The organism is Aureibaculum luteum (assembly GCF_003449015.1).
GTDB classification, from domain to species: Bacteria; Bacteroidota; Bacteroidia; order Flavobacteriales; family Flavobacteriaceae; genus Aureibaculum; species Aureibaculum luteum.
On the sequence record NZ_QRGD01000010.1, the window covers coordinates 115344 to 155885 of the forward strand.

Genomic DNA, 40542 nt, shown 5'->3' on the forward strand with positions numbered 1-40542 from the left:
GTTCGAGATATACGCGTGCTAAAGTTTCGGTCATTAAAGTACCATCTTCAACAACACTTTCAAATGAAACGTCAATGTTTTCAACGTTTTTGATTGCTTCCATTTTAGGTTTAGTCGCAATAAATTGCTCAATAATATCGAATTTCTCTTGATTTATGGAAACTTCTTTTGGTTTTATATCTTCAATAACTTCTTGCCTATCTATGGGTTTTATATTGGTGAGTTGCATCCATTCACCAAAAGAATGCATTTCTGAAAGGTCAAATACTAGTGGTTTACCGATATTTAATTTTTCTTCTACTTTTTCAATTACTGTCTCTTCTTCAAAAATTGTAGCAATCGGTTGATCTTGTTCTAATTCTTCAATTATTTCAAAATCAACAACCTCATTCGTTTCTATTTTTTCTTTTTTTTTCTCAATTATATTTGAATTATCTAAGGTATCTGCAGTGATAAAATCGAACAACACTGTTCTGTTGGTGGTATATGCTGCCGTTGATTTAAGTGCTGAATTGTATTTAAAACTATGCTGATTCTTTAAGCCTTTAAGATGGATCATTCTTGCTGCTTGAAAATAAGGATAGTTTTCCAAAATATCTTCTATAGCATTCGTTTGCTCGATGGTTATCGATCTTTTAGTATCTAATAATGATGTAAATTCTGAAATGTTCATATTACCATTTTGCTACAGAAGCGTTATAAATATCTTGAGTTAATCGTTCAAAAATTTCTTCCAAGGCTGTTTCTAACACTCCACCTATTAGTTGTGAATTTGCATCAAAATCTGAATAAAAAGAAAATGTCTTTTCAAAATCATCTTCTTCAACTAATTTATTATAAAAGCGTACTCTTACCGCTATAGTCAATCTATTTTGTGCGGCTGCCTGATCTGCTGTTGCCGTAATAGGAATTACCTTATAATCCGTTATTTCTCCTTCAAAGTACAAATCGCCACCAGTTGTTGTTAAACTCAAATTTGTTTGACGTGTAAACAAATCACGTAAAGCATCTGTAAATTTTTGACTTAACGTTGGCTCAACAAGTATTGCATTATTAGGAAAATAATCTATCTGTATTGTTTTTGCATCACCTGTACTACCTCCGGTAAAAGAATATATACCACAACTTTGGGTGGTTAGTAATAAAAATGCGTATGCTATAATTATTTTTTTCATTATTTTAATCTATCCTCTAAGAAACTACGGTAAATTTGATAAATACTACATTGATTATAACACCAACACCCCTTTAGTCCCCTCAAGGGGACAATCTTTACGTTCAAACTTTGTATAATTCATTATAATTTGTAAATATAATAATCTCGAAACCAAAATCTAATATCTCCTATCTAAAATCTGGCATCTACTACAAATCGTACTGCTTTATTTTTCTGTATAATGTTCTTTCTGAAATACCTAACTCTTTGGCTGCTAATTTTCTTTTATTCTGATTTCTATCTAAAGACTTTTTTATCATTTCATATTCTTTATCCTGTAAAGACAAAGATTCTTCTACCGTTTCCGCATCTTGATAGTTGTCATTATATTCACGTGACTCTTCTTGATAATTATCTCTCTTTTGAGGGGATATTATTTCAACTAAATTTTCTTCATCCTCAGGTGAATCTCCATAAATTTTTTGGATAAGTCGCTGTGTATTTTCAATATTATCATGATCAACTTTTCCGCCCTGCATCAATTCCATAGTCAACTTTTTTAAGTCCGTAATATCATTACGCATATCAAAAAGTACTTTGTATAAAATTTCACGTTCATTGGCAAAATCACTACCCTTAGACCCTCCTTTGATTAAAGCTGGAAAATTTGAACTGTAATCGGGTAAATAACTTTTCAATGTTTGAGCTGAAATTTCTCTGCTTTGTTCTATTACTGATATCTGTTCTGTTACATTCCGCAATTGACGAATGTTACCTTTCCAAGAATAATCTTTTAAAACAATAATAGCATCATCAGTCAACCGGATGGTGGGCATATTGTATTTTTGAGCAAAATCTGAGGCAAACTTTCTAAATAATAAATGGATATCATCTTTTCGTTTTCGTAAGGCAGGTAAATTAATATCTACGGTACTTAATCTATAGTACAAATCTTCACGAAACTTACCTTTTTGAATGCCCTCTATCATATTTAGATTAGTAGCAGCAACAATCCTTACATTGGTTTTCATCACCTGTGACGAACCTACTTTTATAAATTCACCATTCTCCAACACACGTAGTAACCGAACCTGTGTGGTAAGTGGTAACTCCCCTACCTCATCTAAAAAAATAGTACCTCCATCGGCAACTTCAAAATATCCATTTCTTGATTGTGTTGCACCCGTAAATGAGCCTTTTTCATGCCCAAACAATTCACTATCAATAGTTCCTTCAGGAATAGCACCACAGTTTACAGCGATGTATTTTGCATGTTTTCTATGGGATAACTGATGAATGATTTTAGGTATAAATTCTTTACCCACACCACTCTCACCTGTTACTAAAACAGAAATATCCGTTGGAGCGACACGAATCGCTTTTTCTAACGCACGATTTAAGTTAATATCGTTTCCAATAATACCAAATCGCTGTTTTATGGTTTGTAAGTTTTCCATTATTTTCAGATACAAGACTTTTACACACAAGAAACTAGACAATACGCGTCAAATCAAGGAAAAATCTTGAATTATAATTATTAAGCTATCAATTGTTCTCTGAATACCCAACCGCAGTTCCAATTAAGGTTGCAGAGGTACAAGAATTTATTTTTACATTTACAAAATCGCCCATTTTGTAATGTTCTTTTGGAAAAACTACTATAGTATTTTGTGTGTTTCTACCTTTCCATTCATTTTCATTCTTTTTCGAAGTACCTTCAATCAACACTTCTTCTACTTTACCTACGTGTTGCTTTGTCCAATAATGCGAATGTTTTAATTGTAAAGAGATTACTTCTGCCAAACGTCTTTTTTTCACCGCTAGTGGAATGTCATCTTCAAACTTTTTAGCCGCCAGTGTACCTGGTCTTTCGGAATAGGCAAACATAAATCCGAAATCGTATTTTACGTATTCTAATAACGATAAAGTATCTTGATGATCTTCTTCTGTCTCACCACAAAATCCAGTAATCATATCTTGCGATATTGAACAATCAGGCAATATTCTACGAACATTATCTACCAACTCCATATATTCTTCTCTCGTATGTTGGCGATTCATTCTTTCTAATATTCTAGTACTACCAGACTGAACAGGTAAGTGAATGTATTTACAAATATTATTATGCTTCGCCATGACATGTAAGACATCTAGATGCATGTCTTGTGGATTAGATGTAGAAAACCTGAAACGTATTTTAGGAAACTCTGCAGCACATAAATCCAATAATTGAGCAAAATCAACCGCTGTACTTTGAGCAATCTCAGAAGCTTTTGAAAAGTCCTTTTTCAATCCGCCACCATACCATAAATAGCTATCTACATTCTGACCGAGTAAGGTAACTTCTTTAAAATTCTTTTGATTTAGGTCTCTTATTTCTTCAATAATACTTTGCGGATCACGACTACGCTCTCTTCCTCTTGTAAAAGGCACAACGCAGAAAGTACACATATTATCACACCCTCTCGTAATCGATACAAATGCAGAAACACCATTAGATTGCAACCTAACTGGCGAAACATCACCATAGGTCTCTTCCTTAGACAAAATAACATTTATAGCATCGCGTCCTGCTTCTACCTCTTCTACTAAATTAGGCAAATCTCTATAAGCATCTGGACCAACCACTAAATCGACAATTTTTTCTTCTTCTAAAAATTTCGATTTTAAACGTTCAGCCATACAACCTAACACACCCACTTTCATGGATGGGTTTTTTGTACGCTTAACCGAGTTATAATATTGTAATCTTTTTCTTATGGTTTGCTCTGCGTTATCTCGGATAGAACAGGTGTTTACCAACACTAAATCTGCTTCTTCTAATTTTTGTGTGGTATTAAATCCTTCCTTAACCAATATAGAAGCTACGATCTCACTGTCGCTCATGTTCATTTGACAACCGTAACTTTCTATAAATAACTTTTTGTCATTACCAGTTACCTTTTTGGCAACTAAAGATTGACCTTGTTTATTTTCTTCTATGATTTTCTCTGTATGCATTATCTAAAAAATGGAATGCAAATATACAACCTATAAGATAAAATTATGCCATTTTGGCAGAAATTTAACACCCCTAAAAAACCATCAAATAAAGGATAAGTGTATTAAAAAAAATAATATTAAAAAATTCTATATACTTTTGCACTTTCAAAATAGTATTCAATTTATCAATTTTAATCAATATTGAATCTTGAAAAGTTAACTATCAATCGACGTATATGGCAAAAAATTTAGTAATTGTTGAGTCACCTGCAAAAGCAAAAACCATTGAAAAATTTTTAGGTAAAGATTTTCAGGTTGAATCGAGTTATGGTCATATAGCTGATTTACCTTCAAGGGAATTAGGTGTAAATGTAGAAGGAGATTTCACTCCTGAATACATTGTTTCTGATGATAAGAAGGCAGTCGTAAAAAAATTAAAAAGTCTTGCCAAAAAAGCAGATACCGTATGGTTAGCTAGTGATGAGGATCGAGAGGGTGAAGCAATTGCATGGCATTTATTTGAGCAATTAAAATTAGATTTAGAAAATACCAAACGTATTGTTTTTCATGAGATTACAAAAACAGCTATTCTAAAAGCAGTTGAAAATCCGAGAAGTATCAATTATAATTTAGTAAATGCACAACAAGCACGTAGGGTTTTAGATAGATTGGTAGGTTATGAACTTTCACCTGTTTTATGGCGTAAAGTAAAAGGCGGATTATCGGCAGGTAGGGTGCAATCAGTTGCCGTACGTTTAATTGTAGAACGCGAACGTGAAATTGAAAATTTCAACCCTATTGCTTCTTATAGAATAGATGCTGAATTTAGCAATGAAGAAGGAAAGACGGTTAAAGCTAAACTCCCAAAGAATTTTGAGACAAGAGAAGCAGCTGAAAAGTTTTTAAAATCATGTACAGGTGCAGCTTTCAAAGTGGCCGATTTACAGACAAAACCAGCAAAAAAATCACCAGCAGCACCATTTACAACCTCAACTTTACAACAGGAAGCCTCACGTAAATTATATTTTCCAGTTGCCAAAACAATGATAATGGCACAACGCTTATATGAAGCGGGACTTATAACCTATATGAGAACAGATAGTGTAAACTTATCTGAAGATGCAAAAAAAGCAGCTGCTGAAGAAATCACATCTTCGTACGGTTCAGAATATAGTAACCCAAGAAATTTCAAGTCCAAATCTAAAAATGCTCAAGAAGCTCACGAAGCGATTCGACCTACCGATATGAGCTTACATGAGTCTTCAATCGGTAAAGATGAAGATAGATTATACAGTCTAATTTGGAAAAGAACCTTAGCCTCTCAAATGAGTGATGCTAAGCTAGAACGTACCAATGTAAAAATTAGCAACACAAAAAACAAACAAATTTTAACTGCTAACGGAGAAGTAATCACATTTGAAGGCTTTTTGAAAGTTTATTTAGAAGGTACAGATAATGAAGATGAAGAACAAGAAGGTATGTTGCCTAAACTTGCTGTAAATGAAACGTTAAAAAACAATTACATTACGGCAACCGAACGTTATACAAGAGCTCCTGGTAGATTTACGGAAGCTTCTTTGGTAAAACAATTGGAAGAATTGGGTATTGGTCGTCCGTCAACGTATGCACCTACTATCTCTACAATTCAACGTAGAGAATATGTAGACAAAGGCTCTATTGATGGTGTAGAACGAAAATATACGGAACTAAAACTTAAATCTGATAAACTTACTGAAAAAGAACTTACTGAAAAAGTAGGTTCTGATAAAGGCAAGTTAGTACCAACAGATATAGGTAAAATTGTAAATGACTTTTTAGTTGAACATTTTAAAACAGTATTAGATTTCGGTTTTACAGCGAAAGTTGAAGAAGAATTTGATGATATTGCTAGAGGTAAAGAAGATTGGACCTCAATGATAAAAGATTTTTATGAAAAATTTCATCCAAGAGTTGAAGATGTTTCTGAAAATGCCGAAAGAGCTAAAGGTGAACGTTTATTAGGGATAGACCCTGAATCTGGCAAAAATGTGTATTCGCGTTTAGGTAGATTTGGTGCTATGGTTCAAATTGGTGAAGTTACAGATGAAGAAAAACCTAAGTTTGCCAGTTTACAAGTTGGTCAAACTTTAGAAACTGTAACTTATGAAGAGGCTATGGATCTTTTTAAATTACCTAAAACAATAGGTGAATATGAAGGTGAAGAGATTATTGTAAATAATGGTAGGTTTGGACCTTATGTGAAGTTTGGAACAAAATTCATTTCTTTAGATAAAGGTGAAAACCCTATGGATGTTGATATGGACAGAGCTACTGTGCTTATCAAGGCCAAACAAGAAGCTGATGCACCAATTGCTCATTATAAAGAATTACCTGTGCAAAAAGGTGTGGGTAGATTTGGACCCTTCATTAAATATGATGGCATGTTTATCAACGTAAACAAAAAATACGATTTTGACAACTTGACTCAAGCTAACATTGAAGAGTTGATTGAAGTTAAAATCCAAAAAGAAATAGATAAACTAATTCACCATTGGGAAGAAGAAGGAATTAGAGTAGAAAAAGCACGATGGGGCAGGTATAATATTATTAAAGGCAAACTTAAAATTGAAATGCCTAAAACCACTGATGCAGAAAAATTGACCTTGGAAGAGGTGCTAGAAATTATTGAAAAGAAAACTCCCAAGAAAAAACCAAGAAAAAAGGCTGCTAAAAAACCAGCTAAAAAGAAAAAATAATGCTATTCTTAAACTGTCATTCCGAGGCACGAGGAATCTGTTAAAAAGTAGTACTCATATTAATGAGATTCCTCGTACCTCGGAATGACAATAATAATCCAATAACAAATAACCATTATAACTAAACTATGAGTTTTGAATTCTTAAATCCTGTTGAAGATGTTGTTGTGGCACATTCGGCTTTATTACCTAATCAATCATTAGGTCAAAGGATTGCTATTCATTCAAAACAAAACGGAATTCCTGAATTAAAAGGTGTACATATTGCTATAATAGGTGTTGAAGAAGGAAGAAGAGCGGAAGACAATTATGGTGCGGGTAATAATTTTGGTGTCATACGAAAATACCTATATCAATTATTTCCAGGCAATTGGTTTTCTAAAATTGTCGATTTAGGCAATATCCCTCAAGGTGAAACGGAAGAAGATTCCTATTTTGCACTTCAAGAAATAATCGTCTATTTAGTTAAACATAATATCATCCCTATAATTATAGGTGGCGGTCAAGACTTAACCTATGCCAATTATAGAGCGTATGATAAATTAGAACAAACCGTTAATCTAACGACTGTTGATACAAAGTTTGATTTAGGCACTATTGAAGAAGAAATATCTTCAACCTCTTTTTTGAGTAAAGTAATTATGGAGCAACCAAGTAATCTATTTAATTATAGTAATATTGGTTATCAGACGTATTTTAACTCGCAAGAAGAAATTGATTTATTAGAAAAATTATACTTCGACACTTATAGATTAGGTGAAATTACCAATGATATAAAAATAGTAGAACCTGTTTTTAGAGATACGGATGTTGTAAGTATTGACATCGGTTCTGTAAGACGAGCTGAAGCACCTGCAAACAATAATGCAGTACCGAACGGATTTTATGGTGAGACTATATGTGCTATTTCCAGATATGCAGGTATCAGCGATAAAGTATCTTCTTTTGGAATTTACGAGTACAATGCTAAATTAGATGAAAAAGACCAAACTGCACATTTAATTGCTCAAATGATATGGTATTTTATTGAAGGTTTTAATTTTAGAACCAATGAATACCCTTTTACATCAAAAAAAGATTACACAAAATATATAGTACCTATTGAAGACACTACAATCAACTTCTTCAAAAGTAATAAAAGTGACAGATGGTGGATGGAAGTTGAACATCCAAATAATAAAACTACAAAGCATACGTTAATACCTTGTACGTATCAAGATTATTTACGAGCAGGAAATCAAGTTATTCCAGAAAGATGGTGGAAAACTTTTAGAAAATTAAATTAGTTATACACTAAAAATAATATTTCTGCGTTCTTAAAGTGATTCTACGAAATCAAAATTGTTTTTTATCGAAATAGTTTTAATATAACAAATAGTATTGTTCCCCTATAAAAGGGATACTAAATTTACATTTATGAGAAAAGTAACCGTTTATTTTTTACTTGCTGTATTTGCTTTAGCAACCAGTTGTGGATCTAGCGACCGAGGAGAGTTAACAGGTGTTAGGTCTAAAAAGAAATTTTTCCCTGAGAAACCATTAGGAATGACATTAATTCCAGGTGGTGCTTTTACAATGGGTAAAACAGATGAGGATATTGCAGGTGCATTAAACACGCCATCCAGAACTGTAACTGTAAGACCATTTTATATGGACGAAACAGAAATTACAAACGCTGAATATAGAGAGTTTGTAGTATGGGTAAGAGATTCTATTGTTAGAACTCAATTAGCCATTCTTGCAGAAGAACAAGGTTTTGGTGCAGCTAGTGCCGATTTAGATGCGGGTGCATCTTCTGGTAATGAAGATGGCATTCAAAAATACAAATTTGCTGAACCCGATACGACTGCCAATGTATATTATAAATATATGATGGATAACTACGGTAGCTTAGGTGATTTAAATTCACCAACTGAAGGTAAAGCGTTAAACTGGGAACCTGAATTGGTTTGGAATATAGCAGAATATCCTGATGCAAGTTATGCAGAAGCGATGGACAGTTTATATTTACCAATTACTGAGGTTTTTGACGGTAGAAGAATTGTTGACACTAAAAAACTATCCTACTTATACTACACTTTTGATCCAGAAGGTGCTGCAAGAAAAAGTAGTAATAGAAAAGATTTTATCAAGAAAAATACAGTAGAAATATATCCTGATACAACGGTTTGGGTAAAAGATTTTAATTACTCTTATAACGACCCAATGCACCAAGATTACTTTTGGCATCAAGCTTACAATGACTATCCTGTAGTTGGTGTATCATGGCCACAAGCCAAAGCTTTTTGTGACTTTAGAACTCAAAAGAAAAACAGATTTTTAGCTAATAAAGGTATTGGTAAAGTTCCAAACTTTAGATTGCCAACTGAAACTGAGTGGGAATTTGCTGCTCGTGGAGGCTTAGAATATGCTAAATACCCTTGGGGTGGTCCTTATACGGAAACTGATAGAGGTTGTTTTATGGCAAACTTCAAACCACAGAGGGGAGATTATGCGGCTGATGGGGCTTTATATACCATGGAAGCAAAGTCTTTTACACCTAATGACTACGGTTTATATAACATGGCAGGTAATGTTTCAGAATGGACTGACACTGCTTATGACCCAGCTTCTTATTACTTAGGCTCTACAATGAACCCTAATGTAAATGATAGTGGTAATCAAAGAAAAGTAATTCGTGGAGGATCATGGAAAGATGTAGCTTATTTCTTAGAAGTAAGTACGAGAGATTATGAATATGGAGATTCTGCAAGAAGTTATGTAGGCTTTAGAACAGTACAAGATTATATGGGTGTTAAATAACATTCAATAAAAGACAATTTTCAATAAAAAATTAGTAGTAATTATCATTAAGTAATAATAAATAGTAATAACAAACGTTTTAAAATAAACCAACTAGAATTAATAATTAAAATTAAAATTAACCCGAAAAAAGAAAAATTATGGCAGGATCACTTAAACAGAAAAAAATCATGAACTTCGTTTATGGTATGGGAGCATCAGTAGTATTAGTAGGAGCATTATTCAAAATCTTACACTTTAGCATAGGACCTTTAACAGGTGGAGTTATGTTAACAATCGGATTATTAACAGAAGCAGTAATTTTTGCATTCTCTGCATTTGAACCTGTTGAAGAAGACTTAGATTGGTCTCTAGTATATCCTGAATTAGCAGGAGGACAAGGACAAGGCTTAGATAGATTGTCTGGTGATGTAGATGCTGAAAGCATGTTATCTTCAAAATTAGATACTATGTTAGCTGAAGCAAATCTTGATTCAGAAAAAATGGATAGATTATCTACTAGTATCCAAAATTTTGCAGGTGCCGCTGAAAATATTAAGCCCGCTGCAGATTCAGTTGCTGCAACAAGCAAATATAGCGAGCAATTAACATTGGCTGCTTCTAACATGGAGTCTTTGAACAGTTTGTATAAAGTACAATATGATAGTGCATCTAGACAATCTGAATTAAGCGAAGCTGTTGCTGAAAATACAGTAAAACTTAAAGATCAAATGGAATCTTTAGCAACGAACTTATCATCATTGAATGGTGTTTATGGAGGTATGCTATCTGCTATGTCAAATAGAAACTAATTAGTAGAATAAAATAATTTAACCCAACTATTAACTAAAACTAATTAGAAAAAAATGGCAGGAGGCAAACTATCACCAAGGCAGAAAATGATTAACTTAATGTATTTGGTATTCATCGCGATGTTAGCAATGAATATGTCAAAACAAGTTTTATCTGCTTTTGGTTTCATGAACGAAAAACTGGCAGCATCTAACGTGTCAGCGGAACAACAAAATGCAGCTACTTATGCAAGTCTGAATACAAAAGCTGCTGATCAACCAGAGAAGTATGCAGAACATAATAGCAATGCTCAGAAAGTACAAGCTTTATCTTTAGACTTTAATGCTCATCTTGAAAAAATGAAAGAAGAGTTAACAAAAGGAGTTGAAGACGCTACGAATTATGAGTCAATGGACGGAACAGATGCAGGAGATTCTTTCTTCTTTGCAGGAGACAAAAATACTCCAGCTGGTGAAGAATTTTTAAGCAAACTGAATACATACCGTACTGAAGTAGCTTCTCTTTTAGGAGACAAATACAAAACACTTGCTGATAAAGTAGATGTACGTTTTGATACCTCTGATCAAAAATTAAAAGAAGGTAAACAAACACAACCATGGTTAAGGAATCGTTATGAAGGTTTTCCTTTAATTACAACGATTACTAACTTATCTCAAATTCAAGCAGATGTTAAAGCTACAGAAAATGAGATGTTAATGGCAATGGTTCAAGGGCAATTAGAAAGTGATGTTTCAATGAATAATTTCGTGACCATCTTAGTCCCTGATAATGCGGCTACGCTGCAAGGTGCAAACTTTAAAGGTAAAATAGTATTAGGTAAATATGATGCAACTTTAAAACCTACCAAAGTTATTGTTAACGGTAAAGAAATTTCAGGTGACGATATCAAAAATGGAGCAGCTTTTATAGATTTCCCTGCAGGTAATGTAGGTGAGAACCAAATTAAAGGTGAGTTTCAGTTTAAAGAAGGTGATTCGACAGTTGTATTGCCAATTTTAAGTACATACGCAGTTGTTGCAAAACCTAACAGTGCAGTAATTTCAGCTGATAAAATGAATGTGGTTTATAGAGGTGTACAAAACCCTATTACTATTTCAATGCCAGGTGTACCTGACAATTCAATTTCAGCAAACGCACCAGGTTTACGTAAATCAACAGGTTTAGGTAAGTATATGATGAGTCCTGGTAAAGGTAAAACAGTTAAAATTAATGTAACTGGTAAATTACCTGATGGATCTTCTGTAACTTCTGGACAAACGTTTAGAATTAAAGATATCCCTGCTCCTTCTGCAGCCGTAAGAGGTAGCCAATATGGTGTTATTAAAATGCCTAGAAGTTCTTTACAAAAAATGACTATTGGAGCTATCATACCAGATTTTGAGTTTGACTTAAAACTTGGAGTATCAGGCTTTAGTATTAAAGTTCCTGGCTCACCAACAGTGATCGTTAAAGGTACAAAATTCAATGCCGCAGCAATTAGAGCTTTAAGTAAAGCAAGAAAAGGCGACATGGTTACAATATTTGATGTAAGAGCATCGTTATCTGGCAATAGTGGTTATTACTTAAAGAAAGTAAATCCATTAAATGTAGAATTAACAAATTAAAAAATAAATATTATGAAATGGAGAGGTTTTTTAGTAGTGTGTGGTGTAGTAGCATTGACAACAAGCTCATTAAACGCACAAGCTAATTTGTTAAATGCAAAGATTCCTGAAGAAATTGGGATGAAAACAGCAGAACAATTAGCGGCTGATAATGACGGACCATTACCTTACGGTTACATAGATGATAGAGATATCCTATGGTCTAAAGTAGTATGGGAGTATGTGGATTTGAATGAGAAAATTAATTTACCATTCTACTATCCAATAGATACTAACAACATTAGCTCTAGTAGAAGATCGCTCTATGACACTTTATTAAGAGGTATTAAAAGTGGTGAAATTGCAGATATTTATGACGATTCTTATTTTGAAAACAAATTAACTTTCAAAGAGATTCAAGGTCGTTTATCTAGAATTGACACTAGTGATGCTGGTTATGAGTTATTAAATCAAGGTGAAGCTATTACTGATGAGTATGTAGATAGAACAGATTTAACTTCTGGAGATATTGCTGGACTTAAAATAAAAGGAGTTTGGTATTTCGATAAAAGACAAGGTGAGTTAAAATACCGTTTATTAGGTATTGCACCAGTTGCACCAGATGTTAACTTTCTAAATCAAGGTTCAGGTGGTGGCATGGATGAACTAATCCCTTTATTTTGGGTATGGTATCCAGGAGCTAGAGAAGTAACTCACTCAATGAAAGTGTTTAACAATAAAAACTCAGCGTTCCCATTATCTTATGATCATTTATTAAATGCTCGTCGTTTTGTGGCAAGTATTTATAGAGAAGAGAATATCTATGGTAATAGAGATGTTGCCGAATATATTAAAGGAAACGCATTATTCCAAGTTCTAGAAGCTGATAAACTTAAAGAGGATATCAGAAATAAAGAACTAGACATGTGGAATTATTAATAAATTCACTGTAGTATATCTGAAAAACTTCTACTCTTAATTGAGTGGGAGTTTTTTTTTACCTTTATTTTACGTTTATAACTACATTTGCACCATGCAAGTAGATTATATTATTGTAGGCTTAGGATTGGCTGGTTTAGCCTTTGCTGAAGAACTAGAACGAAATGATAAATCCTATATCATTTACGAAGATTATTCTCAAAATTCATCTCGAGTAGCGGGTGGTGTATACAATCCCGTTATTTTAAAACGTTTTACTCCTGTTTGGGATGCTTTTGACCAATTAAACATCGCAATTCCATTCTACGCAGCATTAGAACAGAAATTAAATATCCAAATTGATTACCCTTTAGATATATATAGAATTTTCACCTCAGTCGAAGAACAAAACAATTGGTTTAATGCTTGTGACAAACCCTTCTTTGAGAATTATATGATTCCGAAAATTATTAAAAACAACAACCAAGGTATCAACGCCCCATTTGGATTAGGAAGCGTTACAAATACAGGGAAAATTGACACAAAAGCTTTATTAGATGCATATATTGATTACCTTCAGAAAAGAGATTTAATTGTTAATGAAGGTTTTGAGTATTCAAAGGTTATTTTTAACGAAGACCATGTAAAATACAAAACTATTACAGCTAAAAAAATTGTATTCTGTGAAGGATATGGAGTTGTAAAAAATCCATTCTTTAAGGATATACCTTTAAAAGAAGCAAAAGGAGAATTATTAACCATCCACTCCCCTAACCTCAACATCAATTATATTATAAAATCTTCAGTATTTATTATGCCCTTAGGAAATGATACTTATAAAGTAGGTGCAACTTTCAATTGGACGGATAAAACTTTGAATCCCACCGAAGAAGCTAAAGACGAATTGGAAAATAAGTTGAAAAAAATAATTAATGTTCCCTATAAAGTCATCGATCAAAAGGCAGGTATTAGACCTACTGTAAAAGATAGGCGACCTATAATAGGAACACACCCCAACAACCCTCAATTAGCCATTTTAAACGGATTAGGAACCAGAGGTGTTATGTTGGCTCCCAAAATGGCTAAACAACTCTATAATCATCTAGAAAACGATGAGCAACTAAGTAAAGAGGTTGATATCTCAAGGTTTTAGTAATAAACATTTGCTACCTTAATTGCAATGCAACTTCCAAGAATAAGTAAAACAAAAAAGCCCAAAATTCAAATGAATTTCGGGCTTTTATTATATCATTTACAGACTACATTTCTAATGCTTTCTTAGCATTACCGTCCATTAGCAATTCTTCAGGATTTTCTAGAGCTTCTTTAACTGCTACTAAAAATCCAACAGATTCTTTACCGTCAATAATTCTATGATCATAAGACAATGCAACATACATAATTGGTCTTATTGTAACTGCTCCGTTTATTGCTACTGGCCTTTCCACAATATTGTGCATTCCTAAAATAGCACTCTGAGGTGGATTGATAATTGGGGTAGACAACATGGACCCGAATACACCACCATTGGTAATGGTAAAAGTACCACCAGTCATTTCATCAATCGTAATATCACCATCTCTAGCACGTATAGCCAAACGTTTTACTTCTGCTTCAACACCTCTAAAAGTTAAATTTTCAGCATTTCTAATCACAGGAACCATTAATCCTTTAGGACCAGAAACCGCAATAGAAATATCTTGAAAATCATAAGCTACTTTATAATCTCCGTCAATCATTGAATTTACATCCGGATACAATTGCAAGGCTCTTACAACCGCTTTCGTAAAGAAACTCATAAAACCTAAACCAACTCCATGTCTTGCTTTAAAGGCTTCTTTATATTCGTTACGTAAATCAAATATAGGTTTCATGTCTACTTCGTTAAACGTAGTAAGCATTGCTGTTTCATTTTTAACAGCAACCAAACGTTCCGCCACTTTACGACGCAACATAGATAATTTTTTACGTTCTGAACCTCTTACGCCACCTGTTGTTGGTGACCCCATACTAGGTGTTGCATTTACAGCATCATCTTTGGTAATTCTACCGTCTTTACCCGTTCCTTTAATAGAACCAGCAGCTATACCTTTTTCTGCTAAAATCTTTTTTGCAGCAGGTGAAGCTGTTCCACTTGCGTAAGTTTCTTCTTTTTTAATTTCAGCAGGTTTCTCTTCTTTTTTGACCGGTTCTTCTTTTACTGCTTCTTTTTTTGAACTGGCACCTTCTGGCTTTTTAGCACTGGTATCAATATGACACACAACAGCACCTACAGCAACAGCATCTCCTTCTTCTGCTTTTAGCGTTATAATACCGCTATCTTCAGCTGGTAATTCAAGTGTAGCCTTATCAGAGTCAACCTCTGCAATAGCTTGATCTTTTTCTACATAATCACCATCTTCAACCAACCAAGTGGCTATTTCTACTTCAGTAATCGATTCGCCCGGAGAAGGGACTTTCATTTCTAAAATCATAATTGTTTAAATTATCAATATTCAAGTTACAAATTCCAATCAAAAATAACGGAATTTATTAATTATTATACACTTTTATTTATCAAAAACTAAATCTAACACACGTTGTTGCCTTCTTTTAAATCTTGCACTAGAACCTGCAGCAGGTACTGCATAAAAAGGTCTTGAAGCTACTTCTAGCTTTACTAAATTAAAACGTTGCAGCATAAAACTCCATGCACCCATATTTTGTGGCTCTTCTTGTGCCCAAACATAACTTTCAACATTCTTATAGAGATCTATTATGCTTTGAATTTTATCTAAATCTAATGGAAACAATTGCTCAATTCTTACTAAAGCAACATCATCTCTCTTTAACATTTCACGTTCTGCCAATAAATCATAATAGAATTTACCAGTACAAAGCACTAATTTTTTAACCTTATCTCTATTAATAGTATCGTCAATTACGGTTTGGAATTCTCCTTTTGCTAAATCATTTAAAGTGGATACTGCTTTTGGATGACGTAATAAACTTTTAGGTGTAAAGACTATTAATGGTTTTCTATAATTTCTTTTCATTTGTCTACGTAACAAATGATAGAAGTTACCAGGTGTTGTACAATCTGCTACCGTCATGTTATGAATGGCACATAATTGCAAATAACGTTCCATTCTTGCCGAAGAATGCTCAGAACCTTGACCTTCATAACCATGTGGCAACAATACCACAATTCCATTCTGCAGCTTCCATTTATCTTCTGCTGCCGACATATATTGATCAAATATAATCTGAGCTCCATTACTAAAATCTCCAAATTGAGCTTCCCAAATGGTTAGCGTATTTGGATTAGCCATTGCATATCCATAATCAAAACCCAACACCCCATATTCTGATAACAAAGAGTTATAAATTGTCATTTCCCCTTTGTTGTTCGGGTTACTATTTAATAAATTAATTCTTTCCTCTGTAACTTCATCTCGCAAAATCGCATGTCTATGACTAAAGGTACCACGCTCAACATCTTGTCCTGAAATTCTAATATTGTAACCTTCTTCTAACAATGAACCATAAGCCAAGGTTTCGCCTAAGCCCCAATCGAGATTATCGGCATCAATCATTTTCGCTCTATCATTTAGAATTCGCTCTGCTTTTCTAACAAAATTAGCACCCTCCGGTACTGACGAAATAACCTTTGCAATACCCTTTAATTTTTTTACTGCATATTTTGTATCGAATGCCTTCAGCATTTCCGCTAAATCAGCACGTTCAAAACCTTCCCACGTACTTTCCATAAACGGCTTTACGACCGAAGTTTTATCTTCTTTAGACTTATTATACTCCGTTTCAAGCATGGACTTATAATCGTCCCTTAATTTCTCAACATAAGCCTCATCAACCACTTTTTCGCGTAGTAATTTATCAACATAAATATCTTTAGGATTTTCATGTTTAGAAATTGCCTTATAAAGTTTAGGTTGGGTAAAACGAGGTTCGTCACCTTCATTATGACCATATTTTCTATATCCCAATAAATCTATAAAAACATCGCGTTGAAATTTCATTCTAAACTCTAGTGCCATTTCTGTAGCGTGCACTACTGCTTCAACATCATCAGCATTAACGTGCAATACTGGAGATAATGTAACCTTACCAACATCTGTACAATACGTACTTGAACGAGCGTCTAAATAATTTGTAGTAAAGCCTATTTGATTATTTACAACAATATGAACTGTACCGCCAGTTTTATAACCATTTAATTTAGCCATCTGTATTACCTCATAGACAATTCCTTGTCCAGCAATAGCAGCATCACCATGAATTAGTATTGGTAAAACCTTAGATGAATCTCCATTATATTTTCTATCAATTTTAGCCCTAGCAATTCCTTCTGCAACAGCATCAACAGTCTCTAAATGAGAAGGATTAGGCACTAAATTCATTTTTATTTCTTTTCCATTTTGATAGGTTTTATTCAACGTTAAACCCATATGGTATTTTACATCACCATCAATAGTATCATCTTCAAAGTCTTTACCTTCAAATTCACTAAACAACTCTCTAACTGGTTTTCTGAAAATATTGGTTAGTGTATTTAGACGACCTCTATGAGCCATACCCAATACACATTCTTCCAATTGGTGCTTATTTACAGCCTGATACAATAAATTACTAATAGCAGGAATAAGAGCTTCACCTCCTTCAAGAGAAAAACGTTTTTGACCAACATATTTGGTCTGTAAAAATTGCTCAAAAGTTACTGCCTGGTTTAGCTTAGAAAGAATATACTTTTTCTTTTCAACATTATTTTCTAGATGATTATCATTTTTATTTAATGCATCTTGCCACCATTTTATTTCTTCTGGCTTTCGTATATACATATATTCTATACCAATAGAATCGCAATAAATATCTTCTAAATGCTTAACAATGTCTTTTAGTGATTTGCTTCCAATGCCGATTACCTCACCAGCATCAAAAACCGTCTCCAAATCACTATCAGATAATCCAAAATTTTCTAAAGCTAACGTTGGTTCGTATTTTCTACGTTCCCTAACTGGGTTTGTTCTGGTGAATAAATGCCCTCTAGAACGATAACCATTTATTAATTCTATTACTTTAAATTCATTAAATACATGCTCTGGAACTCTAATTGCACTTTCATTATCTTCCCCTGTTAAACTATAATCTGTATTTGCAAGATCATAACCTTGAAAAAAACTTCTCCAACTCGGTTCAACAGTATCAGGATTTGACAAATATTTGTCATACAAATCTTCAATAAAACCTGTGTGAACTGCATTTAAAAAAGAAAACCTATCCATTAATCAAAAATTTCTTAATATGAAAAACAAAAGTACAAATTTTAACGAGATAAAATAAATTATGACGTCTGATAAGTTTGCAAAAAATAATTTGAAATTTTTTCATTTTTTTGTTGTTCAAAATAGAAAAACATTTATATTTGCAACCTGAAAAATTAGAGAAATCTAAAACATTCCTCCTTAGCTCAGTTGGTTAGAGCATCTGACTGTTAATCAGAGGGTCCAAGGTTCGAGTCCTTGAGGGGGAGCCCAGTAACTATAAGCCATTCAAGAAATTGAGTGGCTTTTTTTATTCGCTGGGTACAACATAGGTACAACATTTTGTTTTAAGCTGATTTTATACTTTTCAAGATACAAAACATTTAATTAGAAGAAGTTAGATTAGTAAATGTTTTTCCTAAAAATGCGTTTTCCACCCTTTGTTAAAAATTTCCAAAATTTTATTTGTTCTTATTTATTCAATTTTACACGAATTTGATTTAATTTAGTACTTACTTTTTCATTTGCATATACTTTCATTTATTAATAACTTACCTCTGGTTTACTTTAGTCATTCTAATATGAACATACTAGAATACTAATTAAAATATGAGTATGGAAAAGCTAATTGAATTTCTTAGTGAGATACTTTATAAAGCTTCTTTAACATGGGATGGATTTATACGTATAAAAGTGTCAAAAAATAATAACACTATTATTGGCTTTTTAGTTTTGGTATTTATCTTACCAACTTCACTTTCTGTTTCATTGGCAATAGACACCACCAAAGATTTTTATAAATTCTATTATTTTCTCGGGTTTTTAATCTTGAACTTGATTTTTATCATAATACTTGCTACCTATTATACCTACAAAAAGAAAAAGAAATCTAGATTTTACAATTTAAAAATAAGACATATAAGTATTCATAAAATAGATTACAATGCCTTAATTCTAAAATATGGAGATAAAGAAAATTTTCAATTATTACTTAGAAATAGAAAAGTGAATAACAAAATCAATTACCAAATACCCAATAAAAGTAAAACCTCTGCCAATCATAGATATCTTTTTACATTATTTCACTTACTCATAAAAGGTGGTATTATTAATCTAAGTCCTAAAAGTAGAGATGACTTTTTTCGGTTATTGCAAGAGAGCATTTTAATGGATGGAGAAAATATTAATGCTGAGACATTGAATTCAAGTTTTTCAGCTTGGAAAAGCGAATTCGACTCCCAAAAAATAAATGATTATATAAAAGAGTTAAAAATAATCTTAAATATACCATAAACTTAGCATATTTATAGAATAATCTTTGTTATCCTATTGATTCACATCTATTTACTTTCATATGTTTGCCTTCGAAAGTGAACGGCCGTTTACTCATTATTAATTCTAAAACTTAATATCATGAGTGAACAAATTATCAAAACATTAGAACGGATAGAAAGTCTTTTATCCTTTAATAAACAAGTATTGAGCTTTTCTGATATGATTGCTTTTACAGGCATGTCGGAATCAAGACTCTATAAATTAACATCTTCCCGAAAAATTCCTTTTTCCAAGGTTGGGCGTAGCCTTTATTTTGATCGTAAACAAATTGAAGAATGGTTACTTAGTAATCCCAATTTAACTGACGATGAAATAGAAAAATCATTCAATAAGCAGCTTTTTCTAAATAAAAGAAGGTAATTCTAATTATACCAATCATGAAAGAAATACCCTATATAAGAGTAGGCACGTCCTATTATAAAAAAGTACACGCCCCTACCATTGCTGGACATTATAATGAAATTCTAGTATCATGGAATATTGAAACGATTCGACAGGATCATGGAAAGGATTTTTTGAGCAAAGTTCCTAAACATGATGGATTCACATGCATCCCGAATCATATAGACTATAAACAAAGTTATCTCACTTTTTACAATACGTATTATCCATTAAGTAAAGTCCCTAAAGAAGGTAGTTTTGATACTTCTATTCAATTTATCAAGCACATTTTCGGAGAACAATTTGAATTGGGCCTAGACTATTTACAATTGTTATTTACCAAACCCATTCAGACTTTGCCCATACTCTGTCTGGTCAGTAAACAAAGAGCGACGGGAAAAAGCACGTTTTTAAAATGGTTAAAAGAAGTTTTTGAGAATAACTTGACCTATCTCACTAATGATAGTTTTAGCAGTCAGTTCAATGCAGATTGGGCGAATAAATTGTTGATCTGTATTGATGAAGTATTATTCAATAAGGAAGAACTGACAGAGCGAATAAAATATTTGAGTACGACCAATATTAACAAACTGGAAGCCAAAGGAAAAGACAAACGTGAAGTAGAATTCTTTGGCAAGTTTATCCTATGTAGTAATAACGAAGAAAACTTTATAAAGATAGATGCCAATGAAATCCGTTTCTGGGTATTGAAAATACCCAAGTATAAAAAGGAGGATATCGGATTTCTTTCAAAGCTTATTGATGAAATTCCTGCATTCCTTTACCATCTCAAGCAAAGGAAGATTACTACTAAAAACCAAACAAGAATGTGGTTCAGCCCAGAACAGATTCGAACCAAGGCATTAAAAAAATTGGTGCAAAATAATCGCAATCGAGTTGAAAAAGAATTAATAAACATCGTCATCTCTGTAATGGAAAAATTTGACTTGGACGAAATAAAACTTTGTCCAACTGATGCTTTAAACGCTTTGAACAAGACTCGGGTTAAAACAGATTTGACTCAGATACGTAGAATTTTAAAAAACGACTGGAAGTTAAAGAACCAGGACAATTCAAATAGTTATAAAAAATTTGTGATTTGGAGTGATGGCGATATCGATTTAAAAGATAACAAAGGAAGATACTTTACCATTGATAAAGCTTTTTTAACCAAAAATTTTGACGATTTGATGACCGATTGAGATGAAGCCATTGTTTATAAGGGCTAAAGCTATCATCATTCTTTCATCATTCTATCATCAAAAAAATAAATGATGATAGATAAAGTACTTAAAAAAACAAGAATGATGAAAAGATGAAAAAGTGATGAAGTCAAAACTATACTGTTTACAAGAGGTAGAAGAAGATTTCATCAAAATATCAAAAAATTGACCAAAAAATGAATTGGTTTAGAAAACAAAAAGTATGCTCATGAAAAGAAAAAAAATAACATGTGAAATAGCCCGTAATATTTCCATCGTAAAAACGCTGGCAACATTAGGGCACTTTCCCAAAAAAGAGACGGAGAAAGAAGCTTGGTTTCTAAGTGTCCTGCGTTCAGAAACCCAAGCATCTTTCAAAGTTTCCAAAAAGATCAATCGATGGTACGACCATGGAGAAGGAATTGGAGGAAATATTATTGACCTTATTGTATTAATGTTGAAATGTTCAGTTAAAGAGGCCTTAGAATTTCTAAGTAATAATAGTCCTGTTTTTTCTTTTCATCAGCAAACCCTTTTTTCAAATCTACCTAACATAAATCAACAAATGGAGAATCAAATAACCATTCTCAGAACAAAAACAATTGAACATCCAGCTTTAATTCAATATCTAAAATCAAGACAGGTTCCTTTAAAGATTGCCAAACGCTATTGTTCTGAAGTTTGGTATCGAAATCATGGGAAAACGTTTTTTGCAATTGGATTGGAAAACCATTTAGGTGGATGGGAACTGAGAAATAAATTCTTTAAAAATTGTAGTTCCCCAAAATCATACACCTATCTAACTAAAGGTAAGAAACAACTGATAATTATTGAAGGTATGTTTGACTTATTATCCTTAGCTGTTTTCGATAAGAAGTTAATCCATGAATCCGATATCATAGTACTCAACTCGATTGCTTTTATAAATGAGGTAATCTTACTTCTAACCGACTTTCAAAAAGTAGTATTGTTTCTGGATAATGATAGTAACGGAAATAAAATAACTACATACTTATTAAACCAGTATAAAAATGTAATTGACCAGAGCAGTATCTATATAAATTTCAAGGATCTCAATGAAAAATTAATCAAAGAAAGTATTTAGAAAGATGTTATGAAAATGGAAAAAAAGATTAAAAGAGAAATTGGGATAAACAAGTACAGCATAGTAATACCACCTGATCATTTGAAAGACGATTCCGAAAGTTTGGAATGGGAACTGGAACTAAAAAGATTGGAAGAAAGTGTTAGCGGGGCGGGAAGTGCAAGATGTGTTTTTGTTCCCACAAAAACAACCTTGCCTGCTCCCGAAGGTCGCAGTGTCAAAAAAAAGTCTTTTAAGGCAAAAAGCGTTTTTATCAAATTTAGATGTTCCTATTTCGAGAAAAAACTCTTAAAAGTAAAAGCTAAAAAATGTGGATTAACACTCAGTGAATATATCCGGAAAGTTGCACTTGAAGAAAAAACAATAGAACGATTGACCGATGAACAAATTGACATTTATAAAATGTTAGTTCACTATCACAATAGTTTTAAATCCATCGGAAATATGTATAAAAAACGAAATCCAGACCTAACTGAAAAAGTGAATCAATTGGCAGATGAAATCAAGTTGCACCTTAAAAATTTTAAAAAGTGATTGGTAAAGGTAGTTCTATATCGCAAACCACTGCTTCCATCTCCTATGGTTGGGATCAAGAAAAAGATGCTGAAATTATTTTAAGGCAACATTTGATTGGCGAGACTCCTTCTGAAATTTCAAAAGAATTTAAAACCATACAGGATATGAATTCTCGTTGCGAGAAAAATACAATTTCTTTTATCATTAGTCCAACTATAAGCGATGGAAAAAAGCTACAAGCAAAAGACCTTCATGAAATAACCAAAAGATTTATGGTTCAAATGAAACTGGGAGAACGACAAGCGATCGCTTTTGTCCATCAGGACAAACAGCACAAGCATATCCATTTATACGTCAATAGAATCGACTTTAAAGGAAAAGCGTACAAAGACAGCTTTGTTGGAAAAAAGAGCCAATTGGCAGCCGAAAGGGTCGCGGAAGAAATGAAACTGACAACGGTAAAACAGGTACAGCTTGAAAAGGAATTTAATCAAAGGGAAATCAGAGCTGAAATAAAAAGAAGACATGATCTGAGTATAAAACAATTTCGACCAAAATCATTTGATGCATATATCAAAGCAATGGAAACCAATGGTGTCAAGGTAATTCCATCGATCAACAATCAAAATAAACTGCAAGGTTTTCGATTTGAATTTGATAATCATAATTTAAAAGGTAGTGAGGTCAATCGGAAAATGTCAATACTAAATATTGGCAACGAACTCAACCAAAATCCAAATGCTTCATTATTTAAAGCGAAAAACAATCAAGTTAAGCTACTGGGGAAAACGTTGGAATTAACACCAAACTTGGCTCTAAAAATATCTAAGACAGTAATTAAAAAAGTAATCGACCTCGGAATGGGTATCTAAACAAAAACGACATGGCAAAAATTGAAGAAATCACAGAATTATTGGTAAACGAAATCAGCTCTTTTGAAAAAAGCATTGAGCAATTGGGAAAAGTTAGTGATAAGCTACATGCAACTAAAGTCAGTATTGACATTAGAGAGATTAGGGCTTTGTTACATAGTCATCAACATGAAATAAAGGCAGTATTGGATTCTCAGAAAAAGCTTTATAGCAGATATGAATATTTACTGGAAAATGCCAAGATTTATCCTAATTGGGCGGTGATTGTTTTTATTGTCTCGCTTATTTTTGGGGGTGTATCTACTTCCTATGTTTTAATAACTAAGATATTTGTCTTATAAAACGTTCGTTTTATGAAACTTTTGAAATAAGGTTTATTTATATCTTGAAAAGTAACAGATTGATATAAGCAATATATCAGTTAAAAACAAAAATATCAGGATAGAACCAAACTTTAAGTTTAACTCTTAACAACTTTTTTTTACATACGGCTTAAGTTTGAGTTTTAATTAATTTAAAGAAGAAAAGGTTTGTTTTTTAGCTCAGTTCTTTGTTGTATGCAGGTGCTTATATGTAACAGTTAGTTTATTCCTCAACAAATCTAACTTTTTTGTTATAAACCTTTAAAATATTAAGGTATGCTATTATAACACATAAGAGTTATTATTCTTTTCATAAGCTATTGTGGTTGAAGGCCCATGACCAGTATAAATAATAGTTCCATCGGGCTTAATTAATAATTTCTTTTTAATACCATCTACTAAAGTTTCTAAGTTTCCATATGGTACTTCTGTATGACCAATACTTCCCTTGAAAAGAACATCTCCCCCAATCATAAAATCTTGCTGTTCACAGTAAAGAACTATACTTCCTGGTGAATGACCTGGTACATGAATAATCTCAAACGTAGACGTTCCTAAGGTTAACGTATCTCCTTCTTTGACATAATTGGTTAATTGAGATACGGGTTCCATATGAAGATTAAACCAGCCAGCCATTTCTGGAATTCTTGGCATAAGTAAATTAGCTTCTTTATGGCCTATTAAAGGAACTTTCCATTGCTTTAATGCAAAATTAACGCCTGCTACGTGGTCAAAATGTGCATGTGTCAGCACGATTTTAGTAACATTTAATTGCTCTTTTTCTACGAAATAAGCTAGTGTTTGTTCTTCATCTGTATTCCAACAACCTGGATCTATGAGAATGCAATCTTTAGTTTCGGAATCCCATAGCACATATGTATTTACTTGAACGGGTTTGAATGGGAAAATTTGAACATGAATCATTGTTTTATATATTTATCATAGAATTCGCCAAACGAATCGTACGTAAATTTCACAGCTTCTTTAGAAATTTCGGCATTAGGTACATAAGCATCAAAACCATGATAAGCACCTTTATATAATTTGAATTTCTCATCAACACCCTCCTGTTTCAAAGCATCAATGTAAGCAATTGTTTCATCCTTAAATGGCTCCATAGCACCAACAAATGAAATAGTTGGAGGGAAGTTGGTGTAATCTTTATTTCTTGCTGCCGCTGCGTAGGCAGGAACTTCTTCATTATTAGCTTTAATATCTTTTAAATAAGAATCCCAACCTTTTTTATTTGATTTTGTATTCCAAACAGGAACCGATGTCATCTCTTTAGCCGAATTAGTATTCTGAAGATCATCTATCATTGGATAAAATGGCATTTGAAAAGCAATGTTAAAATCACTTGTATCTCTTGCTTTTAGAGTAACAGCTGCTGTTAATCCACCACCACCACTATGACCAGCTACCATAAAATTATCATCATAAATGCCGAGTTCATCAGCATTTTCTTTTGCCCACAACAAGGTGTCATAACAATCATTAAAAGCAGCTGGATATGGAGCGTCTAAAGCTTTTCTATAAGCAGGAGCGATAACTATACATGGCCTTTTTTCAATAAATTGCTTAATAATATCAAGATTAGGCGTCATTTCTGGGCTTCCTAATATGTATCCTCCTCCGTGTATATATTGTAATAGAGGTAATCTCCCTTTAACATTTAGAGGTTTAAATATGCGAACTCTAATATCTGGCCCACCATTCTTACTTGGAATAAAACGTTCTTCATTATGTAGTCCTTTTATTTTTTTTCCATTAAACATACGAGCTGAGAAATTCATCATCTTAATCCCCCAATTTCTACTAGCCAAAAAAGTGAACGACTTTAATGGCGTGTACATGGACTGAAGTCCTTTGTCTATTTGATTTTTCATAATTTTTCTATATTTTGATTTGCTAAAACCTCGGCTAACACTTGCTTATAACTTGCAACAGATTGTGCTCCACCAACAGGTTCTGAGTCATTAAAATACATGGTTGGCACACCTGATACTCCTTGGTTTTTCCAATATTGTAATTGTTGTTCAACGTGCTTACGAGCTTCTGTATCATCTAATTTTTTAATCCCTTCATCAGCGTTCAGTCCAACAGCCAGTAATTCCTTATATAGAACATCTTTGTCAGATATATCCTTTCGTTCGCTAAAAAAAGATGCTACCAAACGCGAATTTAATTCGGTCTGTAAACCATAACCTTTGGCATAGTCTAGTAAAATATGGGCATTTTTGGTATTAATAATTTTCATACCATCAAATAGGTCAAATTTGAAGCCTTCAGCTTCAGCCATAGCAGCTAAGCGTAATTTATGTACATCTGTTTCCTCATTGCTTGCTCCATATTTTTGCGACCTGTATAGATATTGGTCTATGCCTTCTGCAGGCAGACCCGGGTTTAATTCAAAAGGTTCCCATATGATTTCTACTTTATCTTGTAATTCCATTTCGGTAATGGCTTGTTGAAGTCTTTTGTATCCAATAAGACACCAGGGGCAAACGACATCTGAAACGATGTTTATTTTTACGCTATTTTCCATATTAGAAGTTTCCTTTTGTATTATTACTTAGTCTTAGATAAAGCTCATGAGAACTACGCTCTACCCAGTTTCGTGATATTTTTCCATTTTCAATCTCCAATATTGAAATAAGATGTAATTCTACAGGTGCACCGTCTGGCTTTGTTCCAAACATTCCTTTATTATAACCTGTCCCAATCATTCTAGTAATAACTCTTGCTCCGTCATCAGTAACAAGCATTTCTTGCGGAACTATCTTTAGGTCACCTATCTGTGTCTGCATTCCGATAATCCATTTTTTAAAAATCTCTCTTCCTTCAATGTCCTTACCATCTGCTGTCAGTTTATAATCATCAGTGATTAACTCTTCAAGAGCATCAAGATTAAAAGGAGCATTCCAAATTTCTGTCCAAAATCTAGTAGCTAATACCTTACTTGTATCTTTATTTGACTTATTTATCTGTTCCATATTTTGTGTTTTTAAAATTTAAATTACTTAACCAGTGCTGGTTTTGGTTCCTTTGTCCAAGTTCTACTTTCAAATGCTTTGTCTACTGGGATATCAAAGATGTGATTTGTGTAGTTGCTCATTGTTTTAACAGCAGCTCCTGTAACAATACCAAGAATATGACTTTTTGTATAGCCTACATTCAAAAAGTTTTCAATATCTAATTCTGAAGGGTAGCCTCGTTTTTCTATCATTATTTTAGAAAATAGACTTAATGCCTTTAATTTCTCATCAGGAATTTCTGTATTATTTCGTATTGCATCAGTTACTTCTTTAGGGACTTTAGACATTCGGTCTGCAATAACACTATGTGCAGCCATACAGTACTCACATCCATTTTCATAATTCATAGATAAAAAGACAACTTCTTGTTCTTGTGGTGTAAAACCTGCATTTTTTCTAAACGAATCATAAGCGTAGGTGTAGGCATCCAGTAACGCATCGTTATTTGCCATGGTGGCATACATATTGGCAATCATTCCAGCTCTTTTTTTAGAGGTTTCTAAAATGGAGCTTGATAACGTGTTTGCAGTTTCTATTGTTTTCGGTGCTAAGCTTACTTTCTTTATTGTATTCATAATTTTATTTTTTTCTTCAATGATGAAATTTTAGTTTCTAATATGATGCAAGTATACAAAAGATACTATTGTTGTACAATACGTTACGTATAGGTTAGCAAGTATACAAAAGGATAGTGTTGTTGATGTGAAGACTTTATCGTTAAAAAAAAATGAACTTTTTTTCAAGAAAAATTTAGTGACTTGTAAATTATAGCGATTAAGGGATTTTAAGTTACCTTTGTAGTCTTAGTATATATTAGGTACTTATGTAAATCAGTTAGTTATGATTGGTAAATCCTATTTTTTATAAAAGTTAAATAGAAATATAGTAGTATGAATGACAAAAGAATGCAAGAGATGTTGGCTAATTTGGATGTAGAAAATCCATCAGAAGTATGTCCAATAAAAGATGTATTAGCTACAATGTTGGATAAATGGACTATGATGATAGTATTAGTTCTTGGAAAACACAAAGTGCTCCGTTTTGCAGATGTAAAAAGAAGTGTGGTAGGCATATCTCCTAAAATGCTGACTAAATCGTTGCGAACTCTAGAAAGAGATGGTCATGTAAAAAGAACTGTTTATCCAGAAGTACCTATTAGGGTAGAGTATAACTTAACAGATCAAGGCTCTATCTTTTTGAAAAAATTAGTCGATTTAGCAGATTGGATCGTACCTCACGTACCTGCCATAGTAAAAAATAGGGAAGAGTTTATCAAATAAAGGGTAGAGAAATTAGCTATTCTGGAGAATTAAATAATACTAATTTGTATTGGTTAAATCTGCTCTTTTACAAATTTCAATTCAAGTTGTTAGTTTTATCATTTTAAAATGAGTAAGTGAAGGCTTTATTCCTTCACTTTGTTATTAGTTCTGTGTTTTTTCCGCCTTGTGCCTAACATTAAATATATAGAGTGTAGGGGAGAGAACTAGCAGTAAGTTATTAGAAATCTCTTAGCCAAAAGAAAACATTTTGTATTGATTTTTTTTTAAATAGCCAAATTTTACATTTGGCGGTCTTTAGTTAATCTCTGCTTTTTCTAAAACAGAAAAACTCCCTATGAACTTTATATAGTGTTCGCTTTTCGTCATTTTTTCTATATCGTAATTAGATGTTCTTTACCTTTAATAAGTCCTGTCAATTTACTCATGTATTTAACGGTAATACCTAAATCCTTTAAAGTTGTCGTTAATTTCATTTTATCGGCACACGCTTTACAGGCTTCAACAGTAACTCCATTTTCTATTAACTTTTGCAATTCGTTTTGCACTTCAATATCTTCTCCTGAAAGACGGGTAGAAGCTCCCCAAATAATAATATTCACTTTATCCCACGCAGCACTTTTAATTGAATTACTGGCATACATCGCTACCATATACATAAAGGTATCTTTATCCTTACTTGTCCATAATATATTTAATTTCTCCATTGTTTTCGACTTTATTTGTTTCGTTTTTTTTGAATTTCCAATGATTCTTATGCCCATCTAATAAACGCTTCAGAATCTTCTAATATAGCAGCTGGAATATTGTAAAATGAAAACACGGTTGCATTACTTTTAAAGGGTTTTAATGGAACCGAACCTGTTTCAATAAATTTAGCCCTATTTGTATCATCTACTTTCAAATAAACTACATCGCTTGCAATCATTCAAAAAACTAAATTATCCTGATACAATGCAACACAACCAAACATTTTATTGATATGCACATTACCCCAACCCGATAATTGGTCAAGAACAAACTGTGTAAAATCATTTGAAACAGCCATTGCTATTTGTTTTTTGAATACAATTTTGACGCTATCCAAGCTCCGATAATCATCTCAGCCCACGCGATAGGGAATATAATAGCAGCCGCACTCCATTCTCCCAAGCCTGTATTTACAGTGGCTATCCAAAATATACCAATAGTCGCTAATGCTGTAGTTGTACCTGAAATAATAATTGACTTTAGGTTATTCTCAAATGCAACGGAACAAAGCCAAAATATAAATACTAAAACCGCAGACAATAGAGTATCCCAAATTCCCCAAATTAAGGCATTACTTACGTCCATAGTACCAACTGGTATTCTGCCCGCAATGAATTTTTCTATCAATGGGAAGGCAACTAACATAGCTCTTCCTACTTCTGCAATATGTATCCAAATGCTTGTTATTAAAGTGATAATAACAAATTGTTTCAAATTAAAAACTTTATTTTCCATTGTATTTCTATATTTAAACTTAATATAAAGGTATATGAAATGCAAGAAAATAAACGTTGATATTTGCTAAGAAATGGATTTAATTGTATTTAATAATGAGCTTGGTGTCGTTTTGTGAATTTTCACATCTGAACAATTATTAAAGCTTTTGAAAAGGCAGCTTCAAAATCATCATTAAAAGAAAACCCTTCTTCAAAAAATAAATGATTGATATGAAGTGTAGCACTCTTTTTATCCGCTTTACAATCCATTCTAGCCACTAATTTACTATCCCAAAGAATGGGTAATGAAAAATAGCCATATTTACGTTTCGCAGCTGGAGTATAACATTCTATTTTGTAATCAAAGTCAAATAAGTGCTCCATGCGTTTACGCTGAATCAATAAATTATCAAAAGGAGAAAGAATTTTTAGTTGACTATGAATAGGTTTACTTAACAAGCTCAAAGCATTAGGTAAAGCATAATATATTTGTCCGTTTACACTTACTTGAACTAATTCATTGTTTGATTGCATGTCCTTTAATTCTGAAGTAATAAGTTTATTGGTGTTTTTAAGTAAATAGGACATTTCACTTGCTTGGCCAATACCATTAGCTCTTAGATAGCTTGTAATTAAATACCGGATATGCTGTTGTTGCGTAGGGCATTTATCATCAATGTTATCGGGTAAAACGCGTTCCGTAAGGTCATATACTTTATGAAAATTCTTCCGACTCGAAATCATCAAATCTCCTTGCATAAACAAATTCTCTAAAGCTTGTTTTGCGGGTTTGCTTTACCATTCTCCCAGTTTAGCTTTATGTTCAAAGTCTTTTGCCATTAAAGGCCCTTCGTTTTCTATACGTTCTAGTATACTATCCATTAGTTTGACATCTTTCTGAAACCAATGGCTTTGTTCGTTTTTTAGAATAGCCTCTTTACGGGGAAGCGAATACTTATAATCGCGCATGGGCAGGTATGCTGCAGCATGCGACCAATATTCGAATATCTGTTTAGATTCAATTAACGTATGAATATGAGAAAGTTCGTATTCAGGATTTCTATTCCATAATGTATGATGATGGGCACGTTGAATAGCAGAAATGGTATCTATTTGCACATAACCAAGATGTTCAATACTCACCAGCGTATTATCTATCGCAGTTCCATTTACTATATCTGGCAAAACGCGTTGAGAAAGCAACACAATCTTTTGTGCTTCCAGTGGGGAGAGTATTTCTTTCATATTGCATCACGTATTTCTTTTCTTATACGACTTAAGTGTTCCGCTGAAATACCAATAAAAGAGGCAATTTGATGTTGTGGAACTCTCGAAATAATTTGTTTATTATTTTTTCGAAGGTCTAAATATCTTTCTTTTGGCGTTTTTGTGATAAAAAATTGCCGTTGTTCTTCTACTTTTATAAAATTAATTTTGAACAATTGAAAACTCATTCTGTGAAATCCAATAATTTCTGAATTCAAAAATTCAAGTGTAGCCATCTTTAATTAATTATTTCCAAAGGTTCCATTTGAGAAACATCGGCTTTTAAAATTCTAGCAAAGCGTTCGTTCGGATTATCGACTACATACCAAATGTGTTTTGTTCTTGCTTTTACCTGTTTGTTATCTTTTGTTAAGCCTTTCCAGTCAAATTCTACAGTAACTTCATATTCGTTTTTCATAATGGTTTTAACCGAAAAGTTTTCAGGATAATGACTACTTTCTTTTAGTTGCATTGGCGTTCCATTTAACCAAGTCTCTAAATCTTTAATCGATTTAATTGGACTACTTGTTGAGAAATTTAGCGTAAAATCTTCTGCAAGCATTTCTACAAAAGGTGCTACTTTACCGTCTAAATTTTCCATAGAAGCCAACCAATAATACATTAAAGACTTTGTTCTATTTTCTGGATATGCGTCTTTAAAAGTTTCGTTTGTTTCACCTGTTGGCGCAATTTCTATGGAAGAAAATTTAGGCAACAACTCTTTACTTTTAGTTAATTTTGTATGGTACTGAATCGTGTAACTTTTCTTTTCGCCATTTGGCTGAATATTTTGATATCGAATGTCTGCTTCCAACACTAATACGTCTTTTTCTAAAGATGAAACTTTCACGTTTTCTACATGATGTGCGTTTTGCCAACCTTTGTAAACGTTAAGTCTTTCTGGATAGTTTTGTTTTCCATTCATTTCTCCAGCCGAAGTTTTCATATAAATATCATCTGTTAAAATATCTAATTGATTAATGATGCGGTTATCATTTATTTCTCTTTCATACAATTGATACCATCTGTATAATTGAACTTTAGCTAAATGTTGGTCTCTCGTAGTTAGCTTTTTCATTTTTTTTTAGATTTTTGAATAAATTCATCTATACTTATTGCTACTTCATAAGGCACTTCTAATTGTGGTGAATGTGATGCGTTTTCTATTATTTCTAATTCGGATTGTGGAATGTCTCTTTTAAAACGTTCAGCTACATTAAATTTTACAACCTTATCGTGTTTTCCCCAAAGTATAAGCGTTGGACTGTTTATTTGATTTATTTGCTCTTTCAAATCGAAATATTTCCCGTTTTTTATTTGTGGAATAATAGTATTGTTCAAGTAATCGCGACTTTCATTTATTTGGGTGATAAACATTTTTTTAAATGGACTTGGCATTTCTGGAACTTTGTAAAATACGCGAGAAAAAACGTTGTTTAAATCTTCTTCATTTTTCAAAACTTCGCCAAATCCTGTATATACAACATGATTATCTAATTTTAAACCAGGTGAATTTAGTAAGATTAAAGATTTTACATCTTTAGGATACGCAATTGCATAAGCAGCCGAAACATGACCACCCATTGAATTTCCTGCTAAATTGAATGTTTTTACGCCTATTTGGTTTAGAAATTTATGTAAAAATTCTACTTGTCCATTAATACTTAAATCTAAATTTTCTTTTTTGTTGTTTTCACCAGAAGCCAAAAGATCAGGAAGAATTAAATAATAACTATCACTTAAATATTTTGCAGACTGCACAAAACTATTTTTGTCATCGCCCAAACCGTGTAATAATACCAATGTATCTTTTGCTACGCTATTTTCATTTGTGTAAAAATGCGTTTGATATCCATCAACTTCAATGGTTTTTGATTTTAAATTAGCAGTACTTGCGTTTTGAGAATTATTGAAGTCCACTAGTTTTTGAGGAAAAAAGAAATAGATAATTCCAACTGTAAGAACTATTAAGGCAACAATACCGCCAATTATTTTTAATGATTTTTTCATATCTAATTTTGTTAATTATTATGAAGCAAATATCTGAACTATAATATCGGTCTGAATTGCCAATTGGCAACAAATGCTATTCTAACGTTATTTGTTTACGAATTCTACTTAAAGAAAATTTTGTAATGCCTAAAAAAGAAGCAACGTGAATTAATGAAACTCTTTGAATAATGGTTGGATATTGTTTTAAAAAATCGAGATAAGAAGTAGTAGCATCCTGACTTATTAATTTTCGCTGAAAATTGGTTTTTGTTAATAAAGTCTTGTTCGTTATTGTTTGTAAAATAGAATTCCAATTGGGAATTTCTTTTGAGAACAATTCCCAATTTTCTCTTGAAATTAAAATTACGACGCATTCTGTTTCGGCTACAATAGTTCCCGAGCTTGGGGTATACTCATAAAAACTATTAACATTGGTTACAAAATCGTTTTCAGACATAAAGAAAGAGGTTATTTCGTTGCCTTCTTTATCGTAAAAAAAATAACGAAAAACACCATACACTACAAAACCAACTTTATTTACATTTTTACCAGCTTCAACAAAAATATCTCCTATTTTAAAATTTATTAAAGTAGTGTTGTTAGCTATTAGGTCAATATCCTTTTCTGATAATTTTCCAAACTGGCTTAAGTGATTTACTAATTGATTTTGCATTTTATATATTTTATTCCGCCTTATGTCTAGCGGTTGATCTATGAAACGTAGCGTGTAAAAAGATACTACATTTAGGATAAACACAAAGTCGAATTTTTAGGTATCGTTTTTACTTTTTTAATTTAAAGATTTGGCGGTCTTTGCAAATAGGAACAAACCTTTTAATTTAACACTTATTAGCTATGTCTTATGCATGTTAGGAGCACCTGTTTTTAATGTTCTATTTTTCAACAAGCTTCGCGTATTCCACAACGCTTTGAATTGTTTTATTTGGTTCATTTTTTCTCCAATTAATGTATAAATCTATTTCTTCATCTAATTTAACAAACCTTACATTTCTAGCTTTGGCAATGCTAAAAGAAAGCGGAAGAATAGATATTCCAATTTCTTTGGATACAAGGTTTAAAATCATACCTCCAAAATCAGATTCAATAATTGTTTTTGGTTCAAAATCAGATTTAGTAAAAAACGTTCGTAAAAGAGAAGCAAAGAATGTATTTTGATGTAAACCCGAAATAATAAATTTCTCGTCCTTGAGTTGTTTTAGGTTTTTCAAGGATTTTTTGTTAAACCAATGGTTATTCGGGACAACTAAACAAACTGGTTCTGAATATAATTTTAGAGAATCAATATTCTTATTTGTAATTTCATCTCTACTGAAGGCTATGTCTGTTTGATAATTAAGCAGTAGTTTTTCGTGATTTTCATCTGTTGGTTCGGTCAATTCTAATTTTAGTTCAGGCAGATTTGAATTTAAAATTTCCAAAAAACTGGGTAGAAATTTAAAAGCAATTGAACCTGGATACGTGATTGAAATTTGACCAGATATTCCTTCGTCAATTTTTTTTGCTTGTCTATGAATTTGGTCCAGTTCATTTATAACATTTGTCCATTTTTCTTGAAGAAATTTACCTGCATCTGTTAACTTAACGTTTCTTTTATCTCTCTCAAAAAGTTGCACATTCATTTCCTCTTCAAGAGCTTGAATTTGTCTACTTAATGTAGATTGAGATATGAATACTTTTTCAGCTGTCTTCCAAAAATGTAATTCGCTAGCAAGCGTTAAAAAATATTTTATTTGTAGAATCGTCATATTTAATGCGTTTTTTGCATTAATCAATCAAAAATATGTATTTTTTGATTGCTATCAAAACCTTTTCTTTGTTCTAATCATTTTATATACACTAAAAAAAGGAAATTATGGGAATAGAAAATTTTATCACTTTTATAGTGACGGCTCTGTTTTTTATTATGGCACCAGGAATCGATACCGTTTTTGTGTTGAATAAATCTATTGAACAAGGAAGGGAATCTGGTGTTAAGGCTACATTGGGCGTCAGTACAGGTGTATTAACACATACTTTTTTTGCCGCATTAGGATTGTCAGTTTTACTAGCCAACTCTTCATTTGCTTTTACAATTATTAAGTATGTAGGTGCTGTATATTTGATATATTTGGGTGTTTTAAAACTTAAAACGAGAGGAGAATTATTGCCTAAAACAGAAGAGATTAATACAAAAAAGAAAACAAAAAGTGCTTTTTGGTCTGGTTTCTTAACGAACACATTAAATCCGAAAGTTGCATTATTCTTTTTAGCTTTCTTTCCTCAATTTATCAATCCTGCACAAATCCAGAATCCTATTCCATTTATTATGTTAGGATTTACTTATGCAGTAATCGGAATTGTCTGGTTTTTATGCCTCACTTTATTTGCAAGTATTTTTTCTTCAAAAATTAGAAATAACCCGAAGGTTGGTTTGTGGCTGAATAGATTTAGTGGTCTAGTATTTATATTAATGGGAATCAAGATTGCCTTAACTAAAAATTGAACCGGTATTTTATTTTTTATGAATTCCATAGGTACTAAAACTCTTGTTTTGTACCTATGGAATTACTAGTTCATTAACTTAAAGATTCTCTAATAGATTCTTTTCCACTAAATAGCTCAACTGTTTTGCCTTTTGTAGAGTTATTTTCTAGACAATACGCAATTACATTAGCTACATCTTCTCTAGGAATGACTAACTCTTTAAAAATTTCAGATCTTGTAGTTCTAATTAAACCCGTTCCTTTTTCATTGATTAAACTACCAGGTTGTAAAATCGTATACGCTAAACCACTTTCTAATAAATAATAATCGGCAAAATACTTCGCTACTAAATATGGTTTTAAGTCAGATACAAACTCGTTAGGATCACCAGCACCCAGACCACTTACCATAATAAAATGCTGAATATTATTTTTTAAAGAATAATCAACAGCTTTTTTTGCTGCCCATAAATCTATTAAAAGTGTTTTATCGTAACCTGTATTACCGCCAGAACCTGCACTAAATACAACTTTGTCACAATCTTTAAAAGCGTGTTCAAAATCATTTTCAAGGTCTCCAACTACAATTTCTGCTCCTAGTTTTTCAAGTTCTTGCCCCTTCTGTTCATTACGAACCAAGGCAACTACAGGATTTTCTTCTTTGAGCAATTTTTCAACAAGCATTTTTCCTATTTGCCCACTTGCTCCTATAACTAATGTTTTTTTCATAATATATTTTATATCATTAAAATTCCTGTACCGTAGGACGAATTACTAACTCATTAATATCTACATCATCAGGTTGCTCAATAGCATAAACCACTGCTTTAGCAATAGAAATAGCAGGAATAGCATCTTTATATACTTGTTGAACAAACTGAGAAGTAGCCTCGTCTGAGCTTCCTAGTTGCAATTCAGAATCTATTAGACCTGGTGTAAGTATGGTGGTTCTAATGTCTTTACCTACTTCTTTTCGTAAGCCTTCACTAATAGCTCTTACTGCAAATTTAGTCCCACTATACACAGCTCCACCTGGGCTCACATTTAATCCGGCTACGGATGCAAGATTTATAAAATGACCTGATTTTTGTTTCTGAAATTCTGGTAATGCTGCTGCAATTCCGTATAATACTCCTTTGATATTTACGTCAATCATGCTGTCCCATTCGTCTACTTTAAGAGCAGCTAATGGTGCTAATGGCATAATACCCGCATTATTTATCATTACATCTATTTTACCAAAACTATCAATTGCCTTTTTAACCAATGCTTTTACATCATTAGCTTTGGTAACGTCTGTTTTTAAAACTTCAATTGCTCCTCCGTTTTTTCTTATTTCATCAGCAATTACTTCTAATTTATTTAGTCTACGAGCACCTAAAACTATTTTGGCTCCTTTTTCTGCTAAATAACGTGCTGTAGCTTCTCCTAATCCACTACTTCCTCCTGTAATTACTACTACTTTACCTTCTATATTGTTTTTCATTGTATTTGATTTTAAGTTTTTATTAATTTGTTTTTCCTATTACTAATTTTGAAAATGGTATTCCCGTAACTTTTACACTTCCAAATACGAAGACAATTGCCAATACTAAATCCATTACAGTAGTGTATAGCATTTCTTGTGGCACATCGCCAACCGTTGTGGCATAGGATACTAGAAATACGTTAAATAAGCGCACAAAACCATTCCAAAGGATTATAGGTGCTCTTGTGTTTACTTCTTGTATCGCCCAAATTAGTGATGCTCCGGCGAAGATTATAAAAGCACCTGCTACCGAATTGGTTATTAAGGCTTCGCCCGTTTTACTAGAGATTGCTTGTACAATCATCATAATACCTATTGGGAAGTTTAAGATACCTGCTATTAGAACTATTGTTTTAAATATTTTATTCATTTTGATTGATTTAATTTTTTGGCTAATTCATTAACCTGTTCATTTTCTAAAAGTTTGTTGTCGGTTCCAAAAAGAACGCTATTAATCATAGCGAGACCAACGTTGACACTTGTGGTGTTATTTTTCTTTTTTTCTAAAAGTCCAAAAAACGGACGAGCGATAAAATAGAATGCATTTACCCACGCGGTCTTGGATTTCACCCCTTTCAAAGGAATAATTACCTGAAGTCGAAACATATAAGCATCTTTAAAACCCATATTCAAAATCATATTCTCGGTTTTTCCTTTTACACGAGCCCACATCAATTTTCCTTTTTTGGTACTATCAGTGCCTTCTCCAGATACATAGTTAAATACCATTTCAGGATTTATATGATAAAGCGTTTTTGCCAATGCTTCCGTTATTCCGTAGGTAAAACGATGATATTCTTCCTCTTTCTTTCCAATAGAAGAAACGCCCATGCAATGAAAACAAGCATCATACCCTATTAATTCTTCCTTAATGGAACTAAAATTGAAGAAATCTTTATGAATTACTTCTTTCAATTTTGGATGCTGCATTTGCAAAGAACTTCGGTTTATGACCAATACTTCTTCAACATTTGGAGATTCTAAACATTCTATTAAAACGCCTCGTCCTACCATACCCGTGGTTCCTGTTATAATTACTTTCATACTTCGTTTTTTCTTTTTTGAATCTCTAAAGAGGTTTCAGCCCAAACCACAAATTGGTCAGAGTCTTCCAAAATTTCGATAGGAACTTCATAAAAAGAAGCTACTGTACTGTTATTTTTAAAAAGGGTTAAAGTTTCTGAACCTGCATTTAAATATTGCTCCTTATTCGTTTCGTCAACTTTAAAGAAAATAGTTTCTTTTGCTATAATACCAAACATTAAACCATCTGCATAAAGACCGACACAACCGAACATTCTTTTTGTGATGATCGTTTTCCAATTTGATAATTGGTCCAGAATAAAGTCTAAATAATCAGTAGAAGCAGCCATTTAATCTATTCTATATTTTTTAGAATTCTTCTCAATGAAAACACAAAACTCTCAGGACTGTCTTCTTGTGTAAAGTGACCAGCTTCTGGTAACAATTGTACTGGTGCTTTAGGGAAAATAGAACGCCATTTATCTTGAATGCTTTGTGAAGCAACTGTATCATCTTTTAAACCAAAAATAAATTCAACAGGTTTATCTTGTAGCGTATTCAGCTTGCCCTCTAAATCTACTAACCAATCTGATGCCAATGTAATTTGCTGCGGGAATATTGCTGTTCCTTTTCTAGATTCTTTGGTTGGGAACGGCATTTCATAAGCATCTGTAATTGCTTTAGTACTACTCGATTTTTTATTAATAGAGCTTTGCATTAATGTGGTTGCAAAATAATTGTTATCGATAACCTTTGCTTCCATTTCTGGTGTTCTCATATACATAGAGAAACCTTCTAATTTTCCTTCTGCTTTCCAAGCCCAAGTATTACTGATAACTACTCCTAAAACTTTATCTGGGTTGCTTGTAGCTACGGATAGCCCTGTAGGTCCACCCCAATCTTGAACAACGATAATAAATTTATCCAACTTTAAATGTTCAAAAAGAAGTGCTTTAATCCATTCTACATGCTCTTGTGGTGTAAAACCATAGTTTTCTGGCGTGTCAGAAAAACCAAATCCAGGTAAATCGTACGCTATTACTCTAGCTTCACCTGAAAGTTCTTTAATAATATTTCTATTTAAAAAAGACCAATCTGGGTTACCGTGAGTTAATACAATAGGTATCCCTTCACCTTCATCTATATAATGCATAGAAACGCCATCTTTTTCAAACCAATTACTTTTAAAAGGATACTCGCCCTTATCCACTATAAATGGTCTTTCTTTCTTGTTGGTAATATCCTTATTATATACTTCCTTTTCTTGTGCTTGCATATTGTTTCCCATTAATAATACAATTGTTAACGTGAGTAGTACTGTTTTTCCTAAGTTGTTCTTTGTTTTCATGTGTTCTATTATTTATTTCTAATCAATTGATTAGTTTTAAGGTAAAAAAAATGTTATAAGTTATTAAATGTCATTTCTATATAATCTTCTATGGCTGTATTGTCTTTTACTTTTGTTGCTAAGCCTAAACCACCAATAGCCAAATCAAGGTAATTTAATTGTCTTTTTATAGTGTCGTTATCTTTTGTAGTATTGAATTCAAGATTCTTTTTAAATAAAGCTTTTAACTGCTCCGCATAATTTGAAATAAGAGCACCAACTTCTTTATCTACCTCAAGACCAAATTCAGACATTGTATTGATCATTAAACAGCCTCTTTTGTACTCATTTTGGTTTGAAAATTCTGCAAATGCATAAAAGAAGTTCTTAATACTCTCAATACCATTAGAATTCTCTTCAAAGGTCTTTAATAATTGCTGTAGCTTAGTTCTGTACAATTTTAAACTTTCTAAAAACAGATTTTGTTTATTACCAAAACTAGCATTTATAGAAAATTGATTAATACCCATTTCTTTAGATAACATTCGTAAAGAAGTACTTTTATAGCCATTCTGCCAGAATACGCCCATAGCACTTTCTATTACTTCTGCTTCATTATATTGTTTTACTCTAGGCATAAACTAAATTATTGCACAAAACTAATCAATTGATTAGAAATAAAAATATATATTAACATTTATTTTAAAATTTTCTATGAAATCAGTACAATTATAATTGGATTGTTGTCTTTTTTCTAATTGGGTACAACGTCAGTCTGTCTAATAACTAAATCCCAATCGTTGAGAATCGCGTATTTCAATTTTTTTATAGACACCTACCCGAATATCAAAGTTATTAAATTAGGTTATTAGACAGTCTGACGTCTCCGTATATGAAACGTAGCGTGTAAAAAGACACTTTCGTTTCGGATTATACACGAGCCGATTTTTTATTTTTTCTATTTATCTTTAATTTTCTAAATATACAAAAATAAAAAATTGGCGGACTTAACAAATAAGCAAAAACCTCTCGGAAAGCCTGTAATAGCTATGTTTTATATACATTGTTGAACTAATCCCGACCGAAAAGTCGGGAAGCTTTTTATTATTAGTTAAAAATAGTAGAACTTGCTTAGATAAC

General features: G+C 32.5%; 42 protein-coding genes, 1 tRNA gene and 1 pseudogene (1 of these 44 cut by a window edge). 17 read left to right on the forward strand and 27 right to left on the reverse strand.

The annotated features are described in order from the left end of the window. From D3P13_RS19195 to miaB, 4 genes are all read right to left on the reverse strand, one after another. Window positions 1–673, reverse strand: the 5' portion of a protein-coding gene (locus tag D3P13_RS19195; protein WP_117884770.1) for a hypothetical protein. 122 nt of this gene lie to the left of the window's left edge; the window shows 673 of its 795 coding nt (coding positions 1–673); it begins with the start codon at window positions 671–673; its stop codon lies off the left edge, out of view. Window position 674: 1 nt separating this feature from the next. Further along, complete coding sequence (locus tag D3P13_RS19200; protein WP_117884772.1) at window positions 675–1175, reverse strand: LptE family protein; 501 nt, start codon at window positions 1173–1175, stop codon at window positions 675–677. A 190-nt stretch (window positions 1176–1365) separates the two neighbouring features. Further along, window positions 1366–2613, reverse strand: coding sequence for a sigma 54-interacting transcriptional regulator (locus D3P13_RS19205; protein WP_117884774.1), 1248 nt, complete (start codon window positions 2611–2613; stop codon window positions 1366–1368). 88 nt (window positions 2614–2701) lie between these two features. Further along, the gene (gene miaB, locus D3P13_RS19210; RefSeq protein ID WP_198680067.1) at window positions 2702–4156 is read right to left on the reverse strand and encodes a tRNA (N6-isopentenyl adenosine(37)-C2)-methylthiotransferase MiaB; all 1455 of its coding nucleotides are present in this window, start codon (window positions 4154–4156) and stop codon (window positions 2702–2704) included. A 218-nt stretch (window positions 4157–4374) separates the two neighbouring features. Between miaB and topA the strand changes: the two genes are divergently transcribed. From topA to D3P13_RS19245, 7 genes are all read left to right on the forward strand, one after another. Further along, a complete protein-coding gene (gene topA, locus D3P13_RS19215) occupies window positions 4375–6873 on the forward strand; it encodes a type I DNA topoisomerase (RefSeq protein WP_117884778.1) in 2499 nt (832 codons plus the stop codon). Window positions 6874–7001: 128 nt separating this feature from the next. Beyond that, the gene (locus D3P13_RS19220; RefSeq protein WP_117884780.1) at window positions 7002–8159 is read left to right on the forward strand and encodes a formimidoylglutamase; all 1158 of its coding nucleotides are present in this window, start codon (window positions 7002–7004) and stop codon (window positions 8157–8159) included. Window positions 8160–8289: 130 nt separating this feature from the next. Next, window positions 8290–9675: a T9SS ring complex lipoprotein PorK/GldK gene (gene porK, locus D3P13_RS19225; RefSeq protein WP_117884782.1), complete on the forward strand. Its 1386-nt coding sequence runs from the start codon at window positions 8290–8292 to the stop codon at window positions 9673–9675. Window positions 9676–9815: 140 nt separating this feature from the next. Beyond that, window positions 9816–10466, forward strand: coding sequence for a type IX secretion system motor protein PorL/GldL (gene porL, locus D3P13_RS19230; protein ID WP_117884784.1), 651 nt, complete (start codon window positions 9816–9818; stop codon window positions 10464–10466). Between the two features lie 54 nt (window positions 10467–10520). Next, a complete protein-coding gene (gene porM / locus D3P13_RS19235) occupies window positions 10521–12071 on the forward strand; it encodes a type IX secretion system motor protein PorM/GldM (RefSeq protein WP_117884786.1) in 1551 nt (516 codons plus the stop codon). A 12-nt stretch (window positions 12072–12083) separates the two neighbouring features. Next, window positions 12084–12989, forward strand: a complete 906-nt coding sequence (porN, locus tag D3P13_RS19240) for a type IX secretion system ring subunit PorN/GldN (RefSeq protein ID WP_117884788.1) — start codon at window positions 12084–12086, stop codon at window positions 12987–12989. 94 nt (window positions 12990–13083) lie between these two features. Next, window positions 13084–14121 carry an NAD(P)/FAD-dependent oxidoreductase gene (locus tag D3P13_RS19245; protein ID WP_117884790.1) on the forward strand — a complete coding sequence of 346 codons (1038 nt, stop codon included), beginning with the start codon at window positions 13084–13086 and terminating at the stop codon, window positions 14119–14121. Window positions 14122–14227: 106 nt separating this feature from the next. Here D3P13_RS19245 and odhB read toward each other — a convergent pair whose 3' ends face one another. Together odhB and D3P13_RS19255 are read right to left on the reverse strand one after the other, a co-directional pair. Next, the gene (gene odhB, locus D3P13_RS19250) at window positions 14228–15442 is read right to left on the reverse strand and encodes a 2-oxoglutarate dehydrogenase complex dihydrolipoyllysine-residue succinyltransferase (RefSeq protein WP_117884792.1); all 1215 of its coding nucleotides are present in this window, start codon (window positions 15440–15442) and stop codon (window positions 14228–14230) included. A gap of 75 nt (window positions 15443–15517) precedes the next feature. Further along, the gene (locus D3P13_RS19255; RefSeq protein ID WP_117884794.1) at window positions 15518–18250 is read right to left on the reverse strand and encodes a 2-oxoglutarate dehydrogenase E1 component; all 2733 of its coding nucleotides are present in this window, start codon (window positions 18248–18250) and stop codon (window positions 15518–15520) included. A 174-nt stretch (window positions 18251–18424) separates the two neighbouring features. Between D3P13_RS19255 and D3P13_RS19260 the strand changes: the two genes are divergently transcribed. From D3P13_RS19260 to D3P13_RS19295, 8 genes are all read left to right on the forward strand, one after another. Then, a tRNA-Asn gene (locus tag D3P13_RS19260) sits at window positions 18425–18498 on the forward strand. A 346-nt stretch (window positions 18499–18844) separates the two neighbouring features. After that, complete coding sequence (locus tag D3P13_RS19265) at window positions 18845–19522, forward strand: hypothetical protein (protein WP_157972968.1); 678 nt, start codon at window positions 18845–18847, stop codon at window positions 19520–19522. A gap of 120 nt (window positions 19523–19642) precedes the next feature. Then, a complete protein-coding gene (locus D3P13_RS19270; RefSeq protein WP_117884798.1) occupies window positions 19643–19924 on the forward strand; it encodes a helix-turn-helix domain-containing protein in 282 nt (93 codons plus the stop codon). Between the two features lie 17 nt (window positions 19925–19941). Beyond that, window positions 19942–21147, forward strand: a complete 1206-nt coding sequence (locus D3P13_RS19275) for a primase-helicase family protein (protein ID WP_117884800.1) — start codon at window positions 19942–19944, stop codon at window positions 21145–21147. Between the two features lie 229 nt (window positions 21148–21376). Continuing rightward, complete coding sequence (locus D3P13_RS19280; RefSeq protein ID WP_117884855.1) at window positions 21377–22252, forward strand: toprim domain-containing protein; 876 nt, start codon at window positions 21377–21379, stop codon at window positions 22250–22252. A gap of 15 nt (window positions 22253–22267) precedes the next feature. Then, window positions 22268–22786 carry a mobilization protein MbpA gene (gene mbpA, locus D3P13_RS19285; protein WP_232829247.1) on the forward strand — a complete coding sequence of 173 codons (519 nt, stop codon included), beginning with the start codon at window positions 22268–22270 and terminating at the stop codon, window positions 22784–22786. Further along, window positions 22783–23640: a relaxase/mobilization nuclease domain-containing protein gene (locus D3P13_RS19290; RefSeq protein WP_117884802.1), complete on the forward strand. Its 858-nt coding sequence runs from the start codon at window positions 22783–22785 to the stop codon at window positions 23638–23640. Before mbpA ends, D3P13_RS19290 begins: the two co-directional genes overlap by 4 nt. An 11-nt stretch (window positions 23641–23651) precedes the next feature. Beyond that, a complete protein-coding gene (locus D3P13_RS19295) occupies window positions 23652–23981 on the forward strand; it encodes a DUF6730 family protein (protein WP_117884805.1) in 330 nt (109 codons plus the stop codon). A gap of 303 nt (window positions 23982–24284) precedes the next feature. Here D3P13_RS19295 and D3P13_RS19300 read toward each other — a convergent pair whose 3' ends face one another. From D3P13_RS19300 to D3P13_RS19320, 5 genes are read right to left on the reverse strand one after another with little or no spacing between them, the layout of a single operon-like run. Then, a complete protein-coding gene (locus D3P13_RS19300) occupies window positions 24285–24926 on the reverse strand; it encodes an MBL fold metallo-hydrolase (RefSeq protein ID WP_117884807.1) in 642 nt (213 codons plus the stop codon). Then, on the reverse strand, window positions 24923–25888 hold the full coding sequence (locus D3P13_RS19305; RefSeq protein ID WP_198680068.1) for an alpha/beta hydrolase: 966 nt from the start codon (window positions 25886–25888) through the stop codon (window positions 24923–24925). The genes D3P13_RS19300 and D3P13_RS19305 overlap by 4 nt, the downstream gene beginning before the upstream one ends. After that, window positions 25885–26547, reverse strand: a complete 663-nt coding sequence (locus tag D3P13_RS19310; RefSeq protein ID WP_117884809.1) for a DsbA family oxidoreductase — start codon at window positions 26545–26547, stop codon at window positions 25885–25887. The genes D3P13_RS19305 and D3P13_RS19310 overlap by 4 nt, the downstream gene beginning before the upstream one ends. Before the next feature lies 1 nt (window position 26548). Then, the gene (locus D3P13_RS19315) at window positions 26549–26995 is read right to left on the reverse strand and encodes an ester cyclase (protein WP_117884811.1); all 447 of its coding nucleotides are present in this window, start codon (window positions 26993–26995) and stop codon (window positions 26549–26551) included. A 23-nt stretch (window positions 26996–27018) separates the two neighbouring features. Next, entirely contained in the window at window positions 27019–27612 is a 594-nt protein-coding gene (locus tag D3P13_RS19320; protein ID WP_117884813.1) for a carboxymuconolactone decarboxylase family protein, read from the reverse strand. A gap of 315 nt (window positions 27613–27927) precedes the next feature. On the opposite strand from D3P13_RS19320, the gene D3P13_RS19325 reads away from it, so the two are divergent. Next, window positions 27928–28317, forward strand: a complete 390-nt coding sequence (locus D3P13_RS19325) for a winged helix-turn-helix transcriptional regulator (protein ID WP_117884815.1) — start codon at window positions 27928–27930, stop codon at window positions 28315–28317. Window positions 28318–28691: 374 nt separating this feature from the next. Here D3P13_RS19325 and D3P13_RS19330 read toward each other — a convergent pair whose 3' ends face one another. The 9 genes and pseudogenes from D3P13_RS19330 to D3P13_RS19370 form a co-directional block, all read right to left on the reverse strand. Further along, window positions 28692–29024, reverse strand: coding sequence for a DsrE family protein (locus D3P13_RS19330; protein WP_157972969.1), 333 nt, complete (start codon window positions 29022–29024; stop codon window positions 28692–28694). Window positions 29025–29071: 47 nt separating this feature from the next. Beyond that, window positions 29072–29245 (reverse strand): TfoX/Sxy family protein, encoded by a 174-nt coding sequence (locus tag D3P13_RS19335; RefSeq protein WP_117884819.1) that lies wholly within the window; start codon window positions 29243–29245, stop codon window positions 29072–29074. A 122-nt stretch (window positions 29246–29367) separates the two neighbouring features. Then, window positions 29368–29802 carry a hypothetical protein gene (locus D3P13_RS19340; RefSeq protein ID WP_117884821.1) on the reverse strand — a complete coding sequence of 145 codons (435 nt, stop codon included), beginning with the start codon at window positions 29800–29802 and terminating at the stop codon, window positions 29368–29370. Between the two features lie 122 nt (window positions 29803–29924). Further along, window positions 29925–31028, reverse strand: a pseudogene (locus D3P13_RS19345) (winged helix-turn-helix domain-containing protein). Further along, a complete protein-coding gene (locus tag D3P13_RS19350; protein WP_117884823.1) occupies window positions 31025–31285 on the reverse strand; it encodes a cyclic nucleotide-binding domain-containing protein in 261 nt (86 codons plus the stop codon). Before D3P13_RS19350 ends, D3P13_RS19345 begins: the two are co-directional and overlap by 4 nt. 2 nt (window positions 31286–31287) lie before the next feature. After that, window positions 31288–32127, reverse strand: coding sequence for a hypothetical protein (locus D3P13_RS19355; RefSeq protein WP_117884825.1), 840 nt, complete (start codon window positions 32125–32127; stop codon window positions 31288–31290). Further along, window positions 32124–33059, reverse strand: a complete 936-nt coding sequence (locus D3P13_RS19360) for an alpha/beta fold hydrolase (RefSeq protein ID WP_117884827.1) — start codon at window positions 33057–33059, stop codon at window positions 32124–32126. Before D3P13_RS19360 ends, D3P13_RS19355 begins: the two co-directional genes overlap by 4 nt. A gap of 76 nt (window positions 33060–33135) precedes the next feature. Further along, on the reverse strand, window positions 33136–33714 hold the full coding sequence (locus D3P13_RS19365) for a Crp/Fnr family transcriptional regulator (protein WP_117884829.1): 579 nt from the start codon (window positions 33712–33714) through the stop codon (window positions 33136–33138). Between the two features lie 220 nt (window positions 33715–33934). Further along, entirely contained in the window at window positions 33935–34834 is a 900-nt protein-coding gene (locus D3P13_RS19370; RefSeq protein ID WP_232829248.1) for a LysR family transcriptional regulator, read from the reverse strand. Window positions 34835–34914: 80 nt separating this feature from the next. Between D3P13_RS19370 and D3P13_RS19375 the strand changes: the two genes are divergently transcribed. Next, window positions 34915–35544: a LysE family translocator gene (locus D3P13_RS19375; protein ID WP_117884833.1), complete on the forward strand. Its 630-nt coding sequence runs from the start codon at window positions 34915–34917 to the stop codon at window positions 35542–35544. Between the two features lie 73 nt (window positions 35545–35617). On the opposite strand, the gene D3P13_RS19380 is transcribed toward D3P13_RS19375, so the two are convergent. From D3P13_RS19380 to D3P13_RS19410, 7 genes are read right to left on the reverse strand one after another with little or no spacing between them, the layout of a single operon-like run. Beyond that, on the reverse strand, window positions 35618–36253 hold the full coding sequence (locus tag D3P13_RS19380) for an SDR family oxidoreductase (protein ID WP_117884835.1): 636 nt from the start codon (window positions 36251–36253) through the stop codon (window positions 35618–35620). A 16-nt stretch (window positions 36254–36269) separates the two neighbouring features. Next, window positions 36270–37010, reverse strand: a complete 741-nt coding sequence (locus D3P13_RS19385) for an SDR family oxidoreductase (protein WP_117884837.1) — start codon at window positions 37008–37010, stop codon at window positions 36270–36272. 22 nt (window positions 37011–37032) lie between these two features. Further along, window positions 37033–37422: a hypothetical protein gene (locus D3P13_RS19390; RefSeq protein ID WP_117884839.1), complete on the reverse strand. Its 390-nt coding sequence runs from the start codon at window positions 37420–37422 to the stop codon at window positions 37033–37035. After that, on the reverse strand, window positions 37419–38096 hold the full coding sequence (locus D3P13_RS19395) for an NAD-dependent epimerase/dehydratase family protein (protein WP_117884841.1): 678 nt from the start codon (window positions 38094–38096) through the stop codon (window positions 37419–37421). Before D3P13_RS19395 ends, D3P13_RS19390 begins: the two co-directional genes overlap by 4 nt. After that, a complete protein-coding gene (locus D3P13_RS19400) occupies window positions 38093–38425 on the reverse strand; it encodes a TfoX/Sxy family protein (RefSeq protein ID WP_117884843.1) in 333 nt (110 codons plus the stop codon). Before D3P13_RS19400 ends, D3P13_RS19395 begins: the two co-directional genes overlap by 4 nt. A gap of 5 nt (window positions 38426–38430) precedes the next feature. Continuing rightward, window positions 38431–39423, reverse strand: coding sequence for an alpha/beta fold hydrolase (locus D3P13_RS19405; RefSeq protein ID WP_117884845.1), 993 nt, complete (start codon window positions 39421–39423; stop codon window positions 38431–38433). A 53-nt stretch (window positions 39424–39476) separates the two neighbouring features. Continuing rightward, window positions 39477–40040, reverse strand: coding sequence for a TetR/AcrR family transcriptional regulator (locus D3P13_RS19410; RefSeq protein ID WP_117884847.1), 564 nt, complete (start codon window positions 40038–40040; stop codon window positions 39477–39479). Window positions 40041–40542: the final 502 nt, after the last annotated feature.

Bases quoted from the DNA above. Each gene is read 5' to 3' on its own strand.
- D3P13_RS19200 (WP_117884772.1), bottom strand. From the start codon at position 1,175: ATGAAAAAAATAATTATAGCATACGCATTTTTATTACTAACCACCCAA.
- D3P13_RS19205 (WP_117884774.1), bottom strand. From the start codon at position 2,613: ATGGAAAACTTACAAACCATAAAACAGCGATTTGGTATTATTGGAAAC.
- miaB (WP_198680067.1), bottom strand. From the start codon at position 4,156: ATGCATACAGAGAAAATCATAGAAGAAAATAAACAAGGTCAATCTTTA.
- topA (WP_117884778.1), top strand. From the start codon at position 4,375: ATGGCAAAAAATTTAGTAATTGTTGAGTCACCTGCAAAAGCAAAAACC.
- D3P13_RS19220 (WP_117884780.1), top strand. From the start codon at position 7,002: ATGAGTTTTGAATTCTTAAATCCTGTTGAAGATGTTGTTGTGGCACAT.
- porK (WP_117884782.1), top strand. From the start codon at position 8,290: ATGAGAAAAGTAACCGTTTATTTTTTACTTGCTGTATTTGCTTTAGCA.
- porL (WP_117884784.1), top strand. From the start codon at position 9,816: ATGGCAGGATCACTTAAACAGAAAAAAATCATGAACTTCGTTTATGGT.
- porM (WP_117884786.1), top strand. From the start codon at position 10,521: ATGGCAGGAGGCAAACTATCACCAAGGCAGAAAATGATTAACTTAATG.
- porN (WP_117884788.1), top strand. From the start codon at position 12,084: ATGAAATGGAGAGGTTTTTTAGTAGTGTGTGGTGTAGTAGCATTGACA.
- D3P13_RS19245 (WP_117884790.1), top strand. From the start codon at position 13,084: ATGCAAGTAGATTATATTATTGTAGGCTTAGGATTGGCTGGTTTAGCC.
- odhB (WP_117884792.1), bottom strand. From the start codon at position 15,442: ATGATTTTAGAAATGAAAGTCCCTTCTCCGGGCGAATCGATTACTGAA.
- D3P13_RS19255 (WP_117884794.1), bottom strand. From the start codon at position 18,250: ATGGATAGGTTTTCTTTTTTAAATGCAGTTCACACAGGTTTTATTGAA.
- D3P13_RS19265 (WP_157972968.1), top strand. From the start codon at position 18,845: ATGGAAAAGCTAATTGAATTTCTTAGTGAGATACTTTATAAAGCTTCT.
- D3P13_RS19270 (WP_117884798.1), top strand. From the start codon at position 19,643: ATGAGTGAACAAATTATCAAAACATTAGAACGGATAGAAAGTCTTTTA.
- D3P13_RS19275 (WP_117884800.1), top strand. From the start codon at position 19,942: ATGAAAGAAATACCCTATATAAGAGTAGGCACGTCCTATTATAAAAAA.
- D3P13_RS19280 (WP_117884855.1), top strand. From the start codon at position 21,377: ATGAAAAGAAAAAAAATAACATGTGAAATAGCCCGTAATATTTCCATC.
- mbpA (WP_232829247.1), top strand. From the start codon at position 22,268: ATGGAAAAAAAGATTAAAAGAGAAATTGGGATAAACAAGTACAGCATA.
- D3P13_RS19295 (WP_117884805.1), top strand. From the start codon at position 23,652: ATGGCAAAAATTGAAGAAATCACAGAATTATTGGTAAACGAAATCAGC.
- D3P13_RS19300 (WP_117884807.1), bottom strand. From the start codon at position 24,926: ATGATTCATGTTCAAATTTTCCCATTCAAACCCGTTCAAGTAAATACA.
- D3P13_RS19305 (WP_198680068.1), bottom strand. From the start codon at position 25,888: ATGAAAAATCAAATAGACAAAGGACTTCAGTCCATGTACACGCCATTA.
- D3P13_RS19310 (WP_117884809.1), bottom strand. From the start codon at position 26,547: ATGGAAAATAGCGTAAAAATAAACATCGTTTCAGATGTCGTTTGCCCC.
- D3P13_RS19315 (WP_117884811.1), bottom strand. From the start codon at position 26,995: ATGGAACAGATAAATAAGTCAAATAAAGATACAAGTAAGGTATTAGCT.
- D3P13_RS19320 (WP_117884813.1), bottom strand. From the start codon at position 27,612: ATGAATACAATAAAGAAAGTAAGCTTAGCACCGAAAACAATAGAAACT.
- D3P13_RS19325 (WP_117884815.1), top strand. From the start codon at position 27,928: ATGAATGACAAAAGAATGCAAGAGATGTTGGCTAATTTGGATGTAGAA.
- D3P13_RS19330 (WP_157972969.1), bottom strand. From the start codon at position 29,024: ATGGAGAAATTAAATATATTATGGACAAGTAAGGATAAAGATACCTTT.
- D3P13_RS19335 (WP_117884819.1), bottom strand. From the start codon at position 29,245: ATGATTGCAAGCGATGTAGTTTATTTGAAAGTAGATGATACAAATAGG.
- D3P13_RS19340 (WP_117884821.1), bottom strand. From the start codon at position 29,802: ATGGAAAATAAAGTTTTTAATTTGAAACAATTTGTTATTATCACTTTA.
- D3P13_RS19350 (WP_117884823.1), bottom strand. From the start codon at position 31,285: ATGGCTACACTTGAATTTTTGAATTCAGAAATTATTGGATTTCACAGA.
- D3P13_RS19355 (WP_117884825.1), bottom strand. From the start codon at position 32,127: ATGAAAAAGCTAACTACGAGAGACCAACATTTAGCTAAAGTTCAATTA.
- D3P13_RS19360 (WP_117884827.1), bottom strand. From the start codon at position 33,059: ATGAAAAAATCATTAAAAATAATTGGCGGTATTGTTGCCTTAATAGTT.
- D3P13_RS19365 (WP_117884829.1), bottom strand. From the start codon at position 33,714: ATGCAAAATCAATTAGTAAATCACTTAAGCCAGTTTGGAAAATTATCA.
- D3P13_RS19375 (WP_117884833.1), top strand. From the start codon at position 34,915: ATGGGAATAGAAAATTTTATCACTTTTATAGTGACGGCTCTGTTTTTT.
- D3P13_RS19380 (WP_117884835.1), bottom strand. From the start codon at position 36,253: ATGAAAAAAACATTAGTTATAGGAGCAAGTGGGCAAATAGGAAAAATG.
- D3P13_RS19385 (WP_117884837.1), bottom strand. From the start codon at position 37,010: ATGAAAAACAATATAGAAGGTAAAGTAGTAGTAATTACAGGAGGAAGT.
- D3P13_RS19390 (WP_117884839.1), bottom strand. From the start codon at position 37,422: ATGAATAAAATATTTAAAACAATAGTTCTAATAGCAGGTATCTTAAAC.
- D3P13_RS19395 (WP_117884841.1), bottom strand. From the start codon at position 38,096: ATGAAAGTAATTATAACAGGAACCACGGGTATGGTAGGACGAGGCGTT.
- D3P13_RS19400 (WP_117884843.1), bottom strand. From the start codon at position 38,425: ATGGCTGCTTCTACTGATTATTTAGACTTTATTCTGGACCAATTATCA.
- D3P13_RS19405 (WP_117884845.1), bottom strand. From the start codon at position 39,423: ATGAAAACAAAGAACAACTTAGGAAAAACAGTACTACTCACGTTAACA.
- D3P13_RS19410 (WP_117884847.1), bottom strand. From the start codon at position 40,040: ATGCCTAGAGTAAAACAATATAATGAAGCAGAAGTAATAGAAAGTGCT.